Here is a 57,671-nt window from a genome sequence, read left to right on the forward strand (position 1 = left end):
TGCGATTACAGGCTTAGGTCCGATTCATGTACGCGTTTCGAACTTTGATTATTTCAAAGAAGTTCTTGAGAAGGTATTAGTAATGCGTGAAACAGCTAAAGAAGATTCACTGCACTTATTTGAAGTAGGAGAAGGCGGCAACGGAGCATCTGTAATTGTCGAGCACAATACAGTATTACAGCCTGGCCGTCAAGGTTTCGGTACAGTTCACCATGCAGCGTTCCGTGTAGAAGATACAGCCGTGTTGCGTGAATGGATCGGGCGTCTTGAAAGCTTCGGATTCGGTACTTCAGGCTATGTGGACCGTTTCTTCTTTGAATCGCTTTATGCACGTGTAGCACCGGGGATTTTATTTGAATGGGCAACAGATGGACCAGGATTCATGGGCGATGAGCCATATGAAACAGTAGGGGAAATCCTATCATTGCCGCCATTCCTTGAGAGCAAACGCGACTATATTGAAAGTGTTGTGCGTCCGATTGATACAGTACGCTCAACAAAAACTATCGAAAAAGAATACGAATAATACGACTATCAAAACGAGAATGGAGAATGTCCGATGAACTATATTTTTAATAAAGGTAAAGAAGACAAGCCTGTATTTTTACTGCTGCACGGTACTGGCGGAGATGAAAATAGCCTGCTTGCACTGGCAGAAATCATTGATCCGGAAGCATCGGTTTTAAGTGTACGAGGAAATATTTTAGAACACGGGATGCCACGATTTTTCCGACGTTTAGCAGAAGGCGTTTTTGATATGGAAGATTTGGCTTTCCGTACAAAGGAACTGTATGAATTTATCGGCGAGAAAGCAAGTGAGTATGGCTTTGACCGTCAAAACATCATTGCGATCGGTTATTCAAATGGTGCCAATATCGCAGCAAACCTGCTATTTGAATATGAAAATGCATTAAAAGGTGCGATTCTGCATCATCCAATGGTTCCGAATCATGAAGCAACTGTTGCAAAACAAGACGGCACCCATGTATTTATCGCGGCAGGAGTGAATGACCCGATTTGCCCGCAGCAAGAAGCGATTGATCTGGAGCGTTACTTAACGGATGCAGGAGCGAACGTGACATTGGAATGGGAATCGAACGGTCACCAACTGACGATGAATGAAGTACAAAAAGCGAAGGCTTGGTATGAGCGCACATTTTAATTAAAGATTGTTCAAAAGGCCCTTTCCGGTTTCAGGAAAGGGTTCCTTCTAGTTAAGTGTTTTTCTTTTTACATTTTTTATTATCCGCGAAGACAGCAATTAAGGTCCCGGATAACACCGTCATCCATAAAATTAGGCTCATTTTTTCAACTCCAATCGTTTGTTTCATTAATATATGTTTACTGGTGGGGAAGGATAAGTTGAATAGTCAGTTTAGCCAAGGAGCAGGTTTTAATAAGGAATAAGCAAAGCCGACCTTAATTTTTCCGTTATTCAAGTGATGAAGTAGGGAATTTTATCATTCCAAATGGTCATTTCTATTGTCGCCTCATTTTTTCTTTGCATAAACTTATTTGCGACCTATAATAAAGACAACGATAGTAAAAAGCTTCTACATGAGGCAAACTAAACTCGTGTTAGGAGGAAATGACATGCAAATCCAATTTTTAGGCACTGGTGCAGGGATGCCGTCAAAAGAACGCAATACGAGTTCGATTGCATTCAAACTGTTGGAAGAACAGGGCTCTATTTGGCTGTTTGACTGCGGGGAAGCGACCCAGCATCAAATTTTGCATACAACGATTAAACCGCGCAGAATCGATAAAATCTTTATTACTCATTTACACGGTGACCATATTTTCGGGCTGCCCGGTTTTTTGAGTTCCCGATCCTTTTTAGGTGGGGAGGACGTGCTTACAATTTACGGGCCGGCCGGGTTACAACAATGGATTGAGCAAACATTACAATTATCGAAAACCCATTTAACGTATCCGATAGAATTTGTCGAAGTAAAAGATGGAATCGTATTTGAAGATGAGAAGTTTTCGGTACGTGCACTGCCGCTTCAGCATGTTGTCCCATGTTTCGGCTACCGGATTGAACAAAAGCCGATGCAGGGTGAGCTGCTGATCGACAAGGCTCTGGCATTAGGTGTGCCGAAAGGTCCGTTATTAGGCCAATTAAAAGCAGGTCACTCAGTACAATTGGAAGATGGAACTCTTGTAGAAAGCGGTGATGTGACGTCACCACCACAGCAAGGGTTCACTGTTGCAATTTTAGGGGATACAAAGTATTGCGAAAACAGTATCCGTTTAGCGCAAAATGCGGATGTTGTCGTACACGAAGCAACCTTTGACCATTCCACAATTGAACTGGCGGGCAAGTACGGACATGCGACCAATACAGAAGCAGCAAAAATCGCGAAAGAGGCACAAGCGAGACATTTGCTGTTGAATCATATAAGCGCCCGTTTTTTGAAGCATGATCTAATTCCGTTTTTGGAAGAAGCAAAAGCGATCTTCGAAAACAGTTACTTAGCAAATGATTTCAGCCAATACGAGTGGCGGAAAAACGAATTGCTGGAAATTGAATAGATTAATTTAATCGAGGTGTATAGTAAACGGGGTGAATGTTTACTATATGCTTCTTTACTTTTTAAGAGAATTTTGTTCAATTACAGAAATATTCCGCTATAATGGAGAAAAGGGGGATGAATGATGCAGCAACCGACAATTTCACCGAAAGTATTACGATTGCTAGTTATTTTTCCAAATGTCATGAGCTATATTCTGTTATTTGGGGTCGTTGTGTACATACGAACAAACTTGGAAATGCTGAAGGCGACAGACAGCTTAACGACGTGGCTGATCATTGCCGCGGTATTAGGGCCGATTTCACTCTATACGACATTCAGTATTGTGAAGCGGATTAAGAATGGAACTTTGTAAATGGTTCCAGTTTGCTTAAGGGGAAAAATTAATAAATCACATGCCAAAGCACTCAGTTATTTTTTGAACTGAGTGTTTTTTGAATTAGAGAATTTAATTCCAGGGTGTTGTAAAAATTTTGAAACTAATGATAATTTCAATCGTATATTAGTTATTATACAAGTTGGGACGGTGATTAAGGTGGTATTTGTTATATTGTCATGGGCTTTACTTTATGGGGTGACCATTTGGACTTATTTAAACCCTAAAGAAAGCTTGTTATGGGGACGAAGAGGAATATACAAAGAAGAACCTGAAATAACTGAACGTGTCATTCAAAATACAAAAAAGAAAGCCTTAATCACGATTATCATCTTCCCAATAATGTCAATTCTATTTTTTCTTTCCATTTATATTCTATAAAATATATTTGTGAATTTATAAAACATGACTTCATGAAGGCATGTTCTATACTTCGGAGGGAAGGCACTTGAAAAAAATATTTCTCTTTAATCTACTATTTTGTATAGTGGTTGTTTTTGTTGCTTTCAATTATTTTAATATTAAATCTCGAAGTGCGGTTGTATTTAATTATGTGGGAGACTACATGGAAACTAACTATGAGATTGATCGGGAAAATATCATTTTGGTAGAAAATAATTACCGAAGAGGAATGGGGTTGTTTGAAATAGAAGTTAAAGATATAGTTACAGAAACCTATTACTTTTATGAAGTCGATATTAGTGATGACTATTCATTATACTATTTTAAAGATCTTTCAGAGTTACATCGTAAAAATAAGGCTGATCAAGAAAGGTGAGAGATAGGAAATGATGAAACAAATTTATGCTTTCGAAAGTATTCCGGATTATGAAAATTATAAAGACGAAATCGATTTATTAAATAAAAAATTGAAGACGTATAAAGAATTGTTAATTAACCAATATGAGCTCAAAGAGTTACCTAAATCAATCGTGTGGACAAGTAGTAAGAATGCCACTACCGTATTTTCACAAGTTCCTGTGCCTGCCTATACGAATCGGGAAACAATCTATATGTCGCCAAGTGTTAGCGAATGGAAGGCATTTTACCTTTCCCAATTGGATGATGAGGAACTGGAGAATAGTGATGAAATTCAGTACATAAAAAATTATTTCCATTCACTGACGATCGATGATGTTTTTTGTATATTAGCACATGAACTAACACATCATATTGAACTCTTTCCTGATGAGTTTGAAGAAGAGCGAAATAATAGTATTTGGTTTGAAGAAGGAATGTGTGAATATCTATCTCAAAGAATGACATTACCGGAACATCGATATAAAGAATTAAGAAAAAATGAAAACTTATTGATTAACCTATTTAAGCCAAAGTATGGAAGCTTTTCATTAGATGATTTTGGAGCAGGTAGTTATAATCAAACATCCTTAGCTTCAATTATGCTGAATTATTGGAGAAGCGCTGCTGCAGTTCATTATTTAGTAGAATGTCGCTATGAAGGCAACGTAATGAAGGTCCTTAGCAACTATATAGAATGGCATGAAAATGGGAGACAGCAACCTTTAACTGAATATTTTGGTGTGGAGAAATTTTAAATCCAACAAGCGGGCGGAATTCATGAAGAAGAATTCCGCCTTTTCAGCTGAAGGTGTTTCCATTTTACCAAATAGATAATCTGTTTGTGCTAATATAATCCTAAGTCTTTGCATTAGGAGGTTCACATGAATTTAATAGCGCAACATCCTTATATTAAGGTAGAAAGAACTGTGACAGGTACTGAACAGTTTGAAATAGAGCATGACCGGGTCATTTACTTATACAATGATAAAGTCGTTACCCAGCATCGAGAATTTCCAATTAAGATTGTAATGGATTTTTCTTACCGGGAAATTGCAAAACAAGGTGGGATACTTTATTTACATACGCTGCAAGGTGTATATACGTATATCGTGAAATCCTCACCTGAAGCTTTCATCAGTGCATATAGAGCTTACTTCAAGTGAAAGTGGTATTCAAATAATTGGATTTTTATGGTATTGTTTTGAGTGAGACTTGAATGAACATAAAAAGTTAAGTCGCATAACAAGGAGGAGAAATTTGTTATATTTCACACTATTAATAGGCTTGTTTCTAGTCATAATGACAACGAAGCTTACTCAAAAATTTAAATTATCAAGCATTTGGTTGATAGTAGGTCAAATTGGCGCATCATTACTCATTATATTGTTTGGCGATCTTGAGGTTACTTATATTAATCAAATTGAATTAGGTTTCTTGGCAATTCCATTTTCTTTATTATTCCTAGTAGGGTTAACTAATGTAATGAATATAGAAAAAGAGCAACAGCCCATAATCTTGCTGCTCCCATGTATTTCTTTACTTTGTCTTTCCATAGTGGCTCTATTGATGGATTATACATTTGTTTCTATTTCCGGACTATTTGCTGTGTTAACTGTTATGTTATGTGTTTCTATTTCAGGGGGAAAAAATTTAGGGAGAACCTTTACGACATCTTTAGGTTTTGTAATAGCAGTGCTGTCACTATTTTTATTTGAAATTTCATTTATTACAATCTACATTCCAATTTTTACTTTAGCATTACCGTTAGCAATTTATCTTTTCTTACAAAATAAAATTACTAGTGCACAATCAATGATAATTAGCGCTTCAGTAGCTGTTTTGTTTGGATTACTAATGTTTGTTATTCCTTTTAATATAATTTGGTACTTGGTCGTTGGAGCAACAGTTATTTTGGCTATTTCCCAATTCTCAAGTAAGTATCGATTTATTTAGAAGCACCTTATATTTTTGAAATAAGTACTTTATTAAGTGGCGCGATTCTATAATAAGGATCTGCGCTTGTTTTATTTAGGGGGGAAATCTTGTGCAAATAACCCTATGCAAATAAAATGAATATAAAAATGTCAGAAAAAGAAGGAAAGTAACTAATGGGTACACTATTCGCGATTTTAATTTTCGTTGGCCTTTTTGCTATTTATGATTTAATACGAAGAATGAACAATAATATTCTGGAACAGTCAGAAGAAATAAAGAAGTTAAGAGATGAAATAAATCAAATAGATGTTAAATAATGTAAGAGAGGGAGAGAAAGTTTATCGAAATAACAAATTTAGATTATCGATTCTTAAGGGGAATATATACTGCAGTTTTTAAAATTTTCAAAGGATAAAGCATGGTTATTATCCGTTTTTTTATGTAAAAATGAATAAGGGGATTTTTAAGTGATCAATGAACTATTAATTGATGATGTACAAGAAGCTCAAAAATATACAAATTTCGTAATATTAATGCCTTCATTACCTGACTCGTATATCCTTAAAAATATTACGTTAAAAAAAGAAACAAATAAGCAACGTTCTTCCATTCGCTTTGAAATACATAGTAAAGGAAAAGTCCTCCGAATTAAACAATTTTTCTATGATTGGGCGATACCTGTAATTACAGCAGATACGAATTTAATACAACAAGGAAAGTCTTTTGAAATAGAAGGTATTGTCGGTTTTATTGGTATTGATTACAAAGGTAATCAAGCTGCTAGTTTTTGTAGATGGTTCACTAATATTGAACTCTCTGTAATAGCGGGAACTTTTGATGAAAAGGAAATTTTAATGATATTACAAAGTTTAAAAGCAGTTGATAGCGATTCCATTTGCACAATAGGTGAACAGTCTTATACTTCCAGTAGTTACACAGCTCGTTATAACAAATCGAAATGGGATACAGATGACGAAGTTTCTCGTGTAACTTGGGATGAGGCTAACGAAAAAAGACGAATTGAAGAGAGCCTAAAAATTAAAATCCCTAAAAGATATAATGAATTTTTTTTGGACTCAATAGGTTTTAAAGAAAATGAAGCCGGGTCAGAATATCATTTTTTATATCGTTCTCAAGAAGATTTTACAAACGGATTTTGGCTGTGGATTGCCCCTAAAGAATTATCAGATCCGCTTCCTCAGTTTACAGGTCATAAAATTGGAACAAGGCAGAGCTGGAATATTAAGAGAGTGAATGGGTCTGTTATAAATATACCTGTTAATAATATTATAATGTGTCGCCAAAATACCAAATATAAAAGTTGGAGGGTACATTGGGAGAAAGATAACTATAATTTCCACTTTTATTCTAGGGCTAGTGTTAAAAATAATATTCGTGAGTTCCAATTATTTTTTACAGAATTGTATTCTAAGTAGATACATATAAAAACCCAAAACTATTTTCCAAACCAAGGAAAAGTGATTTTCTGCAATCGAACGCGATTCTATTATTAAGGATTAGCGCTACAAAATACTATTAGAAGGTGATTACACTGGGATATATTATGGATTTACGAAAGAAGATTGGTACTGATCCCATAATTATGGTGGGAGCTTGCGTTTTAATATTGAATGAGAAAGCACAACTACTTTTACAACAAAGAAAAGATAATAAAAGCTGGGGACTTCCTGGTGGTGCCATGGAATTAGGTGAAAGCTTGGAAGAAGTTGCAGTGAGGGAAATGGAAGAGGAAACCGGATTAATCCCAACTCAGTTACAATTATTCAGAACATTTTCAGGTAAAGAATTTTATTACAAATATCCTCATGGTGATGAGGTTTATAACGTCGTGACCGCATTTATCTGTAATAACTATGAAGGTTCAATTAAATTTGATGAAACAGAAGCAATTGATATTCGATTTTTTGATTTAACTGATTTACCTGTACGTATCAGCCCACCAGATTATCCAGTAATTAAGAATTTCTTGAAAACTTGTAATTTCTAAATAAACAATATTTAATCTATAAATTTAGGAGGTAGAGAGTGAAAAATATACTTGGTTTAATAATAGGGACTATTGCAGGTTGGCTAATATGGGGATATTTTACGGATGACTTTTCAGGGGAAAGGTTGTTCATGTTTTTAATGGGAATCATTATAGGGTACATAATTGGTAGAATTAAACCAAAAGGAAAAAAGGTTGATTTAGGAACTTGATAGTTGCTTATTATTTAATGATAAAAAAATATTCATGAATGCTTTATTTTAATAAGCATTTTAATTAATTGGGCGTGATTCTGAAACAAGAATTAGCGCCCTTTTCTCTTTTAAGAGCCATATTATGTAGGAGAAATAGCATGAATGCAATGGTTTTAGTAGAGGACAAAGTAGCGGTTTAACAAAATCCTATTGACTATGCATATATCCTAACTAACAATATCCTTTATGCAGAAACTGAATTGTAAGATTAAAAGGTGGAACGAAACGTGAAAAGAGTGGAAAGAAGACAGCAACAAAAATTAACCGGGCGGATATGGCGTAAGGTTAAAGATAAAAAAATAATGATGAAAGTTATAGTAGGAGCTTCAATATTTTTATTGTGCTGTTTCCTCATACTTAATATTTTTATTTGGACAAGCGATGTCAGTAAACTAGAAGAACCTACGCCACAACCAACTATTATTTATGATCAAAACGGAGAGGTAGCCAGTAAGGTGACAGGCTCCAAAATAGATGGAGTCAATATAGAACAGATTCCGGAACATCTTATTCACGCTGTGATTGCAACAGAAGACCAGAAGTTTTACAAGCATAATGGAATTAATGTTATAGGAATTGTACGTGCGATGACTCAAAACACGATGAGAGGAGAAATTGTGGCGGGAGGAAGTACGATTACACAGCAGTTAGCTAAAAATGTCTTTCTAACACAAGAACGTACATATACGAGAAAGTTAAAAGAACTGATTTTGACGAAAAAAATTGAACAAACATATGATAAAGACGAAATTATGGAACGCTACTTAAATCAGATCTATTTTGGTGAAGGAGCCTGGGGCATACAGCGTGCTTCCCAAACGTACTTCGGCAAAGATGTCAGTGAATTAACATTAGGTGAGTCGGCTATACTTGCGGGATTGATTAAAGCGCCTTCGATTTTGTCACCATTAAAAGACATGAATAAATCAGTTGAACGGAGAGACCTTGTTCTAGCATTAATGGAAAAGGAAGGTTACATTACTCAAAACGATGCGAAAATAGCGAAAGAACAACCTATCATAGTAGAGGGCAAAAAGATTGATAAGTATAAGGGGAAATATCCTTATTATGTCGACCATATTATTGAGGAAGCGATCGAACAATACGGGCTTACAGAAAATGAGGTTCTTTCGGGTGGACTTCATATTTATACAGAACTGAATCTTGCAATACAAAATGCAGTTGAACAGGTATATAACGATAATGCAATGTTCCCCGAAGAGCAATCTGACCAGTTAATCCAAAGTGGAGCGATCTTCATCAATCCATCAACAGGAGGAATCAGCGCACTTATTGGAGGAAGAGGGGAACATACTTTTAGAGGATTTAATCGAGCTACTCAATTAAAACGTCAACCCGCTTCAACTATGAAACCATTGGCGGCATATACCCCTGCTCTGGAGCAAGGATACGAAATCTATGATAAGTTACAAGATTCACCTATTAATATTGACGGGTATCAACCTATGAACTATGACAAACGATTCCATGGTGAAGTAACGATGTATGAAGCATTAGTGAATTCATACAACATCCCACCGGTATGGTTATTAAATAAAATGGGACTGAAATACGGTATAAATGCTGTTGAGCGTTTTGGTATTAAACTAAAAGAAGACGATCATAATTTAGGTTTAGCACTTGGTGGTATGAGTGAAGGCATATCTCCTTTATCTATGGCTCAGGCATATTCCACATTTCCTAATGATGGTGTAATGGTAGAAGCACACTCTATACAAAAAATTGAAGATGCAGATGGCGAGGTCATTGCTAAGTGGCATCATAATGAGACGAGCGTTACGAAGCCCCTAGTCGCTCAAGAAATAACTTATATGCTTAAGGGCGTTGTTGAAGAAGGTTCAGCAAAGAATGCTCAAGTGGAAGGATGGGAAGTAGCCGGTAAAACGGGCACGACCGAACTTCCTTTTGCGAATTCAAGGGGCGCGAAGGATCATTGGTTTGTAGGATATACGCCAGAAATTGTTGGGGCAGTTTGGATGGGATATGATCAAACAGATGAAAATCATTATTTGTTAGGAACTGGCGGATCTACTGTAACAAAGATTTTTAAAGCAGTTTTGGCTGAATCTATGACGGAATTTAACCAAAAAGAATTTAACTTACCTCTACTAGGCAAACAGCTAAAAGAGCAGGAAAAGAAAGAGGAAGAGCAGAGGAAGAAAGAAAAAGAGATAGAGAAAAAAGAGAAGAAGGATAAGGAGAAGAAAGAGAAAGAGAAAGAGAAAGAAAAAGAAAAAGAGAAGAAAGATAAGGATAAGGAGAAGAAAGAGAAAGAAAAAGAGAAGAAAGAGAAGGATAAAGAGAAGAAAGAGAAAGAAAAAGAGAAGAAAGAGATGGATAAAGAGAAGAAAGACAAGGAAAAGGAGAAGAAAGACAAGGAAAAGGAGAACAAAAAGGAGGAAAAAGAGTAATTTGAAATAATCAAGGTTTATTATGAGGGAAATCCTACTTTTCTAGATATAATCTGTTTGCCGGCTTTTGTAGCCATTTTTTCTAAGCAATTATTCATTTAGCCGAAGAGAAGGGTTCCATACCATCTTTATTGAAAAAAGGTTGAGTATTAAAATTTTTTTAATCTAAAGTGAAGAAGCCCGTGAAAAAATCTCACAGGCTTTGCTAATAAATTTATCAAGACTTAGGTATTCTACTTATCAAAATTCGCACCATTATCATGCTTAAATGTTTTGTCTTTAGTAGGGAGGAATTCCTTTGCAATCTCTTCTAGGCTCTTCTGTTGTGATTTCATCGGAGCAAACGCATTGGACATTCGATTTGTTTGATCATTTGCAGGGAGGAATTCTTTCGCAATTTCTTCCTGGCTTTTCGGTTGTGATTTCATTGAAGCAAATGCATTGGACATTCGGTTAGCTTGATCAGCAGGAAGGAACTCTTTTGCAATTTCTTCGATTTTGGATTTAGCATCGGTTGAAAGGATGGGTGAAAATTCTTTCGCGATCTCGTAAAGAGTACCTAGCTTCGATTGATCATTACTTGCCTGCTTGTTTTCTTTATTGTTCTTATTTGACAATGTTATCATCTCCTCATTTCTTAATATGAGAGATGGTGAATGGAATTATATCAAGAAATGATTGACAAATTTTTTAGTGATATTTTTGTTTTTTAGATAGTGAACGTCATGAAAAGAATAAAAATAAAATTGATCATCGGGCGCGATTCTATCAAAAGGATAGCGCTCGTATCGTTATGACGCTTGTATGTACTTAGTTGTTTTTGCTATGGGTATGTTCAGATTACTTACGGATTCTTTTTTTGAAGGCTGCCAAATGAAGCTTTGCTGACTTTTATTCCGAATCAATTTTTAATGTACTCCAAATAGAACCCCAATTTTTACTTTGTACTCGATTTGAATAAATAGGATGTAATTTGGAGTCTTGATTAAATGGAGGCGTAGGTCTAACTAGTCCTTCAAATAAATCATTTAAGCCATAAGGAGCTAAGATTTCTATCTGATTGTTATTTAAACGAACGGCTACTGCAGTTGGAGTTTCAGGGAAATGAGCAACACTTTCAAATGATGATGAATAGGGAGAAAGTCTGTTTTTAACATGCATTCTGGCTTGATTTTTTACGGACCAGGGCAGATGAGGCATACTCTTTTGCAACTCGGATTCTAACGCTTTTTCAGACTCTATTGAATTATTCAACTCGTCAAAATATATTACATCAATATCATTTATTTCTGTTTGTACATTATGTAAGTAATCCCAAACTTTATTTCGAATAACACCCGCTGCGACCCAGCAATCATTTAATTGTAATTCTTGCACGGTTTTTAAAATCGACATCATAAGTTGATCTGATTTTATAATGTTCGTTAACTCTAATTCGTAATCCAAATGTAATCATCTCCTTTTTTACTGCTATTATATCCTTAGTATTTTGAACTTGCTATTCCTCATAGAAGTTTATCAAACTTAATGCTTAGAATATTTTGCCTTAGAGAAGCACTGGAATTCAGATTGATTTCATTATGGGAAATTCTTAACAAGTTTTCAGTTAAACTGGTAAAGTATGTATATGGAGGGGAGTTTAATGGGTAATTTTTTCATCATACTAATGATCTTTTTAATCATTATTGCAAATGTTATTGGATTTATAGTCTTCAAAAAAGAGAAAAGTCTGTACTCTGCTGCATTAATAATATTACTTCTGGCAGGTGCATTTGGCGGACTAGGCATTGCATTAACATTATTTATTAATGATGCCTTTGCTATATTCTACGGGTTAAATCTTGCCGGCTATTTACTAATAAATAGCCTTATTGTATTTCTTCTTGCTATTTTAGTTACTATAATTAAAAAGTTATACAGTATTTTTTAATCCGAATTCAGAAATAGTTACTGTTTATTATAAAGGCAATCCTCATAAAATGAAGATTGCCTCAAATTGGTTATTTACTTTAACTATTTTCTAGAGAAGGTTTCGCTCTCTTATACAATAGTATTATCGTTAGTGCGTTTATTCCCTTTATAAATAAAATATAGGGAAATAAACATAAAGAGTAAGGCGAATATTCGTTTTATATCTAATTCTATGACTAAACTATTAAACCACCCAAAATGATCAATAATCACTCCGAATACTAGTTGCCCAGCTATACCAGCAATACTGGTTGCGATAACTCCAATTTGTGGTACTGCCATAACTGTCAAAAGTAAATACATAGTACCTAAAAATGCCGCACTTAATTGCCATTTTGGGGCCTCTAAAATTCCAAGTAGATTCCCGCTACCCAAAAATAAAATAAATATCGTCAAAAACATTGTCCCAGTGAGAAAGGTTAAAAATGTTGTTTCAATTGTTCCGGCTTTTCGACTAAATGTACCATTGATAGATGATTGTGCGCTTAATGTGATACCGCCAATCAATGTGAATAGAATCATAAATAATCCCATGGCCATACCTCCTAATTTATTAATATAAGTGCGATGATCATTGAAATAACTGCAAAGAGTTTTTCTTTATTAATCTTATTTTTCTTACTACCTAACCATCCAAAATGTTCGATCGTCATGCTCATCACTAATTGCCCGATGATGACAGCAACCATTGTTATGCCTACTCCGACGAATGGGACACTTACAACGATGGAAGTTAAATAAACAACACCTAAGAGCCCTCCAAGCAATGCCCATTTAGGTGCCTCCAAAGCATAGGAAATCCTGCCTTTTCCAAAAAAGAGCCACAAAAGACCCATGATAATAGAGCCCATAAAGAAGTTATAAAAGCTTGTTTCTATTTGTCCGATTGTTTTTCCTAGTTCAGCATAGATCGCGCCTTCAAAGCTAAGTGCTGCTCCAGCTAAAAAAGCAAATATATAAAATATAAAGCGCATAGATGAAATCCTCTTTTCGGTATAATTGTATATCTAGAAAAATCGATATAAGTATTGATAAAAAACAGAAATCCTATTAGATATCTGTTTTAAAGTATTCAGCTAACTGTTGAATAAAGTCTTCATTACGTCTGTAGTACGTCCATTGTCCATGACGAATCGACTCAAGTAAACCAGCTTTTTGCATCATATTTAAGTAGCTCGAAACCGTAGATTGAGAAATTTTGGCCTTTTCCTGAATATCACCAACACATACTCCACCCTTGTAACTTACCTCCTTCGGTAGGTGAGCGCCTTGTTTTGGGAAATGTTTCTCGGGTTCCTTTAACCACTCTAGGATATTGAGTCTTGTTTCGTTCGATAATGCTTTGAATACATCAATAGGTTCCATGCGTGTAATTATATATCTAGAATTCTCGATATGTCAAGGTGAGATATTGAAGTATTTCCCAGGAAAAGTAACCCACCAGTTAAACTAGTGGGTGTTTTTTTATTCCCCGCGCGCCAGTTCTCTTGAGCGGTTTTCTGCACTTCGGACACAGTTCACAATCGCTTCATTAAAGGACATCGATTCAAGGGCTTTGATTCCAGCTTCTGTCGTTCCACCTGGACTTGTTACTTTTCTACGCAATATTGAAGGTTCCACGTTTCCGGATTTCAGCATTTCCGCAGAACCTGCAATTGTCTGTACCATCAGCTCCCGCACAACTTCCTTTGATAGCCCAAACTCAGCACCGGCCTGTTCAAATGCTTCAACCAAATAGTACAAATAGGCAGGACCGCTTCCGGAAAGCGCTGTAACAGCATGAAGCTTTTCTTCTTCGACTTCGATGACAATGCCGATTGCTTCAAGCATTTGAATGTAAAGTGCACGCTGCACGTCTGATACATTCGGATTGAAAGCAATGCCGGATGCAGACATGCCGATCGTTGCGGAAGTGTTTGGCATCACACGGGCAATTGGACGGCTGCCGAGGTATTGTTCAATTGTTTCAATAGTTACGCCAGCGAGAACCGATATAATGGCCGTATCTGCACCTAGATGTGGTGCAATGATTTCCATTGCAGCGCGGGCATCTTTCGGTTTCATTGCCAAAATGACGAGATCTGCGTCCTGCAATTGTGTATGGTCCTCCAATAGGTTAACATCGTAACTTTCCACCAAATCATTTAGGCGTTCTTTATTGGACCGATTGGATATGAACAGAGCATGTGGGTTGATGACATTCTTTTTGATCCAACCGTGAATGAGCGCTTCTGCCATCGAACCCGCGCCGATAAATATAACTTTTTGCATACTGTATCCCTCCGATTTTTAAATCCGATTCTTTTAAGCATTAAGAAATTTGTTAAAGAAACAAAAAAAGCATCTCCATCCCTACAATCAGTAAGGACGAAAATGCATTGATTTCCGCGGTACCACCTTTATTCACACATAATGTGTGCAGCTTCAGCCTTTTTATCGCAAAGGGTACGGTTATGTTGTCATAACGGCTCAAAAGGAGGTTCGATTATTCCAGCGGGTTATGCCGATTTCAGCAAAGACGGCACTCTCTATAACCTTAAAATAATCTACTTGGCTTTTTCATTGCCTGTAAATTTTGAATTATCCAAAATTATAGTGCTGTATTGAAAAACTGTCAACCTTTGACGTGACGAATGAAGGAAAAAGAGTTAAAATAAATGAATAGTCATTCATTACGAGCGAATCAATTACGCCTCGGCGTAATTGCGTCCAGATTTTTTTGAGTTTAGGCCCACAGGACGTGGGTCAGTCAGCCGTTGTCGCTGGATGCGGCGTTTTTAGGCTGACTTCCTCATTAAATTTCCATTTAAAATCTGTAACATCTGCCAGAGGCTTATTTTTATTCAGCTGGCTTTTGGACCAGCAGCTGGGTTAAACAAAACAAGCAGCTATCATCTACTTGAAGAGGTGAGTGATTGCTGAATTAAGAAAAAGGGGATTAAAATATGGAAGTACATAAAATTGTTATACCTACACCATATGCGGTGGGGGATGTAAATGCTTTTCTAGTAAAGGGAGACGCACTGACTTTATTTGATGCAGGGCCGAAAACAGAAGAAGCGTATGAAGCGATCAAATGGGGTATGCGCGCTGCAGGTTATGATATGAAAGACGTGGAACAAGTTGTGCTGACACATCATCATCCGGACCATGCCGGTTGGATCGATGCATTTCCAGGGGCGGAAGTGTTAGGGCATCAATATGTTGATTACTGGATGAAAAAAGAGCCGGAATTTCTGCAGTATCATGAGCGATTTTTCAAAAAGCTTTTAATCGAGCAAGGCGTGCCGGAAAAATATGTGAACCGTATTTTACATGTTAAAGGCGAAATTGAATTATTCGGTACAATTCCGTTGACTGGCTATTTAAAAGAGGGCGATGAAGTGCCAGGTCATCCCGGTTTGAAAGTATATGAAACACCCGGACATGCGCAAAGCCATCTTATTTTTGTTGAAGATGATACCCGCGAATGTATCGGCGGTGATTTACTGCTTGAACGTACATCATCGAATCCATTAGTTGAGCCACCGCTTGATTTATCGATGGAGCGACCTAAATCGTTGCTGCAATATAATGAATCACTTAAACGCCTGAAAAATTTAGAGATTTCGAAATTGTATGCAGGCCATGGTGGGGAACTGACAAATATCGAACCACTCATTGATGAACGGTTGGAAAAACAAAGACAACGCGCATTAAAAGTATACGGCTTGCTTAATACACCGCAAACTAACTTTGAAATGACAACTCAATTATTCGAACGCATTTACCAGCAGCAATTAGGGCTGACACTATCCGAAACGTTAGGGCAGTTTGATTATTTGGTAGATCAAGGTATGGTCGAGATTGAGAAGCGGGATGGAATTCATTTTTATAAGAAATGTTGAATTTACTTGTTTGGATATAGTGTGGGGGAAACCGTAGGAAAGTAAAAATGTTTCTGATTCTTGTAGAAGTAAATGTAAAGGTAATATAGCATGAATCACAAATAGGCAAACTTATTTAGTATAGACAATTAAGGATTGGTGTATCTGGACGCGGGTTCGACTCCCACTGTCTCCATATACACTATTCAATGATTGTCATTGAGTGAAAGAAACCTTGATATATCAAGGTTTCTTTTTTTATGTGTCTCAATAGTTGTCATTCATTTTCAAACCATACCGAGTCAAAACGGGGTCAAATTTAATCTTCTTCAAGAAATGAACCTAACTTAGTTGGAGCAGCTTGAGCAGTTGTGGCAAAACCACCAATACCGCCACGCATAATGAATACTTTTAAATCTTCTAATGTTTTGTTCATCTAAAATGCGGTCCTTTAGTGAGATACGAAATTTGTATCAAGTAATACTTTTAAAGTGTTCTAACAATTGGTGGGGAGCTTATTTATGACACTGTTACGGTAAGTAAAATGCTAGGGGTCCAGGAAAGTACGCTGAGAAAATATTGTGCGTTAATACAAAAGCATCATTATGAATTTAATAAAAATTCAGTAGGGCTTCGTATTTTTTATCCAAGGGATGTAGAGATAATAAAGGAATTGTAACACTTAAAAATTCGGGATCGTTAACAAGTGAAGCAGTGAATTCCATATTAGAATCTGACATAGACGATATAACAGATGCAGCACCTATAGTAAACCCTGATTACAGTAAGCTATTAGAACAGTTTGAGATATGTAAAAATAATCAAATGCAGTTCAACCAGAAACTGTTGGATCGATTAGAAAAGCAGCAAAACTATATTGAAAACAGTATTGATAGAGATAGGAAGTTAATGTTGGTCATAAAAGAATCTATGGAAACAAGAAGACAATTAGCTGCACAGGAAGAGAAGAAAAAATCCTGGTGACCGGCACTTTTATATACTAAGGGTAACAAATCAAAGGGGGCTGGGAAAATGAATTTATTGAATTTAGAAATGATGACGGCAACAGAAAAAGTGGCAAAGACATTAGTAATGCGTGGACTGTTTGTGGAAGTAAAAGAAGGCGTATTATCCTTTTCGGAAAGTTGTGCCAAAAGAGATAAGGCTGCAAATCTTGCTGGAATCGCGACTCAAGAGACAACTTTCAAAGCTTAATATTTATTAAAAGGTCAAAGCAAACTAGACTCTTTTCAGTATAGATTGCTTTAGATGTAAAACCTATAAAATGGAAAAACCACTATTACTTTTATGCTATGAAGCCTTGTTATCACAGTGATTACTAATTAAAGACATAAAAGTAGTAGGTATAATTGTAACTGTCAGAATTGTTGGGCCAATTTGTGCTTCTACCTCATCACCTATTTTTTGTAAATCTAATACTTTTTGCATGCTATTCACCTCCTTAAAAATCAAGTTAAATATTGTTATTTACAAGTCCGATAACCCGATAATGTTTTTACTTATTTTTTTTCATTTATAACTTACAGTAAAATATTAACATTAATTATAGAGATCGAATTATTTTGTCTGGAAATAGGGAATTTAAATCATAACATTTATTTATTTACAAAAAAATAACAATTCTGTATACAGAATTGTTTATTCTAGCTTAGACAGCTCGCTATCTAAACATAGTCTAATGGTTAATATGAATTATATTATTTATAAAATCATGACTGTCCATACAAAAAACAGAGGTTACAGTTGAAATAAGAATAGGACGAAGAATATGAACAGGAAATTCGCATCCGTCTTAACAAAGTTTGGGACAAAATTAAAAAGGCACGAACGTTTGAACTGCACCCCAATTTTTAGACACATCTAACAATTGGAGGTGCATTTTTTATGGCAAAATATGCGTATAGTCAAAAACTTGAAGCCGTCACAAAATTTCAAAACAGTACAGAGAGTGTAAATGGTATTGCTACATCTCTTGGTATTCCGGAGCCCGTAGTTCGAAACTGGATCAACATTTCAAATATCATGGTTTAGCTACTTTTGAAAAATCCTATACAACTTACACTGCGGAATTTAAAATGAACGTACTTAAATATATGAACGAAAATGGCGTTTCTTCTAATGGGGCTGCAGTTATCTTTAAAATATCCTCACCAGGATTAGTAAGGAATGGAGAAAACAACTGGAGACAAATGGATATGATGCGCTCATTTCTAAGAAAAAGGGGCGTCCATTCATGAGAAAAGAAACGAATAAACAACCAAAACAAACTCTAGTAGAAGGCTCTACAGAAGCTCTTTAAGCGCGTATTAAGCAACTTGAAATGGAAAACGAGTATTTAAAAAGTTGAATGCCTTAGTTCAGCCAAGGAAAAATCACCAAAGAAGACAAAGTAAAGATTATCTATGAATTAAGGCATAAATATACGATAAAGGCAGATCACAAGCTACTGATGCACTCAGATCAAGGTTGGCATTATCAAATGAAGAAATATCGTTATGACCTAGATTCAAGAGGTATTGTGCAAGGTATGTCTCGTAAAGGGAACTGTTACGACAATTCAGTAATAGAGAATTTTTTCGGTATCATAAAATCAGAATATCTCTACCTAAAAGAATTTGAAAGTGTGGAACAGCTGAAATTTTAAGAAATTTAGTAAATTAAAACAATTCTGTAATCAGAATCGTTATTTAGTTTGGAAAGCAATTACAATTATGACATTAATAACCTTTTTTGGGATATAAACAATCAAATTCATGCAATCAATGTTAGTATTTACCTGGAAGTAAATTTATGAAAAGAAACAGGTGAAAAAATGCTCACAAGGCGAATTAAAAATACTAACTATACTTGGAAAGAATTCTTTACTTTAATAAGTCATTGTAAACCTAAGATTAGTTTATTTATTATTTCATGTACAATTAGTGCTATTAGCGCAGTATCTTCTACTTTTATACCAAATTTTTTAAAGAAAACTATAGATAGCTTTGTATTATCCGGGAGCATAAATGGAAAGATCTTACTTGGTCTAGCAGTATTATTCATTCTTCAAACCGGAACGGGTGTTATCGCTGGTTACTTGTTAAGTATAGTGGGTTTAAATATTGTATCTAATTTAAGAAAAATAACTTGGAATCGTATAGTGAAATTACCCACAGAGTTCTTTGACAAAAATGAGTCAGGTGATATTGCTAGTAGGTTGGTCAGTGATACTACAGTAATTTACAATTTAGTTACTACTTCATTCTCACAATTTATCAATGCCATTTTAATGCTCATCTTTTGTGGTTTTTGGTTATTTTATTATGACTGGCAATTATCAATGATCATTATCCTAGCGATTCCAATATTTTTCTTATTTTTTATACCATTAGGTAAAATCTTATCTAATTTATCCAAAAGAATACAAAAATCAACTGGAAAACTAAATATTAGAGCTATTGAGATGATATCAGAAAATAAATTAATTAAATCTTTTACTGCAGAAAATCTTCAAATTAAACGGGGTCTTGAGAATATCATTGAGTTGGAAAATATTGGAGTAAAACAGGCGAAATGGATGGCAACGGTAAATCCAGTAATAAATTTGATTATGATGTTAATAATCCTTTCAATTATTGGATACGGAGGAGTAAAGCTTGGAAATGGTGAATTATCACCGGGAACATTTATTGCATTTTTAACATTAATCTTTTATATATTAGGACCGATTACCAATTTCGGGATGTTCTTCTCTCAATTACAAAAAACAAAAGGTGCAACAGAAAGGATATCACAATTGATATCTGAAAATGGTGAGAATCTTGAACAAGGTAATTATTTAAATGTAACTAATAAAAATATAGAGTTTAAAAATGTGAGTTTCAAATACCCAACACAAAATCGTGATTTTGCCTTAAAAAACATTAACTTGAACTTTAAAGGTGGTCAAAAATATGCTTTGGTAGGTCCAAGTGGCAGTGGAAAAACTACACTCGTATCTCTTTTAGAAAGGTTTTATAAACCAACTAGTGGAAGCATATGTATCGATGGTAAAAATATTGAAGAAATCTCTTTAAATTCTTGGCGGTCTCAAATTGGTTATGTATCACAAGAATCTAGTTTAATTACAGGAACGATAAGAGAAAATATATTATTTGGAATAGAAGGAGTACCACCAAGCGATGAAGAAATAATGCACGTTTGTAAGATGGCATACGCTTTGGAATTCATTAATGATTTACCTAATGGACTAGATACTTACGTAGGAGAGAGAGGTTTAATGTTATCTGGAGGTCAAAAGCAAAGGATTGCAATTGCAAGGTTGTTTTTAAAAAATCCAAACATTATTTTGTTAGATGAAGCCACTGCGAACTTAGATAGTAAATCTGAGGAAAAAGTGCAAGCTGCTATGAGGAACATAATTGAGGGTAGGACGGCAATAATTATTGCACATAGACTATCAACTATACTTAATTCTGAAAATATAATTTTCATTGAAAAAGGTAGAGTAACCGGACAAGGTAGGCATGATGAGTTAAAAGAGTCTCATAATTTGTATAATCAGTTTTGTAAGTTACAGTTACAAGCTTGATAAAAGGGGGAGTTTCAATTTGGATAAAAATCAATTGTATTTCAATTACATGAATGAAAAATCAGAATATTACGAAAAATCAGAATCTTATAACAGTGGTATTGTTTATAAAGTAACTAATATACCTGACAATTGTATTGTTATTAAAGAAAACAGCTCACCATGGAAATTTTATAATTTTAAAAACCAACAAATTAAAGATCAAGGATGGAAAATTCATGTAAGTTCAACGTTATATAATGCCCAAGAAATTTTGAATGGAATAAGTGAAGTTCTTTTAGCAAAACAAATTCCATTTAAACATATTAATGATGAGTTTAGTTTACTAAATATTAATTCAAAAAATGGAAACAGAATAAGTTCAGGAAAGTTTATAACTATATATCCTCCTTCGGATGATACCTTTCTTAATTTATTAGATACACTGTATGAAATAGTTAAGGATAAAGAAAATGGTCCATATATATTAAGTGATAAGTGTTGGAGAGATAGTAATGTTTTCTATCGATATGGAGGCTTTATATCTATTCTTAATGAAAAAGGAGAAGCTTGTATTAAAGATCCTGGGGGTAATTTAGTTCCAGACCAACGCACTCCATATTATCAAGTCCCTGAATTTGTAAAAGATTTCGATATATACTTAGATTCTAAAAATAACTTAACAGAAGATGAAGAAGATAAAAAGAAGCTGTCAAAATATGAGTTTAAAAATGTCTTTCGTTATACCAATGGTGGTGGGATTTACTTAGCAGAAAGAGTTACTGATAAAACTAAAGTGGTTATTAAGGAGGCAAGACCCAAAGCTGGCCTAGATGGTCAAAAAAGGGATGCTGTAGATAGACTTAAAGTAGAATATGAAACCCTAACTAAATTATCCGAAGTTGAAGGTGTAGTCAATGTGATTGATTATTTTAGGTCTTGGAAACACCATTTCCTTGTAGAAGAATATGTAGAAGGCTTTGATTTGAAAACGTGGCTTTCTGTTAAATACCCTTTCCACCGAGAAAACGATAAATATACCTATCTGAAGGATATAAAAAAGATAATTTTTAGTTTAATAAAGATAGTTTCTGAAATGCATAACAAGAATGTCGGCATGGGAGATTTACAACCATCAAATATAATTATTGATCAAGATTTAAATGTTAAACTTATTGATTTTGAATCTGCGGAGCCAATAGATATAAATACTAAACCAGCATTACACACGGTAGGTTTTGCTAATAAAATGAATGAAAATCATAGAGAAAGAGATTGGTATGCAATAAAAAAAATTCTCAGGTATTGCCTCTTACCGATTGGACCTATTAGTGATTTAGATGAAAGTATTTTGTCAATACAAAATCAATGGATTGAACGAGAATTCGGAAGAGACATATATTTGTTTGTAAAAGAAATAGAGAATAAATGCGACAAATACCTTTCTAAAGCGAAGGGAAAAGAGTTTATTACTAACAATAAAGCACATAAAAATCTGAATGAAGAAGTTATTTTACTAAGAGAAGGTTTAACAAAAGGAATGATCAAGAACTTTATACCAGAAGAAAGATTAATTTATGGTGATATTAGACAGTATGAACTCCCTGATGGAAATTTCAATGTATATACTGGTGGAACAGGAGCAGCATTAGCTCTTGCTAGATCTGGAAGTATGAATACAGAAGTTTACAAATGGATTGAAGATCACCTACTGAATAAGGTGAAATCTATTACACAGGAGGGATTATTTACTGGAAAGGCAGGCATTGCAGCAACAATTTATGAACTAGGGTATAAAGAAGAAGCTTTAATGATATTTGATAATTATCTAGACAACTTAAATGTAGAGGACATCTCACTAAGATCAGGGTTAGCTGGGGTCGGATTAACCTATGTTAGTTTGTATTTTGAAGAAGGTAATGAATCTTACCTTTTAAAAGCTACCTTTATTGCCACAAATATAAAAAGTTTTATTGATAACAAAAAAACATTAGCTTCAACTGATTGGGCAGGAGTACCAATTGGATTAATGGATGGATTGTCTGGGGTTGCTTTATTTTTCACTTCATTATACTCAGTTACTAGGAATCAAGAATATTACGAAATAGCTATAGAACTACTTGAAAGAGATTTAAAAAATACACGATTAGATACGGAAACTAATATTTTGCAAACTATTGATGAAAGGGATCGTTTATTACCCTATTTATCTGGTGGAACAATAGGGATTGGTGTGGCTTTATGGTTCCTGAATCATGTAAGTGGAGAGAATTTATTTCATAAGGAATTAAAATCTATATCAAATTTAAATGATATAAGGTGTACTTTTAGCGGAGGATTATTCGATGGTATAGGCGGCTTCTTATTACTTCCGATTATTCAGAATGATAGTGTTGAAACTTATGAAAAAAATATTAAAGATGCCATTGAGAAATTAAATCTCTTTATTTTACGTAGGGAAGATGAATTTTTATATTCAGGTAATTTTTGTTATCGCTTGTCTCATGACTTGTATTCAGGTAGTTCAGGAATAATTTTAGCTTTGAATGCAATTATAAAGTCAAATCCTTTAAGTTGGATTCCTATAGTTAATATTGATAATTTTATAGTAAACACAAGCCTCAAAAAAGTTGTTATTTAAATAAATAAAAAAAGGGAGTGCATTGTATGAAGGATGTATTAGCATTACAACAATTAGAAGAGAATTCTGAAGTAGATACACTAGGCTGGACAACTCTAACTTGGACAGTATCAGCTTTCACGTCTACTATCAGTAACCATTGCTAATTTTAAAAGCAGCTATAAGGGCATAGCTAGCAAGGCCGATTAACATAATTGAAGGGAGGTGTATCGTATGAAAGAAGTATTATCATTACAACAATTAGAAGAGAATTCAGAAGTTGGAGTATTATGGACATCTATTACTTGGACAGTATCAGCTTTCACGTCTACTATCAGTAACCATTGCTAATTTTAAAAGCAGCTATAAGGGCATAGCTAGCAAGGCCGATTAACATAATTGAAGGGAGGTGTATCGTATGAAAGAAGTATTATCATTACAACAATTAGAAGAGAATTCAGAAGTTGGAGTATTATGGACATCTATTACTTGGACAGTATCAGCTTTCACGTCTACTATCAGTAACCATTGCTAATTTTAAAAGCAGCTATAAGGGCATAGTTAGCAAGACCGATTAACATAATTGAAGGGAGGTGTATCGTATGAAAGAAGTGTTATCATTACAACAATTAGAAGAGAATTCAGAAGTTGGAGTATTATGGACATCTATTACTTGGACAGTATCAGCTTTCACGTCTACTATCAGTAACCATTGCTAATTTTAAAAGCAGCTATAAGGGCATAGTTAGCAAGGCCGATTAACATAATTGAAGGGAGGTGTATCGTATGAAAGAAGTATTATCATTACAACAATTAGAAGAAAATTCAGAAGTTGGAGCACTATGGACATCTCTAACTTGGACAGTATCAGCTTTCACGTCTACTATCAGTAACCATTGCTAATTTTAAAAGCTAGCTATAAGGGAGCTAGCAAGGCCGTAGTTACATAATTGAAGGGAGGTGTATCGTATGAAAGAAGTATTATCATTACAACAATTAGAAGAGAATTCAGAAGTTGGAGCACTATGGACATCTCTTACTTGGACAGTAACTGCTTTCACGTCTACAATTAGTAACCATTGCTCATAAAAGAAGTGGTCGAACCACTATGGACATCTCTTACTTAGATGGTAACAGATGTCCAATCTTTTGTCTTGTAACTTTTCTGGAACTCTCACTATGTATCTTCTGAAAATCTGTAATCCTTCTCATATTCCCATCCTGATAAACTTTATTTTATGTGCTATATATAGGATTTTCTCTATTTTTAGTATGATATATTAATAATTCATAAGAAAAGTTTTTTAAGTAAAATAGAACAGCAATGAGTAACTCTTGATAGAGCTTTAACCCCCCTATAAAATCCAATTAACTCCAAATAAGTAGACATATGGTTATAGTGAATATATACTTATCTTAATGCGTTGTGGGTTAGGTAGGGGGAAGATTTTGGCTACATTTGGTATATTGTTTTTACAGTTTTTTATGACTATCACATCATTAAAAATTATCTCTAAACTTAGAAGGGTTAATGTACTAGATATCAGCATAATTTTATTTTTATGTCTTATTCTAACAATAATTCCTAGTACATTTGGGCCGATATTATTAATGATCTTTACTTACTTTATGAGTTATTACTATCAAAAGGAAATAATAAGTACAGTATTTTATGGATCTTTTTCTTTATTAATTGTCCTGGTTAGTGATCATATTGCATTTTATATAGATATTATTGTCTTTAGATATATACCTCAAATGACGGATACAAAGATACTATTTCATCTATTTATTTACGTAGTATTAGGGATATCCTTATCTACTGTTGTTCTTAAACTATTTCAATTTATAGTAAATCAGCAACTAAAGTTATTCATGACATTTATCGGATTTTCTACGGTTTTTATTTATTACACTTTGTTTTACGGTATGGTTTCTATTGGTGACTCAGTGGATCTAATAAAAGTAAGTCTGTTTTTTTTCTTGGCTTATTTAGCCCTTTCAATTTTTTCTTTTACACTATATGCTGTACATTTAAAAAAAAAGTATCAAATAAAAATGAAAGAAGAAGAGTATGAGGGGCTAAAGAAATATATGAGTGAAATAGAAAAGCAGTATACAAACATGAGAAAATTCAGACATGATTATCAGAATATATTAATTTCTTTAGAGTTCTTTATTTTAGAAGAAGATATACAGGGATTAAGCAAATATTACGAGAATGTTCTTCAACCAACATCAAAATTTATTCATGAAAATAATTTTAAGTTGCAAAACTTAGGGCAAATTAAAATAAAAGAATTGAAGAGTATATTTGCCTCTAAACTAATGTTGGCACAAGAGTTAGGTATTAATGCAAAGTTTGAAACAAATGCTGATATTCTAAAAATTCCGATTGACTCATACACATTAATTACAACTGTCGGTATCTTATTAGATAATGCAATTGAAGAATTAGAATATATTGGGCACGGAGATTTATTAACAGGTATAATTAAGGATGATAATATAATTTCTATTATAATTCAGAATTCATGTAGAAGTGAAGTACCTCAATTACATTTGTTAAAACAACCTGGATTTTCCACTAAAGGTACAGATAGAGGGTTAGGGTTAAGTAATTTACATGAAATGTTGTCGCCACTAAATCATGTTACTACTGAAACGGTGATAAGAGATAATTTATTTATTCAAATTATATATATTCAATTGGAGGACTAGTGTGTGCTTTTGATATATATTTGTGAAGACAATTACTCTCAAAGAGAGCTTATTGAGAATTGTGTAAAAAACTATTTAATGATAGAAGAGGATATTGATGCTAGATTGGTTTTATCTACTGAGAACCCTTATAATTTATTAGATTATTTGAGTAATGATAACATTAGTACAGGATTATATTTTCTTGATGTAAATTTACAAACAGATATAAATGGGCTAGAATTGGCAATGAAAATAAGAGAGCTGGATAATTTCGCGAAAATTGTTTTTATTACTACACATAGTGAACTATCATATATGACATTTACATACAAAATTGAAGCTATGGATTATATTATTAAAGAGAATATTGGTGAACTAACTGGTAGAATAAGTGATTGTATAAAAGTAGCCTATAAAAGATATCTAAGTGAAAAAGTAGCGAAACAAAATGTTTTTAAATTTAAAGTAGGAAATAAAATACGTGTAGTGAACTTTAATGATATTTTTTTCTTTGAATCCTCCTGTGTACCCCATAAAATAATTTTACATCTAGAAAATACTAACATAGAGTTTTATGGGACTATAAAAGAATTAGAAGAATTAGGCGATGAATTTTGTCGATGTCATAAATCCTTTGTTGTGAACAAAAATAAAATAAAGTATATTGATAAAATCAATATGGAAGTAATTATGAATAATGATGAAAGCTGTTTAATCTCAGTTAGAGGGATGAAGAAACTTAAATAAATTAAATATAATGCAACAGTGTTTAAGAAAGGACCTTTGGATAAAGAATAAATTAAGGGGTGTATTACTTTGGCTAATAATAAAAAAAATTCTAATCTGTTTCGGAAAAAATCGTGGGCATCTCTTATTGCTATATTTGTGTTGATCCAAATTATCCTCATTACATTTGAAGTAACAGATACGGTCTCATATTTAAACCTGAAGGAAATTGATGGGACTATTTTTGGTAGAATTATGGAAAATCCTATCTTCAATGATTGGTTTAATTTTTATGAAACAGCACACTTTAATTTATTTACTGTATTTTTTTGTATAGTCCTCCTTATACCTGGAGTAATTGGTGCAATAAAAGCCTTCATTACTAATAAAATAATTTATAAACGATAAAATGGAATGTGACACTAAACATTTTTGATTCGAGGTTTTAGATAGCCAAATGTTCTGTGAATTCAAGTGTTATTAAACCCAATAGACATGATGTATCATTTTATGTAAAAATAGCCCGTAATTAAACCAATCTAAAGCAAGGATTGTAAGATAATATAGTGCAGCTGATGCATCTTAAAGTAGCGATAGATGGTTTAAAAGCCTCCATTTAATTAGATTTTTTAAGATATAAATATGGTTTATCCTTAACGATAAAAAGCTTACCATTCATTTTAAATGGTAAGCTTTTTATTGTTAAGGATAATTTAAGTTCATTAATAACAAAAACGGTTGACAAGGTTTATAAAAATTATGTATATTGTGTATAAAGTGTATATATAATATGAATTGAGGAATTCGCATGCAAATTTTAATATCTCACAATTCGAAGGAACCGATTTACGAACAGATTGTGCAGCAAATAAAAAAAAGTATTTTATCTGGTGATTTATCAGCTGGGTTTGCTTTACCGTCTATGCGTAACATGGCAAAGGATTTAGATGTTAGTGTCATTACGACAAAAAGGGCTTATGAGGAGCTTGAAAAAGCAGGTTTAATTTATTCAATTGTTGGAAAAGGATCGTTCGTCATTGAGCAGAATGTTGAAATGATGAAGGAGAGAAAGCAAAAAATAATCGAGCAGCAATTAGCAGAAGCAATAATTAATTGTAAGGAACTGGGGTTAAAGTTAGAAGACATTTATAAGTTAATTTCACTATTATATGAGGAGGAACAATAATGGATACAATCATTGAATTTTCAAATGTAACGAAGGCATTTAATGGGTTTGCCGTTAAAAACCTTTCATTCGGAATAAAAAAAGGATTTGTAACAGGGTTTGTTGGTGCAAATGGCGCAGGAAAATCGACTACGATTAAGCTTATTATGAACTTATTACAACCCGACAGTGGGGAAGTTAAGATATTTGGTTTAGACTATAAAAAACATAGTAAGCAAATTAAGGAGAAAATTGGATTCGTGTATGATGACCATGTATTTTATGAACACCTGACATTATTAGAAATGAAAAAAATAATTGCTCCTATGTATAAAAAGTGGGACAACATAGTATTTGATGCGTATGTTTCAAAATTTCAGTTGCCATTAAATAAAAAATTAAAAAATTTTTCGAAAGGAATGTCAATGAAAGCATCGCTTGCGATGGCTCTTTCACATCATGCGGAATTAATTATTATGGATGAGCCAACTGCTGGACTTGATCCGGTCTTTCGACGTGAATTTTTAGCTCTTTTACATGAACTTGTGCAGGATGAGGAAAAAACTATTTTCTTCTCTACACATATTACATCCGATTTAGATAGGATTGCAGATTATATTATCTTTTTACATGAAGGTGAGTTGCAGTTTGCCGATGAACTTTTAGCTATTGAGGAACAATATGTGCTTGTAAAAGGCGGATTCGATCTACTTGATCTGGATACTGAAAAAGAATTTATTGCTATTCATAAAACAAAATTAGGTTTTGAGGGGTTGGCAAGAAATAAAGATCGAGCGAAAAAAATATTTGGTGATTTAGCTTTATATGAACCAGCGAAATTAGAGGATGTTATGTATTATACACAGAAAGGTAGTGAACAACTTGTTTCATCTAATTAAAAAAGATTTTTTTATTCATAAAAATATTTTACTTATTGTGTTGGCAGCACTTATTATTTATATGGTTTTAGGTGTTCCTAATATTTTCCTTGGAATTGTATTTGCTTTCGTCCCAACGTTGCATATTTTTTCAAGTGATGAGAAACATTCAGTCCAAATACTGTTAAGCTCGTTACCAGTAACTCGAAAAGAAATTGTAGGCTCTAAATATATTGTTGCATTATTATATATTGTTATTCTAATTAGTCTTTTAATAGTAGGAAGTTATGTTATCCAACAACAGCAACCAAATTGGATTCACTTAGGTTTAGTCGCAAGTATATCGCTTGGATTTGTCTCTGTAATTTATCCATTTTCGTACAAGTTTACAAGTAAATATTTGTCATTTGCAGGTATGTTTGGCTTAGGATTGTATTTATTAACGCTCAAATTTTTGGTCCCGAATTTACATGATCAAATACGTGCCTTTGTCGCAAAAGTGACAGTCTTTATGGAACCTCAATCAATGTTCTTTACATTCTTAATTTCTGTCGTATTATATGGGATTTCCTTGTTTTTATCTGTAAAAATTTATGAAAGGAAAGCATTATAATGGTTAGGAGACCGTATCATACCTATGCATAAAAGAACTCGGGTATCTTATGATCTTCAATTAGATCGATATAATGATCCAAAACCACATATAAGATTAAGGTTTCACTCAAATACTTCCGAGAATCTTTTACTTATTTACAATCAGCAAAGTAATTACATTACAGAATTACAAGAAATGGATATTATACATGAGGTAGAAATTAATTCTTATTTCCCGGAAGTTAATAGGTATGGGGGTCTTTCTTTGATAGATAAAGCTGAGCATTTATTTTATGAAGACAGTTTAGTTGCTATGGAGTTAATAGAAGTAATGAGGAAAACCAATATCAGCAAAGAGCAAGCAGGAGTAATTTCACTGTTGCATTATTTAAATGATTTTGGTTTGAATTTTGAAAGCAAATTAAGCTTTTTAAAAGTAAATTTAAAAAATTACGATACCTATAGAAAACAATTTAAAGATGAAGAATTCGACTTGTTTTTTATTCCGATATATATCCAACTTCCCATACTGTGTTGATAAGAGATAATTGATATTGGGCAAACTTTTTTCGGATGACCCTAATATGTTCAACTACCGTTGAAATTTGTGAATCACTATCCATTGAATAAACAGATTCATATATATCTTCTTTAGAAAAGACTTTTCCTTTATGCAATGCAAGTAATTCACAAATTTTATATTGAATCTTTGTAACGCTTATTTCCTGTCCTTCGTAGATGGTTTTTTTAGCCTTTAAATCGATAAAAATATTAGTTGGAAGCCAGTTATCAGAAACGGAAAAGAAACAGGGGAATATTACTTCGATCCAAAAGTACATTAACACGTGCGCAGTTCTTTAACACTGTTTATGTAATGTAACAGTAATATTAATGCATTTCTTAATTACTGAGATACTATCAATTATGCACTTTGTCACTTTGGCAAGAAGAGGGCCAAGCAACCATAGATGAGTTGCTTGGTTCTTTTTATTAATTTGAAGAAATTAATTATTAATCATATTCTCGCCCCAGTTTTGTATCTCTACATTATCAATAACAAAACCGTTACCATTGGAACCGATAATAATGCTTTCACGGAACCAAACAGAGTAGTTTCCATTAAGTGTTTTTAGCTTCATATCAGGTTCATCTGTAATAGCTAGTGGTTTCCAATTAGATTGCTCGAAGTATTCATTTATTTTTCTGGGCATAACAGGTATTTCTTTTGTTTCATTATCTTTAATTACTTTGACATTTTCGGAAACTACAAATTGTTTAAAACTGTCTGTAGCTTGTTGGCTTGTTATTAAATTGTTTTCCAGTAAAATTTCGTCACCAATCTTTAAATTCAAGCTGTCATGTTTAGGCATAATAATGAATTGTTCTTCTGCTAATTTTTTTTCCTCAATAAGCGATAATACACGAGCATTTTCCCCCTCGTATAATACGATAGCCGAAATACTATCCTTATTCCCAAATGACGAATTCTCATGTTCTACTTTCTCCATAGCGTCAAGAATTATTAACTGAGCATGAACTTCTTGCGGAAACTGAGGATATAATTGAGTGTATTTAGGTAATAGAGAATCAAAAACTAATTGGACTTGTGCCTTTAGCGAAAGGTACTGCGCTTTATATGCAGATTCACTAATTTTATTTTGTTTGAGCACTCTTTCAAAACTTGCCGGTAACTCGTTTCTATAAGAGGTCACTAAATTTTTAACATCCTGCTTTTTTAATTGAATATTTTCAAGTTCCCCGTACTTTAGAATAATTAAATCCTTCTGATATTGCTCTTTTGGTTCACTATCTTCCAACAAATTATACATAGTAAGCGTTTCTTGCGAAAACCCATTCACATAACTATCGTTTTTAAATTCGGATGTAATAAGGACAATGGATAAAATTAATGCAAATGAAAATATAATCCGCGGAAAGATAAAGTTCTTTTTTGAATTTGTTTCCGGTTTTAGGACTGCTCTTCTTATACGATCTTTGCTTTCCTTCAAGTCCGGCGTAATTTCCAGTAAGCCTTCTTTAATCTCATTTCTCATATAATTCCTCCCATTCATTTGATAGTACTGGTCTCAAATTTTCACGAGCCCTTCTAAGTCTAGTTCGCACTGTGCTTTCAGGTAACTTTAGAAGGGAGGCAATTTCAGCTGTGTTTAATTCTTCGTAATAATATAAAACAATCACTTCTCTTTGCTTAATGGGTAAAGAGAGAACTGATTCCCCGATAGAAAACGTTAATTCCTTCTGTATCACCCTGTCATTTTGTAAAACAGGAATAATTGGTAAGTGCTCTTGAAGTTGAATTTTACGATAGGACCAACTTCTTAAATAATCTTTACAACGGTTAATGGTCATTTTTGTTAAGTAAGCATGCGATTTACCGTTTTCCTCATAATTACTTTGCGAGTATTTTATAAAAACATCCTGAACAATATCTTCTGCAGCGTGTAGACTTTTCGTGTAGTAATAGGCTATACGCAATAAGTGTTCACTATGTTCTTCTAATATCTGTTCTAAATCCATGTAAACACCCCTCTCAATAATATAACGAAGCTTAGAATAAATCCGATTCATAATTAATCAAATAATTTTTATTATTCTAATATTAAACAATAAATCTGATATGTATAATCTTTTTTTGATATATGCGATTTAACAGGAATTTCAATAGGTAAGAGATAAATTTTCACAACCTAAATTATTAGCGTTAAACCCTTATCGTATAAAGGTATGCGAAGCTATATAGGAAATTGTATTCTTTAGCAAAAGGCAAAAACTAAAACATAGCTAAAAAGTATGAATAGTCAGAATTGGTATTAAAACCCAAATTTAAATTGTTATAGTAACAATTGTCATTCGCATTTAATTTAAATGCCTCTGCAGCGGAACTATTAACTCAAGAAAAGAAGGAACTATATTATCAAGAATACTTAAAAATTGCAGGAGAATTACGTGGAAACAGCAATGTAGATTTCAATGTAGACAAACCAGAGAATATTAATGAAAATGACTGGGTTGAACCAGAGAAATTTAAAGAAAATCATGAAACATTAATTAACGGTGGTATTAATTTTATTGTTGAAGAAAAAAAGGTTAATTTAGGTGAAATCTCAATTTTTGCAGCTAGTCCAACTCCAAAAAATATGTGAATGCCTATTCTAATTCTGGAACATTCTTAGGTCAAATTGTAGTAAATGCAACAGTTTAAACTAAATGGGATGAAGGAATAAAAGGTCAAGTGATTAGCGGAATTAGTGGGGTAAATAGTTATACAATGCAAGGTTTATCACACTGGAATCAATCAAGCGCTACAGGTTCAAAAGTTTCTGCACAAAGCTGGAATTTAAAACTTGTTGGTATTTTTATATGAGTGATCGTTAGATATTACAATTCGTTTATTAATAAGTTTGTGAAAAAAACTGCACTTATATTAAGAGGGGTGTTTAATGCTAATAAAAGTGCAGACTAGTGCAAAGAATTTGTACAGAGTCCTGCACTTTTTTTTGTGCATAAAAAAGACTTGCCAGCCACCCCAAGTCCCTCTACAGTTTTAGGTGTCGAAGCCAAAAAGTGGAGGTAAGAAAGGATGCTAGCAATGTCTGAATTAAATTGTATCAAAACATTACGAATTATCGATTACTGAAATCGCCAATACAATGCAAGTCAATTGGCGTACTGCTAAGAAATACGGCGATGGAGATCAGCTGCCGCAGGAGAAAACTCACTTGAAAAAGGGCATGATGTACGACGAAAAATGGGGAGAAATCGTAGTTGATTGGTTAGAATAGGATTTAAAACTCAACAAAAAATTGCGCCGTACAAATAAGAAAATGCTTGAGGATCTAGTAAAGATGGGATTCGAAGGTTCTTACAGAACGCTATGTTAGAAAGAGGGCTTAATAATAAAATTTAAAGATACTTAGAACAATAGACAGGTGACTAAATTATAGAGGTTGTTAATTCACAATTAAGAACATGTGACTACAGAGGCAGCAGAAAAATATTGACTGAAGGTGCGAAAGGTAATGGGTCAGATAAATAAAAAAACTGCTTAATCCGCCTATAGATTAAACAGTTTTCACTAAACAAATACAATTTATTGTATCTGAAATATTATAGCACAAAAACATTATCTTGTGAATATTTACTTAGAATAGCTGACCCCTATACCGTAGTAAATATTAAAAAAGGTGTATTACCTAAGTGATAACAACTATATATAAATTTAATCCCAAACTCGTATTCTTGGTACCTTTGCGATTCTTAAGTAATCTAGCAATTGGCCTGTATGAACTGATTCATGATAGGCTACTCTTAGCAACATGTCGCCTAAACTTCTTATGTAACCTGATTCGGAACGATCAATTTTAATGTTTGTTAAATCTTCTTCAGAAAATGACTTAATGGTTTCTAAGAAGTGATTTCTATATGGTTCTGCAAAATTCAACTCAGCATTTACTGTGGAAAAAGGTTGTTGTTCGAATGGAGAATCGAATACTTCTAAACTTCCTCGGCTTTGAATAGCTAGGTGGTAATAATGTTCACTTTCTAGAACATGCCTAATCATCTCAATACAAGTCATTGCTTCATCATCGGGTTTCCAATGTAATTTCTCTTGGGGAATCGAAGTCCAAACCTTAATACTTCTTCTTCGTACTTCATTGAAATTAAAAAGAATTAAATCAACTGATTTCATAATTTACCCTCCATTTATTGGTATATATCAAATATACACGAATGAACGTTCGTAGTGAACGATTATAATAAACATTTTATATCAGAGTTTAAGTTCCTTCTATTTTACCCGTATTATTGGGCGCAATTCTTAATTAAGAATTGTGTCTTCTTCAGCTATCGTGCGCGATTCTTCAATAAGAAGATCGCGTTTTTCCGTTATAGGGCCATATTGTGGAATAACACATTACCTGAGAAGGTAGATATTTCTATTATAAATTAGGCAACACTGGAAGGAATAAATTCACTACACAAAAACCTTTTAATCATAATTAAAATTGATTTTAACATATTACTCTAATTATTTAAATAATATGTTCCTTTCTGAAAGTCTAATACTTATTTCTGAATAATACATTCAAAGTTGTTTTAAATAACTTCACAAGTGGAAGTTTGGAAATACAGAAAAACGATTCTCAATATACGGAAGCTTATTGAGCTTTTTAAGAAGATAAATGCTTATTTTCATTGAATGGCCATATTTTGTTCCAACTAGCCACTTTCTTGTTGGCTGTGCCCCTGCCATCTTTTTGGAGAATTATGTCTATATTCAATAAGACAATTAATTGAACGGCAATTTTATTATATAACAATGCCAAATTTACTATTGGAGTCAAAAGTGTTTTTATTAAACGTATAAAAAAGACCTTTTAGTCCATACTCTAAGATAGATTTTATAGTGAAAATAGAAAAAATGAATTGATATTATATAAAGTTTAAAAGAGGAAGAAGAGAGGGAAACTATGTGGTTTTTAAAAAACAAAAACTCTTGTGAAATTAATTCTTCTTTCACTTCTCAGAGTCAAGCAGAAACTACCAAAGCAAACGACATAATAAAAACAAGTCTTAAACAAAACTTACAAATTATAAAAGATACTCTTGGAACAAGTTCGGATATTATCATTCGTGAAATTCTAATTGGCAAAGAAGGAATTATTAAAGCAGGCATTATATATACTGACGGACTAACCGATACAGCCTCGTTACAAAACTTTATTCTGGAAACGCTCATGCTAGATATTAAGGAGGTTGAATTACTGGGAAAGTCTCTTCCGCAGAAAAATATTATTACCGTACTAAAAGATGTCGCCATGACAGTAGGAGATATTAAAGAAATTGCAAATTTTGATGTTCTATTTACGAACCTTTTGTCAGGGGATACGATTATTTTGATCGATGGCTATAATCAAGGCTTAACTATTTCCAACAGGCAATGGGTCGAGCGTGGGGTAACGGAACCAGTGGCCCAGACAGTAGTTAGAGGTCCGCGTGAAGGTTTTACCGAAAATTTACGTGTCAATACGGCCCTAATCCGCAGGAAAATAAAAGATCCGAACTTTTGGATTGAGTCAAAGAAGATTGGTACACGAACGAAAACAAATGTTGCCATAGCCTATATCAACGGCATTGCAAATGACAAAATAGTAAAAGAAGTCAATTTACGTTTGGATCGAATAATTATTGATGGAATTCTTGAAAGTGGAAATATCGAGGAATTCATTCAGGATACGCCATATACACCTTTTCCAACTGTCTTCAATACAGAAAGACCGGATGTAGTAGCCGCTGCACTACTCGAGGGGCGCATAGCTATCATTGTAGATGGAACACCCTTTGTGCTAATTGTTCCAGCATTATTCATTCAGTTTTTTCAATCTCCGGAAGACTACTATGTTCGCACGCTTATTGGGAGTCTTGTTCGACTCCTTCGTTTTTTATCATTTACAATTACATTGCTGGCACCCGCATTATTTATTGCCATCACGACGTTTCATCAAACTATGCTACCACCTGCACTCCTCATCAGTCTTGCAGCTCAGCGAGAAGGTGTTCCATTTCCTGCATTTGTTGAGGCACTTATAATGGAAATCACTTTTGAAATTTTACGCGAAGCTGGCGTAAGGATGCCGCGAGCCATCGGTTCAGCAATGTCTATTGTTGGGGCATTTGTTATAGGGACAGCAGCTGTGGAAGCAGGTATAATTTCAGCTGTGATAGTAATCATCGTTTCAATAACTGCCATATCTAGTTTTGTTTCACCTTCATACGACATGGCGATTGCTACTAGGATTCTCCGCTTTGCATTTATGGCTTTAGCGGCTTCGTTTGGGCTTTATGGAATTACTATTGGTTTAATTGCTCTTATTCTACATTTATGCAGTTTGCGTTCTTTTGGTGTACCTTATATGTCACCAGTAGCTCCCTTTAATGTTTCCGATCAAAAGGATACGTTTATTGTATTGCCAATATGGAAAATGTTTACTTCACCACATCTAATCAGTCAAAAAAATAGGGTTAGGCAACAATATCCATCCTCTGCAAAACCTGCACCAACAAAAAAATAAGGAATCGAGGGGTTAAACTATGAAAAAGTACATGTTTATTCTCTTAATTCTTAATTTCATTCTTACGGGGTGTTGGGATAAGAGAGAATTAAACGAGCTGGCCATAACGTTGGCATTGGGCATCGATAAAGTGGAGGGTGAGAATGAATACCAAGTAACCGCTCAAGTGGTAGTTCCTTCGGCAGTATCCAAAAAAGATGGGGCAGGGGGAACAGCAGTCACTCTCTTTACCGGGAATGGGGAAACAGTTTATGAAGCCATTCGTAGAATGACAAAGGTCTCGCCAAGGAAGATATACCCTGGACATCTTCAAATGCTTATCATTGGCGAAGAATTAGCTAAGGAAGGAATAGGCGAATCTTTGGATTTACTCTCTAGGGATTGGGAACTTCGGTCCGACTTTTATGTGGTTGTTGCTAAGGATATAACCGCTAGAGAAATTCTCAATGTCACAACAGATTTAGAAAGTATACCAGCCAGTAAGATGTTTACAGGTCTTAAAGTATCGGAAAAGGCTTGGGCGGGTACAAATGGTGTTACGTTAGATGAGTTGATAGTTGATCTTATAAGTGATGGAAAAGAAGCAGTACTAACTGGGATTCACTTAAAAGGAAATCAACAAATAGGATCTACCCAACAGAATATAGAATCAATTTCTAAAGCTGCCCAAATTCAGTATGATAATTTAGCGGTGTTTAAAGGAGATAGACTGATGGGTTGGTTAACGGAAAAAGATAGTAGAGGGTATAGTGGGATTACCAACTCAACTCAATCAACAGTAACATCAATATCTTGTCCTGACGAAGGGAAATCTACTATAGAAGTGAATCGATTCCATTCTAAAGTCGAGGGGAAAATCGTCCAAGGAAAACCGGAAATAAACATCCATTCGAAAGCCGAAGGTAATGTAGAGGAAGTAAGATGTAAAATTAATCTAGAGAATCCGGAAACAATAGAGGAGATTGAAAAAATTTACGAAGAGGAAGCGACAAAAACCATTAAAGAGACAATCGATGTCTTACAAAAAGAATATAAATCAGACATATTTGGATTCGGTGAAGCCATCCATCGCGCGAATCCGAAAGAGTGGAATAAGATTAAGGGAAATTGGGACGAAGAATTTTCAAACTTAACAGTGAACGTAAAAGTAGATATGAAAATTCGCCTTACAGGTACGGTAAACAACTCTTTTTTAGAAAAGATTAAGGAATAGTGCATAGTGCATGTTAAAAGTTATTGGAATACTATTATTTGCTACTGTCATTTTGTTAATTGAAGTTCCGCCTCTTTTAGAGAAAAAATATAAAAAAGAGTTGTTCGTTTTTTCATTTCTTTTTGTTATTGGAGTAGGATTAAGTATTGTACTAGGATTAGGAAAAACTATTCCGAGTCCGGTGGAATTGCTAAGTATTATATTTAAACCGGTTATAGATGTTATTTCTTCTTTGTGGAAATAAAAGATTGCTTTGGAAGGATGGTATGGCATGATGCAAAACGTTAAAATAAATTCCTACCAATTTCTAGTGTTAGTCACCTTATTTTCGGTTGGTACAAGTATCTTAATTGTACCATCCATTTTAGCTTCCGAGACAAAACAAGATGCTTGGATTGTTTCAATACTTAGTACTGTAATTGGATTGATGGTAATATGGTTATTTTGCGTAATCGCTCAATGGTTTCCAACCCTTACTTTTGTCCAAGTTATGGAAAAGATTTTAGGGCAATGGATAGGGAAAGCTATATCTCTTCTATTTGTGTTCATGTCTTTTCTTTATACCGCAAGCCTATTATCTTATTCAGGTACATTTCTCCACACACATTTAATGCCTAATACGCCCATGGCAGCCCTTAATATCCTTTTGATGATCATTATCGTGATGGGCGTCCGCTTGGGACTCGAAACAATTGCACGTTCTGCTGAAATGTTAATTCTTTTTTGCTTGATATTTTTTCTCTTTTTAGTATTATTCATTTCACCCCAGGTTAATTATGAAAATTTACAACCAGTATTTGAAGCAGAACCCAAAAAAATTATTAAATCATCTTTATCTTTTATAGAAGTAACTTCGGTCAATGCTATTGTTTTATTAATGATTTTCCCTGCCTTTATTAATTCAGGTTTAAAAGCTAAAAAGTTCTTTTTTATTGGAAACTTATTAGGTGGAATTGTGATTACTATCTTCACATTTTTATGTGTTGCAGTATTAGGTGCTTATAATACTGGAGTAGAGCAATATCCGGGCTATGCACTGGCCAAAAGAATAAGTATCGGGGAATTTATACAACGTATTGAGGCCTTAATGGCTACACTTTGGATTATCGCTCTTTACTATAAGGCAACCCTTTATTTTTATGCATCCGTTCTAGGAATTGCACAGATATTCAATTTAAAAGATTATCGCCCGTTAACAATACCGTTAGGAATAATTGCCCTAGTCATTTCTCTTATAATTTACCCTAATGTTGTTTACCAACATTATTGGAACGCTACAATCACCTTATTCTTATCTTATTTAATAGGTGTATTCCTACCTCTTTTGCTTGTAGTAGTTTATGCTATTCGAAAAAAACAACTAAAGAAAGTCCCTGAAAGTTCTTAAGGGTTGGTTGATTCAACTAATCAGCAAACATTCAGCAATTTATTTGCCAATGCAAATCATAATGCATGAATATAACTTTATATAACTAACATAGATTTGTCGTTAAGCATTAGATTTTCAAATGGAAGGCATTGCTATATTTTTGACGGAAATATCAGATATGGAAGAAGGTAGTGAAGAAAGATTTTCTTGGACAGGCAAAATCATTTCAGTTAAATAAAATAAGCACCTAAGACTCTAAATCCTTCTTATAATACAGCTCGCAGAGATGATTGGCATCATCAACGGTGTGGCCAATTTGGTTTTGTTTGTAAATCGGTAAGGGAAAGCTGGAGAATCCGACCAGTGTGGTTAGTTTCAGAAGGGGTTAGAACCGGGCGATGGATGGGAGTTAATTAACCATGGAAATAAGAGGAGATAATAGGTCATATTTTTTGAGGTATCTAGTAAAATTTCTATTTTAAGATAATAAAAAGATTTGAAGTAATGGAATATTTTCTTTTTGAAATGCTTTACAACTGAATTAAAAGTAACTGTTTTAATTTAATACCTACAGCAAAATTTAAGATGCAATCAAAAAATAACTCCCAAAAACCTACAATATTTTACTATCTTCCCCGTACTTTTTTTAGCATTTACACTCTATAGCTAGACTTCAATTAGTAAGATTTTATATGCTAATCTCAATAAGATTTTAATTACAAAGGATGGGATACGATGCAGCAGCATAGTACGGCGGTTTATAATATTGAACAGTTTGGTGCGGTTGGTGATGGCTGGGCCAATAATACATCGGCGATTAAGCGTGCGATAGAGGCTTGTTCACAGGGCGGGGGCGGAACGATTTATGTGCCTGCCGGTGTGTACGTTACAGGAGCGATTGAATTGAAAAGTAATATGCATCTGCATTTGGAGGCGGGTTCCGAGCTTCTGTTTTCAAATGATCGAGCGGATTATCCGGTTATTTTTTCACGCTGGGAAGGTGCGAGTCGTGAGGTGTATATGTCCTGTATTTATGCCTGTCATGCTGAAAATATCGCAATTACCGGTTTTGGCACATTGAATGGACAGGGTGCCTACTGGTGGAAACTGTTTAAAGAGGACTCTCTGGTATATCCTCGCCCTAATTTAGTAAGCTTTGACCATTGTGAGCGAGTGCATATTGAGCAGGTGAAAATGATTGATTCACCGAGCTGGACCGTACACCCAAACGATTGTAATAATGTAACGATTTCGGCTTTAACGATTATTAATCCGACGAATTCCCCGAATACGGACGGCATTAATCCTGAATCGTGCCGCAATGTGAAGATTTCCGATTGTTCGATTGATGTCGGGGATGACTGTATTGCAATAAAGGCGGGTACAGAGGATGCGGAGCGCGCGATTCCTTGTGAAAATATAACGATAACGAACTGTACAATGCTGCATGGACATGGCGGGGTCGTATTTGGCAGTGAGATGAGCGGGGATATCCGGAATGTTGTCGTGTCAAACTGTATTTTTGAAGGGACAGACCGTGGGATTCGCTTTAAATCACGACGCGGGCGAGGCGGTACGATCGAAAATATCCGTGTGAGCAATATTGTGATGAATAATGTCATTTGTCCGTTTATACTAAACTTATACTATTATCACGGTCCACGAGGAATGGAGCCTTATGTTTCGGATAAAAGTGCGCAGCCTGTGACAGCGTTGACACCGAAATTCAGAAATATTCATTTTTCAAATATAACTGCGACGAACGTGGCTGCAGCTGCGGGCTTCTTATATGGATTGCCGGAAATGCCGGTTGAGGATATTACATTCAGCCATATCCGTGTCGCGATGAAACCGGATGCACAACCGGATCTGCCGGCAATGATGATAGATTTGGAACCGATGAAACAACGTGGTTTTTTCTGTTCCAATGCAGAAGATGTATTGTTCGAGCATGTGACGGTCAAACAACATGAAGGGCCGGCATTTGAAATAACAAATAGTAAAAATATCGTGATGGAACATTGCCGTTCCAAAGAAACGGCAAAGGATGAAGTGCTCGTTCAAATGTCGAATGTAAGAAGCTAGCTGGCGTTAAGGGGGAATCACATTGAGCAGCTTACGAAAAACCTATATATTATGTGTCATTCCCATTTATTTACTGTTATTGCTGTCGGGTTGTTCAAGTCAGGAAGTAGAAAAAGCGGATAGCTCGCAGGAAAAAGACGTGACATTAACGTTTTGGTTCGATGATGCTGGTCCGTTACGAACGGCCATTTGGGAGGAAATGATCGACGCCTTTGAAAAGGAGTATCCCCATATTCATATTGAATACGAAGGCTTCGTGAAGGATATCGCGAAATCAAAATTCAATTCGGCACTCGCAATGCAGTCATTGCCGGATGTAGGAAGTATTTATACGAGTTGGTTACCGGAATATACGTACCGTGAAGCGTTGCTGCCACTAGATTGCTATTTCGAAAAATGGGCGGACGGAGACAAAATTACGGAGTCTCTGATCAGTTACAATCGACATTTATCACAAGACCATAAATTGTACGGATTACCTTATTCAAGAAATATGGATGTCCTCTGGGTACGCAAAGATTGGCTCGCCGACTATGGCCTGGAAACGATTGAAACATGGGATGACTTTTTTCATACTGTTGAAACCTTTACGGATAAGGAGCTGCAACAATACGGCTACAGCATTCGCGGCGGAGAAGGGTCGTCACTGCAGCTGCAGCGGATGATGTATGCCTACTCGGGGATTTCGACGTATATTGAAAATGGTGAAAGTACGATTGATGATCCACGCCATGTGGAGTTTCTGGAAAAATATTTGACGCTTTATGGTTTGCATACATCCAGAAATGATATTGTGAAGGATTATAAAGGAATGCTCGATGATTTTGAGCATGGGGCTGTTGGTTTAATCCAACATAATATTGGCTCTTATGCAGAACATCAAAAAGTTCTGTCACCGGATCAGTTCGAATCATTGCCCTTACCGAAGTCGGTCAATGGTCACTACACTGTTGAGGCAGGCAACACGATGGACATGGTGATGTTCGAGGGTACGAAACATCCAAAAGAGGCATGGACATTTATTTCGTTTATCGCGTCGCAAAAGGGACAAAGCCATTGGAACAAACGGGTCGGACAATTGCCGACACATCAGGAAGTGCTGCAGGAAGATTGGGTGAAAAATTCCCCGCATTTGCAAACAGCGCTTTCTGTCTATGAAGATCCGCAAACAAAAATGTACGAGCCACCTTTTTATTTAATTGGGTACAACTCCATCCGGTATACGATTGTTGAACCGGGGCTCCAGGAAGTGCTGAGCGGGACGAAAACGATTGAGCAGTTCCTGGGAGAGTGGAGCGAGGCCATAGAAAATGAGTATGCACAATATGAAAAATATCATGCCCAAACGGAAAGCGCTGAGTAAGTGAAAAACTTGCTCAGCGCTTCTTTTATGACATCTAAATGTGAAGATTCTTAAAATTTTTATCTAACATCTTAATATTTTGAATATTTCGGGAAAGCGTTTTCAATTAGAATAATGTGTAAGAAGGGAGGAAATTTAATGAGTTATTCCCCAGAAGTAAATGAACCAGTATTGGAAAAAAAGAAAAGCGAAAAAGTCCGTAAATTTAATAAGGCGAAGTTGGTTCCTTATCTATTTATTACGCCGGCCGTACTAATGGTTGTAAGTTTCCTTTTCTACCCTATTGGAATGGTATTTTATTATAGCTTCCAAAACTACGATATTTCGGCACCTTACTATAATAGTTTTGCAGGGCTCGATAACTTCGTGAATATTTTTACCAATGATAAGCTTTTCTTCCCGAGTCTACTCAACAGTTTGAAGTGGGTTGTTACAGAAGTGGGGCTTCAATTGGTATTTGGTTTGAGTCTGGCACTGTTGCTCAACCAGACGTTTAAATTTAGAGGGATTATTCGTGCGGTTGCGTTTATTCCATGGGCGATTTCAGGTGTACTGGCATCTGTTATCTGGTCACTGATGTACAACGAGCATATGGGTGTTTTGAATGATATCCTGATGCGTTTAGGCATTATCGATTCACCGCAAGCCTTTTTGGCAAGTACATCTACAGCATTTGGTGCAGTAGTCGTTGCCGAACTTTGGAGAGGGATTCCATTCTTTGCAATTACACTTTTGGCAGGTCTGCAAAGTATTCCGCAAGAATTGTATGAAGCAGCGCGTGTAGATGGTGCAAGTCGTTGGAAATCATTTCTGTTTGTAACATTGCCGCAGCTGAAAAACACAATTATTTTGACGACACTGCTCCGAGTTGTTTGGGAGTTTAATAATGTTGACCTGATCTTCAACTTAACAGGCGGCGGTCCTGCACATTCGACAACGACATTGACGATGTATATTGCAGAATTAGCTGTTCATGGCAGTAACTTTGGATATGGCTCAGCGCTTACAGTCATTTCGTTTGGTATTCTATTAGTTTTCGCAGCGCTTTATCTGAAATTATCTCGCTATGAAAAGGAGTGATAACGTATGTTTTCTAAAAATAAAAAAATAGATAAGTTGTTGACACTTTATGTGCCGCTCGGAATGTTGTTAAGTTTTACTCTTTTCCCGCTTTACTGGACGATCAATACGGCATTCAAGCCAGAAGGGGATATTATGAATCGTCCGCTTGAATATGCGCCGCTTAATCCGACAGTGGAAAATTTTGTAATGGCGTGGAATAATGTCGGGTTTGCCACATTTATGAAAAACAGTTTAATCGTCGGCGTCAGTACAGTAATTGTCGTATTAATCTGTTCAACATTATCCGGCTATGCATTGGCCCGTTATCAGTTCAAGGGAAAACGCGCCTTTATGCTGATGCTGTTATGTACGCAATTTATTCCGAGATCAATGATGATTATTCCGTTGTTTATCATTTTCAAAAATTTAGGGCTGATTAGTAGTCCACTCGCTTTAATTATTACGTATACGGCAATTGAGATTCCGTTTACGACCATCTTAATGAGCGGGTTCATCGCAAACGTTCCGAAAGAATTGGAAGAAGCGGCGATGATTGATGGTTGTACGAAACTTCAGTCCATCCGTCATGTCGTGTTCCCACTGCTTCTCCCAGGTATCGTCGCAACAGGTGTGTTTACATTCATTTACACATGGAATGAATTTTTAATTGCCTTAATGCTCACGAATCGTCAGGACCGGTTCACCTTGCCGGTCGGTCTTAGTACGATGATGGGTGAATTCAATGTCAACTACGGTGCGTTGGCAGCGGGCAGTGTCATTGCTTTAATTCCGGCAGTAATTTTATTTGCATATGCACAGAAGCATTTAGTCAATGGTATGGGTGGAGCAGTAAAAGGTTAATTTTACATTAATTTATAAGGGGTGAAGGCTGATGTTCAAAAGTAAGTTCAGAAAATCAATGGCAATGGGTACGATTGCAACAGCGTTATTATTGGCTGCTTGTGGGGATGATGAGTCAACGGGTAAAAAAGAGGTATCTGCAGAAAATGGAAAGCCGGTAAAAATTACGTTTTGGGATGAAAATGCCGGACCGCAGCGTACTCCAATTTGGGAGGAATTAATCTCCCGTTTTGAGGAGGAAAACCCGATGATTGATGTAGAATATGTCGGATTACCGAAAGACTCGGCAAAATCAAAAATGGATGCGGCCATCGCAGCGGATGATACACCGGACTTAGCATCTGTCCAAACGAGCTGGTTACCTGAATTCTCGATTCGGAACGCATTACTGCCATTGGATGACTATTTTGCAGATTCAGAGCTGAACGGTCTGATTAATGAGGGGGCTTTGAATTTCAATAAGGATATTGTAGCGGATAAAAAATTATACGGTATTCCTTACACACAAAACCTGGATATCCTCTGGGTACGTAAAGACTGGTTTGAAGAAAAAGGGGTAAAAATTCCTGAGACTTGGGATGAGTTTTATGCAGCTGCAGAAGCATTGACGGATAAAGCGAATAATCGCTACGGCTACACAATCCGGGGCGGCGCAGGCGGATCATTCCAAATTCAGCGCATGATGTACGCGTACAACGGGTTTGAAGATTATTTGACGAAAGACGGCAAAGCAACGATCAATGATCCTAAAAACATTGAGTTTATTGAAAAGTATTTATCATTATATGAAGAGTATACACCGAAAAGCGATATTACAAACGGCTATAAAGAAATGATCGCCGGCTTTGACACAGGTGTAGTGGCTATGGTACAGCACAACATCGGTTCATTCGGCGAGCACAATAAAGCATTGGAAGAGAGTCAGTTCCAGGCTATTCCACTGCCTAAATCGGAAAACGGCAATTACGTGGCGGAAGGCGGAAACACCATCGGTATTTCAATTTTCAATGGGACAGACAATCCGGACGAAGCATGGAAATTTGCAGAATTCCTGAATTCTGCTTCTAGTCAAAGTTACTGGAATGAGCAAGTTGGTCAGATTCCGACGAACGGTGACGTGTTAAAAGAAGACTGGATTCAAAATTCACCTCATATTCAAACAGCATTTGAAGTGTATGATGATCCGAACACAGTTCTATATAAGCCGCCATTCTATTTACCTGAATACCGTTCAATCCTGGATGGTACGGTCGATGCCGGAATCCAATCGGTTATGAGTGGCAAAGCGTCACCACAGGAATTTTTAGATGAGTGGGCTGCTGCGATAGAAACTGCGCAAGCTAAATACACAGAGCACTTCGGCAAATAATAAGAAAAAGGGTGCGGTGCTTCAGCCACACCCTTTGTTTTTTGAAAATACAGATGGCGCTTAAGCTAAAGGAGAGGGCACAAATGAGAACGACATCCGAAAATATTACGGTGAATACACCGCTTGTACTGGCGGAAAAAGCATGTAAGGCGATTATGAATACGTATACACCGGATCAGCTGCCACCGGCGAATTCCTTCCACTATCATCAGGGGGTATTTTTATACGGCATGCTTCGTGTATGGGAAGCGACAGGTGATCAGCAGTATTTTAATTATATGAAAGGCTATATTGACAGCCTGATAGACGAAGAGGGTAATTTATATTTTGCACGTGATGAGCTGGATTCTGTGCAGGCCGGCATTTTACTGTTCCCGTTATATGAACAGACGAAAGACCGCCGTTATTTAGTCGCTGCAAAAAAACTCCGACATCTTCTGTATTCGATTAACCAGACGACAGAAGGTGGTTTCTGGCATAAAGACAAATATCCTTATCAGATGTGGCTGGACGGATTGTTCATGGCTGGTCCGTTTATGCTTATGTACAATGATCATTTTGTCGAAGAAGAGTTAGTGCTGAACGTCATACGCCAGGAAAAACTGATGCGTAAACATATGAAAGATGAGAAAACAGGCTTACTGTTCCATGCATGGGATGAGAAAAAAGCGCAACCATGGGCAGACCCGGAAACAGGGTGCTCACCGGAATTTTGGGGACGTTCTGTCGGCTGGTACGGAACGGCGCTCGTCGATATTTTGGAACTGATCGACGGTTCACGTGGTCAGGAAGAAATCGTCCAATCCTTAAAAGATTTAGTACCAGCAATTACAAAGTTACAGGATGAGAAGACGGGATTATGGTATCAAATCGTGAATAAAGGTGACCGTGCTGATAACTGGCTGGAATCTTCATGCTCGTCCCTGTTTATTTACTTCATCGCAAAAGCGATTAAACTTGACTTGGTAGATGATTCATATCAACAAGTAGTAAATAAAGCGTATGACGGGCTAATCGAGCATATGGTCGATGTACAGGAGGATGTAGCCAATCTAAAAGGCATCTGTATCGGCACGTCAGCAGGAGTGTACGACTATTATGTGGACCGTCCGACATCCGAAAACGATCTGCACGGTATGGGTGCATTCATCTTAGCGAGCGTGGCTTTGCATGACATAACGGCAAAATAATAATAATAATATAAAGGTACCCGAATCAAGGGTACTTTTTTCTTGCCTTTGAAAAAATAAATGTAAAGTGCTACACGTTATGTTAGAATAATTGGAATATAAAGAAAATATGAATTTTACTAGTTCATTCTATTTGTATGCGCTTTATGTTTGAAATATCTTACTCTTATATGAGAATGGAATGTTTGGTAGGTGTGGCATCTGGAACGACTGAGGACATTTTTGTATAAATATATTTTTCATTCCTTTAAAACAACAATGAATATGTTGTTTTTGCCGATTGTGATTATATGTATTTTAGTAACCGGCGGTGTGTCAACATATATCGCTACGGTCCAAATTGAAGAGAATACGTATCAAAGTATGAACGATACGATTTATCAGACAAAGAATTATTTAGACCATACCCTTTCGGATTTGTTTTCGCAGCTAGTGTCCATTTCCTATGATACACGGCTCGTCAACTTATTGATGAAGGAGCAGGAGCAAATCGTACCGGAAGATTATATTCCAATCGATAAAAATCTGCAAATTATTTACGGGCGTTACAGTACGATTTTGGAGTCGGCTACGATTGATTTGAACGAAAGGGAATTTCTGATATATCAAAGTGAATTTACGAGGAAACCTGTTATTGATTATGATGACTTTTTCGTGAATTACCGGGCAGATAGTGAAAATTTTAAATGGAAAAATGTGCATGAAGACGTAGCGTTCCATACCGGAAATGCGGTGATGTCGATGTACAAGCTTTTGGAACTGAATGACCTGGAGAAAAGGGGTATTGTACTCTTTAATATTCGTGAGGAATTTTTCGGAAAGGTGCTGAGTCGATCACTCATCGGGGAGAATGGTTATTTGGCGCTGATTTCAGAAGACGGCATCTATCAGTCGAAGGAACTTGAAACGAAATATACGCTTGATGATGAGACATTTCAGAAATTGCATCAATTATCAACTTCAAAAGATCAAATTACATATACAAATGAAGACAATGAGGAAATGATTGTCATTTATGATACTCTTGAGTCCAATGGCTGGAAAATTGCGGCAATTGTTCCTGAAGATGACCTGTTGAACAAAGTGGAGTATATAAAAATATTCGCCGTGTTTTTAATTATCATCATGATCGGTCTCGTCGTATTTGTAACGAATATTTTTATTTCCTATATGTCGAAACCGTTTCAGAAATTGGCGAAACAGATGGATCTCGTCAATGAAAACCATCTTTATCTGGAAGAAAAAATTTCAGGACCAAAAGAAATGCGCGTGTTAAACCGCGGTTTTATCGAACTGATCGACCGGATTAACGTGTTGATGGACCAGGTGATTTTGGAGCAGGAAGAAAAACGCCAGCTGGAATTTGCGATTATGCATGCGCAAATCAATCCACATTTCCTCTATAATACGCTTTACTCGATTAAAGGGCTTTGTGACATGGGCATGACAAAAGAAGCGAGCCAGATGGTCACGGCGTTATCGAATTTTTTCCGTATCGGGATTAGTAAAGGGAAAGAAATTATCTCGGTCAAAGAAGAAATCGAGCATATCGAAAACTATTTAATCATCCAGGAAATGCGCTATGGGGATGATTTCACGTATGAAATCGATGTGGAAGAAAGCATATTGGAAAATGAGATTGTTAAACTTTCGTTGCAGCCGATAATTGAAAATGCGATCTATCATGGCGTAAAACAAAAGCGCGGACAAGGAAAGATTGTTATTAAAGGGTACCGGGACCCAAATTATGTTTATTTGGAAGTTTCGGATAACGGAACAGGAATTTCGGAGGAACGGCTTGAAGCGATTCATGCCGAGCTGCAGCTGAATTATCAAGAGCAGAAGCAATATATCGGAATTGGCATAAAGTCTGTCAATGACCGAATTAAAATGCAGTACGGGGAAGCTTACGGACTCACAATCCGAAGCAAATATGGTGAAGGAACATCGATGATTATTACTATTCCGGTGACAACAGGGGGCTTGACAAAGGATGTATAAAATAATCGTAGTAGAGGATGACCGCATAATTCGTCGAGGCATTTGCCAGACGATTCCATGGGGAGAAAACGGGATAGAAGTTGTAGGAGAAGCAAGTGACGGGGAAATGGCACTTGACCTGATTGCACAGCAGCAGCCACATCTCGTCATCTCAGATATTAATATGCCTTTTTTAAATGGGCTCGATATGGCGCGTCAACTAAAAGAAATCAGCCCACAGACAAAATTTATCTTTTTAACTGGTTATGAGGATTTTAGTTATGCGCAGCAGGCTGTACAGTTAAAGGCATTTGATTACTTACTGAAACCGGTCGATTCGGAACTGCTGCTGGAAAAGGTAAAGGAAGCGCTAGCTGAATGGTCCGAAACGTTTTCAAATGAACAGTTGCTCGTGGAATCGCGTGCAATACGGCAACAGAAATTTTTTAAACAGCTCATGACAGTTGGTGCAACGGAGACCGATATCGAAAAAGGGCTTTCGGATTTGGATGTACACTTAGACGGGACATGCTATTCGGCAATTGTTGTTCATGATGGATGCGAAGGGCAGTTGCTTGATGAGCAGATTGTTCAGCTTGCTACGACAAAGCTTGATGTAGATAAATTTCATCTGCTGTCGGTAGAGGACAATGAATGGGTATTGCTGATCGGTCATGATGGAGCAGGAGAGGCTGTAGACCTGGCATCCTTCTTGCTTGACCAGCTGCAGGATGTAACACTGGCATATGGGCGCCCATATACGAATTTGTTCGAAATTGGCCGTTCGTTTATCGAGGCAAAAATGGCGTTGGATTTGCGCTATATTATGGGGACAGGCAAATTGTTTTCAATTTATGATAAAGTGACGAACGGTGAGCAGACAGCGGAAAAATTAAGAGCCATTGATGTGAAACTGATTGCACAGATTAAGCAAGGAGTTCCGGAAAAGGTAGAGGAGCTGCTTGAAGAATTTCATGATGCGATCATCGACTATCAATCGTTATCGCTCGCGGATCTGAAAGTGATGACGCTAAAATATGCAACACTGTTATCATTTGAAATCGACCGCTGGAGTAAAGACGAGGCTTCGACCCATTCGGATGATGTATATAAGGCAGTAATGAAAATGAATTCACTGCACGACATGATGCAAATTATCCGGAAGCTTATTCACCAATGGTCGGAAATTCTTTATCAAAAAGAGGAAAGCAAGTTTAAAAGCCATGTTGATCTCGCAATTCACTATATGAATGAATATTATTCGGACAGCACATTAACATTGCAGAAACTGGCCAAGATGATTCATGTAAGTGCACCGTATTTAAGCAATCTGTTTAAACTCGAAAAAGGGTTTAATTTTGGGGACTACTTATTGGAAATGCGCATGAAAAAAGCGATGGAGCTACTGCGAGAAGAAAGTTTGAAAACATATGAAATCAGTGAGCAGGTAGGGTACAGCAACCCGCAATATTTCAGTATTTGTTTTAAGAAATACACTGGTAATACACCCGCAGAATTTAAAAAGAAACTGGATCCGAATGTCAGCTAGCGGTATTAGATGCCGCTAGCTTTTTTGTATTTCGGATTGAAGATCGTGCTTATGTGTACAAATATTTAAGAAAATCGTTTGATATTTTAAGGACATCGTTACGTAACATTGTAAACCCTTACATCGTTTTTTATAATCGGGTTGTAACAATATTCAGAAAACAATTGCAGAGGTTATGGAAAACAGACCGAGATGATTAAAACTGTTCATTAACCGGAGGAGGTAGCAAAATGGAAACACGTTATGCCAATCACCCTGAAGAGATTAAACGCTATAATACGGACGAATTGCGTCAGCATTTCTTAGTGGAAACACTATTTGAACTTGGAAAGGTACATTTAACATACACTCATGTGGACCGTATGATTTTTGGTGGGGTAACTCCTGCAGATACGGAACTGACAATTGAACTGGATAAAGAATTGGGCGTAAGTTACTTCTTAGAGCGCCGAGAACTGGGCATCATCAATATTGGCGGTGACGGGGTTGTTGTATTGGATGGTATTGAATACGACATGCAGCGCCGTGATGGATTATATGTAAGTCGAGGTACGAAACAAGTGCTGTTCCGGTCAAACGATGCGGCAAATCCGGCAAAATTCTATATCAATTCCACACCGGCACACCATACATACCCGACGGTGAAAATTGACATTAACAACATTAAACCGTTAGAAGCAGGTGCTCCGGGTACTTTGAATGAACGAAAAATCTATCAATATATTCATCCGAATGTTTGTGAGAGCTGCCAGTTGCAGATGGGCTTGACGATGTTGTCACCGGGCAGTGTGTGGAATACAATGCCTGCTCATACGCATGAACGTCGCATGGAAGTGTATTTGTATTTTGATATGGAAGCGAATACACGCGTTTTCCACTTTATGGGGCAACCGGATGAAACACGTCATCTTATTCTGAAAAATGAACAAGCGGTAATTTCGCCGAGCTGGTCGATTCATACAGGTACAGCGACAAGTAACTATACATTCATTTGGGGAATGTGCGGAGAAAACATTACGTATGACGACATGGACCATGTAAAAATGAAAGATTTACGCTAAGCGAATGGAGGAACAATAGATGACACAGGAAGTAGCCGGTTTTTCATTAGATTACTTTAGCTTAAAAGGAAAAGTTGCCATTGTAACAGGCGGCAATAAAGGATTAGGCCAGGCATATGCCGTCGCTTTAGCAAAAGCAGGAGCAGACATTTTTGTCATTGCACGAAGCGCGGACTGGAGTGAGACAGAACGTTTAATAAACGAAACAGGCCAAAAGGTAACATTTTACCAGGGTGATTTAAGCGATCGTACGATTATCAAACCCGCTGTAGAAGCTTGCCTGCAAGAGTACGGCACAGTGGATATTTTAGTGAATAATGCTGGTACGATCCGCCGTTCACCATTACTGGACTACCAGGAACAAGACTGGGATGCGGTGATGGAAATTAACTTAAACAGCCTATACCTATTAAGCCAGGAAGTAGCGAAAGTAATGGTAGAGAAAAAGAGCGGAAAAATTATCAATATCGCATCGATGCTATCATACCAGGGCGGCAAATTTGTTCCGCCATATACAGCGAGTAAACATGCCGTTGCCGGTTTAACAAAGGCATTTGCCAATGAACTGGCAGAGCATAATGTGCAGATTAACGCGATTGCTCCAGGCTATGTGGCGACAGATAATACAGCGCCGATTCGCCAGGATGAAAAACGCAGCGCGGAAATCCTATCACGTATTCCTGCAGGACGTTGGGCTACGACTGCAGACTTAATGGGATCTGTCGTTTACTTGGCAAGCCGTGCTTCGGATTATACGAACGGTCATATTTTAGCTGTTGATGGTGGCTGGCTGGCAAGATAACTAATAAATTAATAAATAATTATAAGCCGTATCACGCAATGCTGATACGGCTTTTACTAAAGGATGTGGGAATAATGAAAGCTAATTTAGGTATTCGTGCACATGATCTGGAAGCTGAAAACTTACAGGAGCTTGCGGCAAACGTAGCGCAAAGAGGATTTTCTGCAGTCCAGCTAGCACTTGCAAAATCCATTACGGAATTTTCGACAAGTACAGGGTCATTATCACCAGGGTATGGCCACTATGTAAAATCACTTTTTCATCAGCACAATGTTCGGATTGCTGTTTTAGGCTGCTATATTAATATGATACATCCGGATTTAGCTGAGAGACAGCGGCAGCTCGATCGCTTTAAAGAGCATATACGTTTTACGCGTCATTTCGGCTGCAGTATTGTCGGAACAGAAACGGGCAGTGTCATTCCGTCACTCGGTTACAGCGAAGACAATTTTACCGAAGAAGCTTATACGGCAGTTGTAGAAAGTGTGCGAGAACTCGTAGAAGAGGCAGAAAAATTTGGTGTCATCGTCGGCATTGAAGGCGGTATCAATCACCCGATTCACACACCGAATCGGATGAAGCGTTTATTGGAAGATGTACCGTCGCCGAACTTGCAAGTCATTTATGACCCGGCGAATTTTATAAGCTTGGAAAATGTCCATGATCAGCATTCGGTAATGGATGAAGCCTTCGAATTATTCGGCGATCGGATCGTTATTGTTCATGCGAAAGATTTTATTGTGGATAATGATGAAATTGTAATGGTGCCAGTCGGAACCGGCCAGCTCGATTATAAGTATTTATCGGAACGACTGAAGAAGGAGAAGCCGTTCATCAATATTCTTTTGGAAAATACGCGCGATCCTTATATTGCCGACAGCATTCGTTATATACAAGACCGGTATGAACAAGCTTAAAAGTGAGCAGTAGTGAATCAAAATGTGCATATATGCCTTATATTATAAGATTTTAAACAATTATCTAAAAATTTTAAATTATTTCTGGAAGCGTTTTCTATTACTATTAAATTAAGAAGCACATTAGCAGTGTTCATATGGAATCGATCGAGGGGGTAAGGAAATGGCAGAATTAAAATTAAATAATATTTATAAAATTTATGATAATAAAGTAACCGCTGTAGATAATTTTAACTTGCATATCGAGGATAAGGAATTCATCGTTTTTGTTGGTCCTTCGGGTTGTGGAAAATCAACAACTTTACGGATGATGGCAGGCTTGGAGGAGATTTCAAAAGGGGATTTCTATATTGATGATAAGCGTGTAAATGACATCGCACCAAAAGACCGCGATATCGCAATGGTATTCCAAAACTATGCATTGTACCCGCATATGACGGTTTATGACAATATTGCATTTGGGTTGAAATTACGGAAGCTGCCGAAGTCGGAAATCGATGAGCGAGTACGCAATGCAGCTAAAATTTTGGGCATTGAAAATTACTTGAATCGTAAACCGAAAGCTTTATCTGGTGGACAAAGACAGCGTGTTGCATTGGGCCGTGCCATTGTAAGGGATGCGAAGCTGTTCTTGATGGACGAGCCTCTGTCAAATCTGGATGCAAAGCTGCGTGTGCAAATGCGTGCGGAAATTATTAAATTGCACCGTCGTATCGGGACAACGACAATTTATGTAACACATGACCAGACAGAAGCGATGACGATGGCGAGCCGTATTGTCGTAATGAAGGACGGCATTATTCATCAAGTAGGGGCACCGAAGTATATTTATGATAATCCTGAAAATGTGTTTGTTGGGGGCTTTATCGGTTCACCATCTATGAACTTTTTAGATGGTCGTGTAGAAGATGGCTATTACCAGCTTGGAGATAGAAAAATTATAATTCCGGAAGATAAAATGACGATGCTTCGTCAGCAAGGATATGTCGGGAAAGAAGTTATTTTAGGAATTCGTCCTGAGAGCTTTTTCGTAGGGGAAGAGACGGCAGAGCTTGATCCTTCTGTTGTGTCTCAATATGAAATTGAAGTTGCGGAGTTAACAGGTTCTGAAATTATGCTGTATTTCAAAATCGGCGACCAGGAAGTTGTAGCATTGACGGATGCCCAACAAACAATTGAAGCAGGACAAAAAGTCAATTTTGCTGTTAATACGGATAAAATGCATTTCTTTGATAAAGAAACAGAAATACGTATTCGTTAATACCGGTGGGAGAAGCAATAGAGAAGCTTCTAACTTAATAGAAGAAATAAGGCTGTCCAAAAGTCATTTACTTTTAGGACAGCCTTTCTTTCAACGATTACTTGTATGAAGGCAGGGGGAGAGTTCATGGAACGAAACTATATTTTTACTTTAGGGGATGCACTAATTACATTTAATCCGGTGGCCACAGGTCCGTTACGTTATGTTAATTCATTTGAGCGCAAGTTAGGCGGGGCGGAACTGAATTTTGCCATTGGCTGTGCCAGATTAGGGCTACCCGTTAAGTGGATGAGCCGATTAGGCGGGGATGAATTTTCGAAATATATTTATAGCACAGTGCGTGGGGAAGGAATCAATATGGATTATGTGGAGCATGTGTCCGGCTATCCGACATCGCTGAACTTTAAAGAAATATTGGAAAACGGCTCCGGTAAGACGTTTTACTACCGGTATCAGTCACCGATTTTGACGATGACCGAACAGGATATCGAGGAATCGATGTTTGATGATATAGCATATGTTCATCTGACTGGTGTGTTTCTGGCCATTGCACCGCAAAACCTGCAAATTGCACTGGCTATTTTACGCATCGCAAAAGCAAAAGGCATTCCGGTCTCTTTTGACCCGAATATTCGGTTGAAGCTTTGGACATTGGAACAAGCAAGGGCTGCCTATTTTGAGATTTTCCCGTATGTCGACATATTATTGACCGGGCTGGACGAAATCGAAATGATTATCGGTAATACGCCATTTGAACAGTTTGTCGCACAGTATAACATTTCCGAACTCGTCATTAAGGACGGTGCAAATGGATCGAAAGCTTATGTAGACAGACAATGGCATCTTGCGGAACCGTTTCAAGTTAAACCTGTCGATACGGTAGGTGCTGGTGACGGTTATGATGCGGCATATATTTTCGGGTTGATGAAAGGCTATGATGTGACCGAGCGTCTGCGCATTGCGAATGCTGTTGGTGCAATGGTGACAACGGTAAAGGGTGACAATGAAGGTTTGCCTGAATACACAGATGTGGAAGTGTTTTTAGGACAAAAAACGCTAGTTGAAAGGTAAGGGTTCTTATGAAAAAATATGAAGTGATTCACCAACTGAAAGAACATAAAATTGTAGCAGTCATTCGCGGAAGCTCGGTGCAGGAAGCGACAGAAATTATACAAGGTGCTGTACAAGGAGGAATTCGCCTTATAGAGCTTACATATACAACACCATATGTTCAGGAAGTATTTGAGGAAATCCGCTCTTTGGATGCGATCATAGGCGCTGGAACCGTGTTAGATACTGAGACGGCAAGAAATGCCATTTTATGCGGTGCGAATTTTATTGTCAGCCCAAGCTTTAATGTAGACATCGCTAGATTATGCAACCGCTACGGCGTACCCTATTTACCTGGGTGTATGACTTTAAATGAAATAGTAACTGCACTGGAGGCGGGCTGTGACATCGTTAAACTTTTCCCGGCGAACCATTTCTCACCCGGCTTTATCCGTACGGTGAATGGGCCGTTGCCTCATGTAGAAATTATGCCGACAGGCGGGATTAACGCCAACAATATGCAGGAGTGGCTCGATGCAGGTGCTGTCGCTGTAGGCATTGGCAGTGATTTAACGAAGGCCTATGTGACAGGTGGGGTTGATGCTGTCGTAGTTGCGAGCCAGGAATATTGCAGGAAGCTGTAAGTAGAGTTAAGGTGACGGTTAATTCACCACTTATATTCTCCGTTCGAAACGTCAAACCCTTTCATCCTGACTGGTTTTGACGTTTTATTATTCATTCGCAAACACCCACGAACCGTCTACAGTTAGCTGGTAAAAAGTATAAAAATTAAGAATTTGATATAACGAGTAGTAAAAGTGTCATTATTAACCAAGAACAGGAGCGCATTAATCTTATTTTATCAGTATAATATTTCCATATGCGTACATGTTTTTCGGGCGTTAAACAGCTGGAAGAAGGCTTATAATTTTGTATAAACCAGGAGCATTGTCCATTTATGAAAGAAAAATAATAGAAATGCATCCGTTGACAGGGGCAGACATTCTTAACAAAATATCGAAGGAAATCAATTATGATTTTATAAAGAGCATGGAAGTCGCTGAAAATATTATTTTGCATCACCATGAAAGATGGGATGGAACGGGCTACCCATTCCAGTTAAAAGGCTATCAGATTCCACTTGAAGCGCGAGTCGTATCAATCGTCGATGTGTTTGATGCGTTAACGACGCGCATACCGTATAAAGATTCCTGGCCGGAAGAAAAAGCATTGGCATTTATTGAGGATAACAAGGGGAAACATTTTGATCCGTCAATTGCGGATACGTTTATCAGCCTATTTTAAAAGTATTATAAAGGAGTTGAAGAGCGAATGACTTTATATTCAGTGCTTGTTGCCAATAAACCTTTGCCAACAATTGATCATACTGGTATTGAGGAAATCACGGTAAAAGAATTGAAAAAATTATATCCGATTACGGAGGAAACTCCTGAACAGATATGGCATTCATGGCCCGATGATGCAAAGATTTTACACGCACCGGACGAATCCTCTTTTAGACAGTTAAACATATTTGAATGGGATAATCCGCCATACGATTTGAAAGATTATAATGAAAAGCCCTATGTTTACTGCATCGAGGGCAGTTGGAATTCGGAAATTTTAAATGATTTTCTTTATTATTTAAAACAATCCATTAAAAAAGAACAAGAAGCAGAGTTAATCCGTTTTTGGGCAGGTGAAACAGATCAGAACGTGAAAAAATTACATATTACAATACAAGAAATTGAATTACACCATTTAGTTAATATAGAAAAAGAACATCACATAAGGGTAATTTTTGAGTGAATGGTTTCAAGAGAAGTATGAGCAGAGGGTAAAAGAGAATTAGAAATATTTTATGCACTGTGAAAAAACACCAATTCCTTAATGAGGAATTGGTGTTTTTGGGTTATGTTTTGACATTTTTGGTTGTTTGTAATATTAAGCCGTTTTCTTAATCTGTAACGCCATCGCGGCACCGAAGAATTCATAATGAATTTTCTCAGCAT

General features: G+C 36.2%; 68 protein-coding genes, 1 pseudogene and 1 other annotated feature (2 of these 70 running past the window's edge). Of the genes and pseudogenes, 57 read left to right on the forward strand and 12 right to left on the reverse strand.

Annotation, left to right across the window (positions count from 1 at the left end; all coding sequences use genetic code 11):
- From AC0VXV_RS08405 to AC0VXV_RS08470, 14 genes are all read left to right on the forward strand, one after another.
- A protein-coding gene (locus tag AC0VXV_RS08405) for a ring-cleaving dioxygenase (protein WP_475531138.1) crosses the window boundary here: on the forward strand, nt 1–526 show its 3' portion. The gene continues 458 nt to the left of window position 1, outside the view; 526 of the gene's 984 nt are visible here — the last part of the coding sequence; its start codon lies off the left edge, out of view; the stop codon is at nt 524–526.
- Between the two features lie 33 nt (nt 527–559).
- Nucleotides 560–1,162 (forward strand): alpha/beta hydrolase, encoded by a 603-nt coding sequence (locus AC0VXV_RS08410; RefSeq protein WP_475531139.1) that lies wholly within the window; start codon nt 560–562, stop codon nt 1,160–1,162.
- A gap of 431 nt (nt 1,163–1,593) precedes the next feature.
- Nucleotides 1,594–2,535, forward strand: coding sequence for a ribonuclease Z (rnz, locus tag AC0VXV_RS08415; RefSeq protein ID WP_475531140.1), 942 nt, complete (start codon nt 1,594–1,596; stop codon nt 2,533–2,535).
- Between the two features lie 120 nt (nt 2,536–2,655).
- Entirely contained in the window at nt 2,656–2,889 is a 234-nt protein-coding gene (locus AC0VXV_RS08420) for an acyl-phosphate glycerol 3-phosphate acyltransferase (RefSeq protein WP_413078143.1), read from the forward strand.
- 195 nt (nt 2,890–3,084) lie between these two features.
- Nucleotides 3,085–3,291 carry a hypothetical protein gene (locus AC0VXV_RS08425; RefSeq protein ID WP_475531141.1) on the forward strand — a complete coding sequence of 69 codons (207 nt, stop codon included), beginning with the start codon at nt 3,085–3,087 and terminating at the stop codon, nt 3,289–3,291.
- A gap of 67 nt (nt 3,292–3,358) precedes the next feature.
- On the forward strand, nt 3,359–3,688 hold the full coding sequence (locus AC0VXV_RS08430) for a histidine kinase (RefSeq protein ID WP_475531142.1): 330 nt from the start codon (nt 3,359–3,361) through the stop codon (nt 3,686–3,688).
- 10 nt (nt 3,689–3,698) lie between these two features.
- Nucleotides 3,699–4,466, forward strand: a complete 768-nt coding sequence (locus AC0VXV_RS08435; protein ID WP_475531143.1) for a hypothetical protein — start codon at nt 3,699–3,701, stop codon at nt 4,464–4,466.
- Between the two features lie 126 nt (nt 4,467–4,592).
- Nucleotides 4,593–4,874 carry a hypothetical protein gene (locus AC0VXV_RS08440; RefSeq protein ID WP_475531144.1) on the forward strand — a complete coding sequence of 94 codons (282 nt, stop codon included), beginning with the start codon at nt 4,593–4,595 and terminating at the stop codon, nt 4,872–4,874.
- Nucleotides 4,875–4,968: 94 nt separating this feature from the next.
- Nucleotides 4,969–5,664, forward strand: coding sequence for an MraY family glycosyltransferase (locus AC0VXV_RS08445; protein ID WP_475531145.1), 696 nt, complete (start codon nt 4,969–4,971; stop codon nt 5,662–5,664).
- Nucleotides 5,665–5,819: 155 nt separating this feature from the next.
- The gene (locus AC0VXV_RS08450) at nt 5,820–5,963 is read left to right on the forward strand and encodes a hypothetical protein (RefSeq protein ID WP_475531146.1); all 144 of its coding nucleotides are present in this window, start codon (nt 5,820–5,822) and stop codon (nt 5,961–5,963) included.
- Nucleotides 5,964–6,113: 150 nt separating this feature from the next.
- Nucleotides 6,114–7,082 (forward strand): hypothetical protein, encoded by a 969-nt coding sequence (locus AC0VXV_RS08455; protein ID WP_475531147.1) that lies wholly within the window; start codon nt 6,114–6,116, stop codon nt 7,080–7,082.
- Nucleotides 7,083–7,198: 116 nt separating this feature from the next.
- Nucleotides 7,199–7,654 (forward strand): NUDIX hydrolase, encoded by a 456-nt coding sequence (locus AC0VXV_RS08460; RefSeq protein WP_475531425.1) that lies wholly within the window; start codon nt 7,199–7,201, stop codon nt 7,652–7,654.
- A 38-nt stretch (nt 7,655–7,692) separates the two neighbouring features.
- Nucleotides 7,693–7,866, forward strand: coding sequence for a tRNA U-34 5-methylaminomethyl-2-thiouridine biosynthesis protein (locus AC0VXV_RS08465; RefSeq protein ID WP_475531148.1), 174 nt, complete (start codon nt 7,693–7,695; stop codon nt 7,864–7,866).
- A gap of 269 nt (nt 7,867–8,135) precedes the next feature.
- Nucleotides 8,136–10,340 carry a transglycosylase domain-containing protein gene (locus AC0VXV_RS08470; RefSeq protein ID WP_475531149.1) on the forward strand — a complete coding sequence of 735 codons (2,205 nt, stop codon included), beginning with the start codon at nt 8,136–8,138 and terminating at the stop codon, nt 10,338–10,340.
- 233 nt (nt 10,341–10,573) lie between these two features.
- Here AC0VXV_RS08470 and AC0VXV_RS08475 read toward each other — a convergent pair whose 3' ends face one another.
- Nucleotides 10,574–10,966: a cohesin gene (locus AC0VXV_RS08475; RefSeq protein WP_475531150.1), complete on the reverse strand. Its 393-nt coding sequence runs from the start codon at nt 10,964–10,966 to the stop codon at nt 10,574–10,576.
- A gap of 265 nt (nt 10,967–11,231) precedes the next feature.
- Nucleotides 11,232–11,786, reverse strand: coding sequence for a nucleotidyltransferase family protein (locus AC0VXV_RS08480; RefSeq protein WP_475531151.1), 555 nt, complete (start codon nt 11,784–11,786; stop codon nt 11,232–11,234).
- A gap of 196 nt (nt 11,787–11,982) precedes the next feature.
- Between AC0VXV_RS08480 and AC0VXV_RS08485 the strand changes: the two genes are divergently transcribed.
- Nucleotides 11,983–12,270, forward strand: coding sequence for a 3-isopropylmalate dehydrogenase (locus AC0VXV_RS08485; protein ID WP_475531152.1), 288 nt, complete (start codon nt 11,983–11,985; stop codon nt 12,268–12,270).
- Between the two features lie 110 nt (nt 12,271–12,380).
- Here the strand turns inward: AC0VXV_RS08485 and AC0VXV_RS08490 are convergent, their stop codons facing one another.
- The 4 genes from AC0VXV_RS08490 to proC form a co-directional block, all read right to left on the reverse strand.
- On the reverse strand, nt 12,381–12,845 hold the full coding sequence (locus tag AC0VXV_RS08490) for a DMT family transporter (protein ID WP_475531153.1): 465 nt from the start codon (nt 12,843–12,845) through the stop codon (nt 12,381–12,383).
- Between the two features lie 11 nt (nt 12,846–12,856).
- Nucleotides 12,857–13,285 (reverse strand): DMT family transporter, encoded by a 429-nt coding sequence (locus AC0VXV_RS08495; protein WP_475531154.1) that lies wholly within the window; start codon nt 13,283–13,285, stop codon nt 12,857–12,859.
- A 76-nt stretch (nt 13,286–13,361) separates the two neighbouring features.
- On the reverse strand, nt 13,362–13,676 hold the full coding sequence (locus AC0VXV_RS08500; RefSeq protein ID WP_079526460.1) for an ArsR/SmtB family transcription factor: 315 nt from the start codon (nt 13,674–13,676) through the stop codon (nt 13,362–13,364).
- Nucleotides 13,677–13,775: 99 nt separating this feature from the next.
- Nucleotides 13,776–14,582, reverse strand: a complete 807-nt coding sequence (gene proC, locus AC0VXV_RS08505; protein WP_475531155.1) for a pyrroline-5-carboxylate reductase — start codon at nt 14,580–14,582, stop codon at nt 13,776–13,778.
- A gap of 89 nt (nt 14,583–14,671) precedes the next feature.
- Nucleotides 14,672–14,883, reverse strand: a binding site (T-box leader).
- A gap of 373 nt (nt 14,884–15,256) precedes the next feature.
- Between proC and AC0VXV_RS08510 the strand changes: the two genes are divergently transcribed.
- From AC0VXV_RS08510 to AC0VXV_RS08520, 3 genes are all read left to right on the forward strand, one after another.
- Nucleotides 15,257–16,198: an MBL fold metallo-hydrolase gene (locus AC0VXV_RS08510; RefSeq protein ID WP_475531156.1), complete on the forward strand. Its 942-nt coding sequence runs from the start codon at nt 15,257–15,259 to the stop codon at nt 16,196–16,198.
- Nucleotides 16,199–16,891: 693 nt separating this feature from the next.
- The gene (locus AC0VXV_RS08515; protein WP_475531157.1) at nt 16,892–17,161 is read left to right on the forward strand and encodes a DUF3967 domain-containing protein; all 270 of its coding nucleotides are present in this window, start codon (nt 16,892–16,894) and stop codon (nt 17,159–17,161) included.
- Between the two features lie 48 nt (nt 17,162–17,209).
- Nucleotides 17,210–17,392: a hypothetical protein gene (locus tag AC0VXV_RS08520; RefSeq protein WP_475531158.1), complete on the forward strand. Its 183-nt coding sequence runs from the start codon at nt 17,210–17,212 to the stop codon at nt 17,390–17,392.
- Between the two features lie 96 nt (nt 17,393–17,488).
- Here AC0VXV_RS08520 and AC0VXV_RS08525 read toward each other — a convergent pair whose 3' ends face one another.
- Nucleotides 17,489–17,626 carry a class III lanthipeptide gene (locus AC0VXV_RS08525; protein ID WP_475531159.1) on the reverse strand — a complete coding sequence of 46 codons (138 nt, stop codon included), beginning with the start codon at nt 17,624–17,626 and terminating at the stop codon, nt 17,489–17,491.
- A 456-nt stretch (nt 17,627–18,082) separates the two neighbouring features.
- On the opposite strand from AC0VXV_RS08525, the gene AC0VXV_RS08530 reads away from it, so the two are divergent.
- From AC0VXV_RS08530 to AC0VXV_RS08610, 17 genes and pseudogenes are all read left to right on the forward strand, one after another.
- Nucleotides 18,083–18,229, forward strand: coding sequence for a transposase (locus tag AC0VXV_RS08530; RefSeq protein WP_475531160.1), 147 nt, complete (start codon nt 18,083–18,085; stop codon nt 18,227–18,229).
- Between the two features lie 409 nt (nt 18,230–18,638).
- A pseudogene (locus AC0VXV_RS08535) lies at nt 18,639–18,836 on the forward strand (IS3 family transposase); the annotation flags it as partial.
- A gap of 174 nt (nt 18,837–19,010) precedes the next feature.
- A complete protein-coding gene (locus AC0VXV_RS08540) occupies nt 19,011–20,768 on the forward strand; it encodes an ABC transporter ATP-binding protein (protein ID WP_475531161.1) in 1,758 nt (585 codons plus the stop codon).
- Between the two features lie 19 nt (nt 20,769–20,787).
- Entirely contained in the window at nt 20,788–23,388 is a 2,601-nt protein-coding gene (lanKC, locus tag AC0VXV_RS08545) for a class III lanthionine synthetase LanKC (RefSeq protein ID WP_475531162.1), read from the forward strand.
- 26 nt (nt 23,389–23,414) lie between these two features.
- On the forward strand, nt 23,415–23,534 hold the full coding sequence (locus tag AC0VXV_RS08550) for a class III lanthipeptide (protein ID WP_475531163.1): 120 nt from the start codon (nt 23,415–23,417) through the stop codon (nt 23,532–23,534).
- A 67-nt stretch (nt 23,535–23,601) separates the two neighbouring features.
- Nucleotides 23,602–23,718, forward strand: coding sequence for a class III lanthipeptide (locus tag AC0VXV_RS08555; protein WP_475531164.1), 117 nt, complete (start codon nt 23,602–23,604; stop codon nt 23,716–23,718).
- Nucleotides 23,719–23,785: 67 nt separating this feature from the next.
- Nucleotides 23,786–23,902 carry a class III lanthipeptide gene (locus AC0VXV_RS08560; RefSeq protein ID WP_475531164.1) on the forward strand — a complete coding sequence of 39 codons (117 nt, stop codon included), beginning with the start codon at nt 23,786–23,788 and terminating at the stop codon, nt 23,900–23,902.
- Nucleotides 23,903–23,969: 67 nt separating this feature from the next.
- Nucleotides 23,970–24,086, forward strand: coding sequence for a class III lanthipeptide (locus AC0VXV_RS08565; RefSeq protein WP_475531164.1), 117 nt, complete (start codon nt 23,970–23,972; stop codon nt 24,084–24,086).
- 67 nt (nt 24,087–24,153) lie between these two features.
- On the forward strand, nt 24,154–24,270 hold the full coding sequence (locus AC0VXV_RS08570) for a class III lanthipeptide (RefSeq protein ID WP_475531165.1): 117 nt from the start codon (nt 24,154–24,156) through the stop codon (nt 24,268–24,270).
- Between the two features lie 66 nt (nt 24,271–24,336).
- On the forward strand, nt 24,337–24,456 hold the full coding sequence (locus AC0VXV_RS08575) for a class III lanthipeptide (protein ID WP_475531166.1): 120 nt from the start codon (nt 24,337–24,339) through the stop codon (nt 24,454–24,456).
- A gap of 360 nt (nt 24,457–24,816) precedes the next feature.
- Nucleotides 24,817–26,088, forward strand: coding sequence for a GHKL domain-containing protein (locus AC0VXV_RS08580; RefSeq protein WP_475531167.1), 1,272 nt, complete (start codon nt 24,817–24,819; stop codon nt 26,086–26,088).
- A 3-nt stretch (nt 26,089–26,091) separates the two neighbouring features.
- Nucleotides 26,092–26,817 carry a LytR/AlgR family response regulator transcription factor gene (locus AC0VXV_RS08585; protein WP_475531168.1) on the forward strand — a complete coding sequence of 242 codons (726 nt, stop codon included), beginning with the start codon at nt 26,092–26,094 and terminating at the stop codon, nt 26,815–26,817.
- A gap of 69 nt (nt 26,818–26,886) precedes the next feature.
- Nucleotides 26,887–27,204, forward strand: coding sequence for a YfzA family protein (locus AC0VXV_RS08590; protein WP_475531169.1), 318 nt, complete (start codon nt 26,887–26,889; stop codon nt 27,202–27,204).
- Nucleotides 27,205–27,604: 400 nt separating this feature from the next.
- Nucleotides 27,605–27,982 (forward strand): GntR family transcriptional regulator, encoded by a 378-nt coding sequence (locus tag AC0VXV_RS08595; RefSeq protein WP_475531170.1) that lies wholly within the window; start codon nt 27,605–27,607, stop codon nt 27,980–27,982.
- Nucleotides 27,982–28,860 carry an ABC transporter ATP-binding protein gene (locus AC0VXV_RS08600; RefSeq protein WP_475531171.1) on the forward strand — a complete coding sequence of 293 codons (879 nt, stop codon included), beginning with the start codon at nt 27,982–27,984 and terminating at the stop codon, nt 28,858–28,860. Before AC0VXV_RS08595 ends, AC0VXV_RS08600 begins: the two co-directional genes overlap by 1 nt.
- Complete coding sequence (locus tag AC0VXV_RS08605; protein ID WP_475531172.1) at nt 28,844–29,452, forward strand: ABC-2 transporter permease; 609 nt, start codon at nt 28,844–28,846, stop codon at nt 29,450–29,452. The genes AC0VXV_RS08600 and AC0VXV_RS08605 overlap by 17 nt, the downstream gene beginning before the upstream one ends.
- Nucleotides 29,453–29,476: 24 nt before the next feature.
- Nucleotides 29,477–29,971 (forward strand): thiopeptide-type bacteriocin biosynthesis protein, encoded by a 495-nt coding sequence (locus AC0VXV_RS08610; protein ID WP_475531173.1) that lies wholly within the window; start codon nt 29,477–29,479, stop codon nt 29,969–29,971.
- Here the strand turns inward: AC0VXV_RS08610 and AC0VXV_RS08615 are convergent.
- The 3 genes from AC0VXV_RS08615 to AC0VXV_RS08625 all read right to left on the reverse strand — a co-directional run bounded on the left by AC0VXV_RS08615 (nt 29,934) and on the right by AC0VXV_RS08625 (nt 31,971).
- Nucleotides 29,934–30,272, reverse strand: coding sequence for a winged helix-turn-helix domain-containing protein (locus AC0VXV_RS08615; RefSeq protein ID WP_475531174.1), 339 nt, complete (start codon nt 30,270–30,272; stop codon nt 29,934–29,936). The two genes, AC0VXV_RS08610 and AC0VXV_RS08615, sit on opposite strands and share 38 nt — an antisense overlap.
- Before the next feature lie 165 nt (nt 30,273–30,437).
- Nucleotides 30,438–31,487 carry a hypothetical protein gene (locus tag AC0VXV_RS08620; protein WP_475531175.1) on the reverse strand — a complete coding sequence of 350 codons (1,050 nt, stop codon included), beginning with the start codon at nt 31,485–31,487 and terminating at the stop codon, nt 30,438–30,440.
- Nucleotides 31,477–31,971 carry a sigma-70 family RNA polymerase sigma factor gene (locus AC0VXV_RS08625; protein ID WP_475531176.1) on the reverse strand — a complete coding sequence of 165 codons (495 nt, stop codon included), beginning with the start codon at nt 31,969–31,971 and terminating at the stop codon, nt 31,477–31,479. The genes AC0VXV_RS08620 and AC0VXV_RS08625 overlap by 11 nt, the downstream gene beginning before the upstream one ends.
- 326 nt (nt 31,972–32,297) lie before the next feature.
- On the opposite strand from AC0VXV_RS08625, the gene AC0VXV_RS08630 reads away from it, so the two are divergent.
- Nucleotides 32,298–32,597, forward strand: a complete 300-nt coding sequence (locus tag AC0VXV_RS08630) for a hypothetical protein (protein WP_475531177.1) — start codon at nt 32,298–32,300, stop codon at nt 32,595–32,597.
- Nucleotides 32,598–33,104: 507 nt separating this feature from the next.
- A complete protein-coding gene (locus tag AC0VXV_RS08635) occupies nt 33,105–33,236 on the forward strand; it encodes a hypothetical protein (RefSeq protein ID WP_475531178.1) in 132 nt (43 codons plus the stop codon).
- A 437-nt stretch (nt 33,237–33,673) separates the two neighbouring features.
- Here the strand turns inward: AC0VXV_RS08635 and AC0VXV_RS08640 are convergent, their stop codons facing one another.
- Nucleotides 33,674–34,144, reverse strand: coding sequence for a DinB family protein (locus tag AC0VXV_RS08640; protein ID WP_475531179.1), 471 nt, complete (start codon nt 34,142–34,144; stop codon nt 33,674–33,676).
- Nucleotides 34,145–34,925: 781 nt separating this feature from the next.
- Between AC0VXV_RS08640 and AC0VXV_RS08645 the strand changes: the two genes are divergently transcribed.
- From AC0VXV_RS08645 to AC0VXV_RS08740, 20 genes are all read left to right on the forward strand, one after another.
- Nucleotides 34,926–36,527, forward strand: coding sequence for a spore germination protein (locus AC0VXV_RS08645; RefSeq protein ID WP_475531180.1), 1,602 nt, complete (start codon nt 34,926–34,928; stop codon nt 36,525–36,527).
- 19 nt (nt 36,528–36,546) lie between these two features.
- Complete coding sequence (locus AC0VXV_RS08650; protein WP_475531181.1) at nt 36,547–37,740, forward strand: Ger(x)C family spore germination protein; 1,194 nt, start codon at nt 36,547–36,549, stop codon at nt 37,738–37,740.
- A 10-nt stretch (nt 37,741–37,750) separates the two neighbouring features.
- Nucleotides 37,751–37,984: a hypothetical protein gene (locus AC0VXV_RS08655; protein ID WP_475531182.1), complete on the forward strand. Its 234-nt coding sequence runs from the start codon at nt 37,751–37,753 to the stop codon at nt 37,982–37,984.
- A gap of 27 nt (nt 37,985–38,011) precedes the next feature.
- Nucleotides 38,012–39,127 (forward strand): GerAB/ArcD/ProY family transporter, encoded by a 1,116-nt coding sequence (locus tag AC0VXV_RS08660; protein WP_475531183.1) that lies wholly within the window; start codon nt 38,012–38,014, stop codon nt 39,125–39,127.
- Between the two features lie 717 nt (nt 39,128–39,844).
- Entirely contained in the window at nt 39,845–41,194 is a 1,350-nt protein-coding gene (locus AC0VXV_RS08665) for a glycoside hydrolase family 28 protein (protein WP_475531184.1), read from the forward strand.
- A 22-nt stretch (nt 41,195–41,216) separates the two neighbouring features.
- The gene (locus tag AC0VXV_RS08670; RefSeq protein WP_475531185.1) at nt 41,217–42,557 is read left to right on the forward strand and encodes an ABC transporter substrate-binding protein; all 1,341 of its coding nucleotides are present in this window, start codon (nt 41,217–41,219) and stop codon (nt 42,555–42,557) included.
- A gap of 138 nt (nt 42,558–42,695) precedes the next feature.
- The gene (locus AC0VXV_RS08675) at nt 42,696–43,637 is read left to right on the forward strand and encodes a carbohydrate ABC transporter permease (RefSeq protein WP_475531186.1); all 942 of its coding nucleotides are present in this window, start codon (nt 42,696–42,698) and stop codon (nt 43,635–43,637) included.
- A gap of 6 nt (nt 43,638–43,643) precedes the next feature.
- A complete protein-coding gene (locus tag AC0VXV_RS08680) occupies nt 43,644–44,480 on the forward strand; it encodes a carbohydrate ABC transporter permease (protein WP_079526475.1) in 837 nt (278 codons plus the stop codon).
- Between the two features lie 31 nt (nt 44,481–44,511).
- Entirely contained in the window at nt 44,512–45,849 is a 1,338-nt protein-coding gene (locus AC0VXV_RS08685; RefSeq protein WP_475531187.1) for an ABC transporter substrate-binding protein, read from the forward strand.
- 83 nt (nt 45,850–45,932) lie between these two features.
- On the forward strand, nt 45,933–47,039 hold the full coding sequence (locus tag AC0VXV_RS08690) for a glycoside hydrolase family 88/105 protein (protein ID WP_475531188.1): 1,107 nt from the start codon (nt 45,933–45,935) through the stop codon (nt 47,037–47,039).
- 222 nt (nt 47,040–47,261) lie between these two features.
- A complete protein-coding gene (locus AC0VXV_RS08695; RefSeq protein WP_475531189.1) occupies nt 47,262–49,040 on the forward strand; it encodes a sensor histidine kinase in 1,779 nt (592 codons plus the stop codon).
- Nucleotides 49,033–50,568, forward strand: coding sequence for a response regulator (locus AC0VXV_RS08700; RefSeq protein ID WP_475531190.1), 1,536 nt, complete (start codon nt 49,033–49,035; stop codon nt 50,566–50,568). Before AC0VXV_RS08695 ends, AC0VXV_RS08700 begins: the two co-directional genes overlap by 8 nt.
- A gap of 230 nt (nt 50,569–50,798) precedes the next feature.
- Nucleotides 50,799–51,629 carry a 5-dehydro-4-deoxy-D-glucuronate isomerase gene (gene kduI, locus AC0VXV_RS08705; RefSeq protein ID WP_475531191.1) on the forward strand — a complete coding sequence of 277 codons (831 nt, stop codon included), beginning with the start codon at nt 50,799–50,801 and terminating at the stop codon, nt 51,627–51,629.
- Between the two features lie 19 nt (nt 51,630–51,648).
- Entirely contained in the window at nt 51,649–52,431 is a 783-nt protein-coding gene (gene kduD / locus AC0VXV_RS08710; RefSeq protein WP_475531192.1) for a 2-dehydro-3-deoxy-D-gluconate 5-dehydrogenase KduD, read from the forward strand.
- Between the two features lie 74 nt (nt 52,432–52,505).
- On the forward strand, nt 52,506–53,348 hold the full coding sequence (locus tag AC0VXV_RS08715; protein WP_475531193.1) for a sugar phosphate isomerase/epimerase family protein: 843 nt from the start codon (nt 52,506–52,508) through the stop codon (nt 53,346–53,348).
- A gap of 163 nt (nt 53,349–53,511) precedes the next feature.
- Nucleotides 53,512–54,609, forward strand: coding sequence for an ABC transporter ATP-binding protein (locus tag AC0VXV_RS08720; RefSeq protein ID WP_079526491.1), 1,098 nt, complete (start codon nt 53,512–53,514; stop codon nt 54,607–54,609).
- Between the two features lie 126 nt (nt 54,610–54,735).
- Nucleotides 54,736–55,680, forward strand: a complete 945-nt coding sequence (locus AC0VXV_RS08725; RefSeq protein ID WP_475531194.1) for a sugar kinase — start codon at nt 54,736–54,738, stop codon at nt 55,678–55,680.
- 8 nt (nt 55,681–55,688) lie between these two features.
- Entirely contained in the window at nt 55,689–56,303 is a 615-nt protein-coding gene (locus tag AC0VXV_RS08730) for a bifunctional 2-keto-4-hydroxyglutarate aldolase/2-keto-3-deoxy-6-phosphogluconate aldolase (protein ID WP_475531195.1), read from the forward strand.
- Between the two features lie 286 nt (nt 56,304–56,589).
- Complete coding sequence (locus tag AC0VXV_RS08735; RefSeq protein ID WP_475531196.1) at nt 56,590–56,964, forward strand: HD-GYP domain-containing protein; 375 nt, start codon at nt 56,590–56,592, stop codon at nt 56,962–56,964.
- Between the two features lie 27 nt (nt 56,965–56,991).
- The gene (locus AC0VXV_RS08740; RefSeq protein WP_475531197.1) at nt 56,992–57,468 is read left to right on the forward strand and encodes a hypothetical protein; all 477 of its coding nucleotides are present in this window, start codon (nt 56,992–56,994) and stop codon (nt 57,466–57,468) included.
- Between the two features lie 135 nt (nt 57,469–57,603).
- Here AC0VXV_RS08740 and hmpA read toward each other — a convergent pair whose 3' ends face one another.
- Nucleotides 57,604–57,671, reverse strand: partial view of an NO-inducible flavohemoprotein gene (gene hmpA / locus AC0VXV_RS08745; RefSeq protein ID WP_475531198.1) — the final stretch only. It continues 1,093 nt past the right edge of the window; only the last 68 of its 1,161 coding nucleotides appear in the window; its start codon lies beyond the right edge, outside the window; it ends in the stop codon at nt 57,604–57,606.

Source organism: Solibacillus sp. iso_87, assembly GCF_056173085.1.

What these genes read in the sequence shown, in the direction of transcription:
- AC0VXV_RS08410 (WP_475531139.1), top strand. Translation starts at nt 560, where the DNA reads ATGAACTATATTTTTAATAAAGGTAAAGAAGACAAGCCTGTATTTTTA.
- rnz (WP_475531140.1), top strand. Translation starts at nt 1,594, where the DNA reads ATGCAAATCCAATTTTTAGGCACTGGTGCAGGGATGCCGTCAAAAGAA.
- AC0VXV_RS08420 (WP_413078143.1), top strand. Translation starts at nt 2,656, where the DNA reads ATGATGCAGCAACCGACAATTTCACCGAAAGTATTACGATTGCTAGTT.
- AC0VXV_RS08435 (WP_475531143.1), top strand. Translation starts at nt 3,699, where the DNA reads ATGATGAAACAAATTTATGCTTTCGAAAGTATTCCGGATTATGAAAAT.
- AC0VXV_RS08440 (WP_475531144.1), top strand. Translation starts at nt 4,593, where the DNA reads ATGAATTTAATAGCGCAACATCCTTATATTAAGGTAGAAAGAACTGTG.
- AC0VXV_RS08450 (WP_475531146.1), top strand. Translation starts at nt 5,820, where the DNA reads ATGGGTACACTATTCGCGATTTTAATTTTCGTTGGCCTTTTTGCTATT.
- AC0VXV_RS08475 (WP_475531150.1), bottom strand. Translation starts at nt 10,966, where the DNA reads ATGATAACATTGTCAAATAAGAACAATAAAGAAAACAAGCAGGCAAGT.
- AC0VXV_RS08485 (WP_475531152.1), top strand. Translation starts at nt 11,983, where the DNA reads ATGGGTAATTTTTTCATCATACTAATGATCTTTTTAATCATTATTGCA.
- AC0VXV_RS08490 (WP_475531153.1), bottom strand. Translation starts at nt 12,845, where the DNA reads ATGGGATTATTTATGATTCTATTCACATTGATTGGCGGTATCACATTA.
- AC0VXV_RS08495 (WP_475531154.1), bottom strand. Translation starts at nt 13,285, where the DNA reads ATGCGCTTTATATTTTATATATTTGCTTTTTTAGCTGGAGCAGCACTT.
- AC0VXV_RS08500 (WP_079526460.1), bottom strand. Translation starts at nt 13,676, where the DNA reads ATGGAACCTATTGATGTATTCAAAGCATTATCGAACGAAACAAGACTC.
- proC (WP_475531155.1), bottom strand. Translation starts at nt 14,582, where the DNA reads ATGCAAAAAGTTATATTTATCGGCGCGGGTTCGATGGCAGAAGCGCTC.
- AC0VXV_RS08510 (WP_475531156.1), top strand. Translation starts at nt 15,257, where the DNA reads ATGGAAGTACATAAAATTGTTATACCTACACCATATGCGGTGGGGGAT.
- AC0VXV_RS08520 (WP_475531158.1), top strand. Translation starts at nt 17,210, where the DNA reads ATGAATTTATTGAATTTAGAAATGATGACGGCAACAGAAAAAGTGGCA.
- AC0VXV_RS08525 (WP_475531159.1), bottom strand. Translation starts at nt 17,626, where the DNA reads ATGCAAAAAGTATTAGATTTACAAAAAATAGGTGATGAGGTAGAAGCA.
- AC0VXV_RS08530 (WP_475531160.1), top strand. Translation starts at nt 18,083, where the DNA reads ATGGCAAAATATGCGTATAGTCAAAAACTTGAAGCCGTCACAAAATTT.
- AC0VXV_RS08540 (WP_475531161.1), top strand. Translation starts at nt 19,011, where the DNA reads ATGCTCACAAGGCGAATTAAAAATACTAACTATACTTGGAAAGAATTC.
- AC0VXV_RS08550 (WP_475531163.1), top strand. Translation starts at nt 23,415, where the DNA reads ATGAAGGATGTATTAGCATTACAACAATTAGAAGAGAATTCTGAAGTA.
- AC0VXV_RS08555 (WP_475531164.1), top strand. Translation starts at nt 23,602, where the DNA reads ATGAAAGAAGTATTATCATTACAACAATTAGAAGAGAATTCAGAAGTT.
- AC0VXV_RS08560 (WP_475531164.1), top strand. Translation starts at nt 23,786, where the DNA reads ATGAAAGAAGTATTATCATTACAACAATTAGAAGAGAATTCAGAAGTT.
- AC0VXV_RS08565 (WP_475531164.1), top strand. Translation starts at nt 23,970, where the DNA reads ATGAAAGAAGTGTTATCATTACAACAATTAGAAGAGAATTCAGAAGTT.
- AC0VXV_RS08570 (WP_475531165.1), top strand. Translation starts at nt 24,154, where the DNA reads ATGAAAGAAGTATTATCATTACAACAATTAGAAGAAAATTCAGAAGTT.
- AC0VXV_RS08575 (WP_475531166.1), top strand. Translation starts at nt 24,337, where the DNA reads ATGAAAGAAGTATTATCATTACAACAATTAGAAGAGAATTCAGAAGTT.
- AC0VXV_RS08595 (WP_475531170.1), top strand. Translation starts at nt 27,605, where the DNA reads ATGCAAATTTTAATATCTCACAATTCGAAGGAACCGATTTACGAACAG.
- AC0VXV_RS08600 (WP_475531171.1), top strand. Translation starts at nt 27,982, where the DNA reads ATGGATACAATCATTGAATTTTCAAATGTAACGAAGGCATTTAATGGG.
- AC0VXV_RS08610 (WP_475531173.1), top strand. Translation starts at nt 29,477, where the DNA reads ATGCATAAAAGAACTCGGGTATCTTATGATCTTCAATTAGATCGATAT.
- AC0VXV_RS08615 (WP_475531174.1), bottom strand. Translation starts at nt 30,272, where the DNA reads ATGTACTTTTGGATCGAAGTAATATTCCCCTGTTTCTTTTCCGTTTCT.
- AC0VXV_RS08620 (WP_475531175.1), bottom strand. Translation starts at nt 31,487, where the DNA reads ATGAGAAATGAGATTAAAGAAGGCTTACTGGAAATTACGCCGGACTTG.
- AC0VXV_RS08625 (WP_475531176.1), bottom strand. Translation starts at nt 31,971, where the DNA reads ATGGATTTAGAACAGATATTAGAAGAACATAGTGAACACTTATTGCGT.
- AC0VXV_RS08635 (WP_475531178.1), top strand. Translation starts at nt 33,105, where the DNA reads ATGCAAGTCAATTGGCGTACTGCTAAGAAATACGGCGATGGAGATCAG.
- AC0VXV_RS08640 (WP_475531179.1), bottom strand. Translation starts at nt 34,144, where the DNA reads ATGAAATCAGTTGATTTAATTCTTTTTAATTTCAATGAAGTACGAAGA.
- AC0VXV_RS08645 (WP_475531180.1), top strand. Translation starts at nt 34,926, where the DNA reads ATGTGGTTTTTAAAAAACAAAAACTCTTGTGAAATTAATTCTTCTTTC.
- AC0VXV_RS08650 (WP_475531181.1), top strand. Translation starts at nt 36,547, where the DNA reads ATGAAAAAGTACATGTTTATTCTCTTAATTCTTAATTTCATTCTTACG.
- AC0VXV_RS08655 (WP_475531182.1), top strand. Translation starts at nt 37,751, where the DNA reads ATGTTAAAAGTTATTGGAATACTATTATTTGCTACTGTCATTTTGTTA.
- AC0VXV_RS08660 (WP_475531183.1), top strand. Translation starts at nt 38,012, where the DNA reads ATGATGCAAAACGTTAAAATAAATTCCTACCAATTTCTAGTGTTAGTC.
- AC0VXV_RS08665 (WP_475531184.1), top strand. Translation starts at nt 39,845, where the DNA reads ATGCAGCAGCATAGTACGGCGGTTTATAATATTGAACAGTTTGGTGCG.
- AC0VXV_RS08675 (WP_475531186.1), top strand. Translation starts at nt 42,696, where the DNA reads ATGAGTTATTCCCCAGAAGTAAATGAACCAGTATTGGAAAAAAAGAAA.
- AC0VXV_RS08680 (WP_079526475.1), top strand. Translation starts at nt 43,644, where the DNA reads ATGTTTTCTAAAAATAAAAAAATAGATAAGTTGTTGACACTTTATGTG.
- AC0VXV_RS08685 (WP_475531187.1), top strand. Translation starts at nt 44,512, where the DNA reads ATGTTCAAAAGTAAGTTCAGAAAATCAATGGCAATGGGTACGATTGCA.
- AC0VXV_RS08690 (WP_475531188.1), top strand. Translation starts at nt 45,933, where the DNA reads ATGAGAACGACATCCGAAAATATTACGGTGAATACACCGCTTGTACTG.
- AC0VXV_RS08700 (WP_475531190.1), top strand. Translation starts at nt 49,033, where the DNA reads ATGTATAAAATAATCGTAGTAGAGGATGACCGCATAATTCGTCGAGGC.
- kduI (WP_475531191.1), top strand. Translation starts at nt 50,799, where the DNA reads ATGGAAACACGTTATGCCAATCACCCTGAAGAGATTAAACGCTATAAT.
- kduD (WP_475531192.1), top strand. Translation starts at nt 51,649, where the DNA reads ATGACACAGGAAGTAGCCGGTTTTTCATTAGATTACTTTAGCTTAAAA.
- AC0VXV_RS08715 (WP_475531193.1), top strand. Translation starts at nt 52,506, where the DNA reads ATGAAAGCTAATTTAGGTATTCGTGCACATGATCTGGAAGCTGAAAAC.
- AC0VXV_RS08720 (WP_079526491.1), top strand. Translation starts at nt 53,512, where the DNA reads ATGGCAGAATTAAAATTAAATAATATTTATAAAATTTATGATAATAAA.
- AC0VXV_RS08725 (WP_475531194.1), top strand. Translation starts at nt 54,736, where the DNA reads ATGGAACGAAACTATATTTTTACTTTAGGGGATGCACTAATTACATTT.
- AC0VXV_RS08730 (WP_475531195.1), top strand. Translation starts at nt 55,689, where the DNA reads ATGAAAAAATATGAAGTGATTCACCAACTGAAAGAACATAAAATTGTA.
- AC0VXV_RS08740 (WP_475531197.1), top strand. Translation starts at nt 56,992, where the DNA reads ATGACTTTATATTCAGTGCTTGTTGCCAATAAACCTTTGCCAACAATT.